This is a genomic window from Winogradskyella sp. A3E31 (genome assembly GCF_046720935.1).
In the GTDB taxonomy this organism is placed as follows: Bacteria; Bacteroidota; Bacteroidia; order Flavobacteriales; family Flavobacteriaceae; genus Winogradskyella.
On the sequence record NZ_JBHNWH010000002.1, the window covers coordinates 346,030 to 403,700 of the forward strand.

Annotated in this window: 43 protein-coding genes (2 of these 43 only partly in view); 5 read left to right on the plus strand and 38 right to left on the minus strand. The window is 36.6% G+C overall.

Features of this window, described 5'->3' with window-relative positions; genetic code table 11:
- The 3 genes from ACFEMA_RS04020 to ACFEMA_RS04030 all read right to left on the minus strand — a co-directional run.
- Positions 1–929 carry the 5' end (the start) of a histidine kinase gene (locus tag ACFEMA_RS04020; RefSeq protein WP_411766720.1) on the minus strand. Its footprint begins 1,240 nt before the window's first position, so only the first 929 of its 2,169 coding nucleotides appear in the window; the start codon lies at positions 927–929; its stop codon lies off the left edge, out of view.
- Between the two features lie 213 nt (positions 930–1,142).
- Positions 1,143–2,153 (minus strand): type IX secretion system membrane protein PorP/SprF, encoded by a 1,011-nt coding sequence (locus ACFEMA_RS04025; RefSeq protein ID WP_411766721.1) that lies wholly within the window; start codon positions 2,151–2,153, stop codon positions 1,143–1,145.
- Between the two features lie 3 nt (positions 2,154–2,156).
- On the minus strand, positions 2,157–6,725 hold the full coding sequence (locus tag ACFEMA_RS04030) for a choice-of-anchor L domain-containing protein (RefSeq protein WP_411766722.1): 4,569 nt from the start codon (positions 6,723–6,725) through the stop codon (positions 2,157–2,159).
- 140 nt (positions 6,726–6,865) lie between these two features.
- Between ACFEMA_RS04030 and ACFEMA_RS04035 the strand changes: the two genes are divergently transcribed.
- The 4 genes from ACFEMA_RS04035 (at position 6,866) to ACFEMA_RS04050 (ending at position 9,804) form a co-directional block, all read left to right on the plus strand.
- The gene (locus ACFEMA_RS04035) at positions 6,866–7,759 is read left to right on the plus strand and encodes a NifU family protein (protein ID WP_411766723.1); all 894 of its coding nucleotides are present in this window, start codon (positions 6,866–6,868) and stop codon (positions 7,757–7,759) included.
- A gap of 118 nt (positions 7,760–7,877) precedes the next feature.
- Positions 7,878–8,558 carry a hypothetical protein gene (locus ACFEMA_RS04040; RefSeq protein WP_411766725.1) on the plus strand — a complete coding sequence of 227 codons (681 nt, stop codon included), beginning with the start codon at positions 7,878–7,880 and terminating at the stop codon, positions 8,556–8,558.
- Between the two features lie 135 nt (positions 8,559–8,693).
- A complete protein-coding gene (locus ACFEMA_RS04045; protein WP_411766727.1) occupies positions 8,694–8,894 on the plus strand; it encodes a dodecin family protein in 201 nt (66 codons plus the stop codon).
- A gap of 97 nt (positions 8,895–8,991) precedes the next feature.
- The gene (locus tag ACFEMA_RS04050; RefSeq protein WP_411766728.1) at positions 8,992–9,804 is read left to right on the plus strand and encodes a mechanosensitive ion channel family protein; all 813 of its coding nucleotides are present in this window, start codon (positions 8,992–8,994) and stop codon (positions 9,802–9,804) included.
- Here the strand turns inward: ACFEMA_RS04050 and tsaB are convergent.
- The 27 genes from tsaB to ACFEMA_RS04185 all read right to left on the minus strand — a co-directional run bounded on the left by tsaB (position 9,801) and on the right by ACFEMA_RS04185 (position 45,025).
- Entirely contained in the window at positions 9,801–10,472 is a 672-nt protein-coding gene (gene tsaB / locus ACFEMA_RS04055) for a tRNA (adenosine(37)-N6)-threonylcarbamoyltransferase complex dimerization subunit type 1 TsaB (protein ID WP_411766729.1), read from the minus strand. The genes ACFEMA_RS04050 and tsaB overlap by 4 nt on opposite strands.
- Positions 10,472–11,779, minus strand: a complete 1,308-nt coding sequence (locus tag ACFEMA_RS04060; RefSeq protein ID WP_411766730.1) for an efflux RND transporter periplasmic adaptor subunit — start codon at positions 11,777–11,779, stop codon at positions 10,472–10,474. Before ACFEMA_RS04060 ends, tsaB begins: the two co-directional genes overlap by 1 nt.
- A gap of 2 nt (positions 11,780–11,781) precedes the next feature.
- Entirely contained in the window at positions 11,782–13,101 is a 1,320-nt protein-coding gene (locus tag ACFEMA_RS04065; RefSeq protein WP_411766731.1) for a TolC family protein, read from the minus strand.
- A gap of 50 nt (positions 13,102–13,151) precedes the next feature.
- On the minus strand, positions 13,152–14,315 hold the full coding sequence (locus tag ACFEMA_RS04070; RefSeq protein ID WP_411766732.1) for an efflux RND transporter periplasmic adaptor subunit: 1,164 nt from the start codon (positions 14,313–14,315) through the stop codon (positions 13,152–13,154).
- A gap of 44 nt (positions 14,316–14,359) precedes the next feature.
- Positions 14,360–15,619: an ABC transporter permease gene (locus ACFEMA_RS04075; protein ID WP_411766733.1), complete on the minus strand. Its 1,260-nt coding sequence runs from the start codon at positions 15,617–15,619 to the stop codon at positions 14,360–14,362.
- 1 nt (position 15,620) lies between these two features.
- The gene (locus ACFEMA_RS04080) at positions 15,621–16,865 is read right to left on the minus strand and encodes an ABC transporter permease (protein WP_411766734.1); all 1,245 of its coding nucleotides are present in this window, start codon (positions 16,863–16,865) and stop codon (positions 15,621–15,623) included.
- Entirely contained in the window at positions 16,858–17,559 is a 702-nt protein-coding gene (locus ACFEMA_RS04085; protein WP_411766735.1) for an ABC transporter ATP-binding protein, read from the minus strand. The genes ACFEMA_RS04080 and ACFEMA_RS04085 overlap by 8 nt, the downstream gene beginning before the upstream one ends.
- 137 nt (positions 17,560–17,696) lie before the next feature.
- The gene (locus ACFEMA_RS04090; protein ID WP_411766736.1) at positions 17,697–17,915 is read right to left on the minus strand and encodes a hypothetical protein; all 219 of its coding nucleotides are present in this window, start codon (positions 17,913–17,915) and stop codon (positions 17,697–17,699) included.
- 3 nt (positions 17,916–17,918) lie between these two features.
- Complete coding sequence (locus tag ACFEMA_RS04095; protein WP_411766737.1) at positions 17,919–18,458, minus strand: DUF420 domain-containing protein; 540 nt, start codon at positions 18,456–18,458, stop codon at positions 17,919–17,921.
- A 4-nt stretch (positions 18,459–18,462) separates the two neighbouring features.
- Positions 18,463–19,227, minus strand: a complete 765-nt coding sequence (locus ACFEMA_RS04100; protein WP_411766738.1) for an SCO family protein — start codon at positions 19,225–19,227, stop codon at positions 18,463–18,465.
- The gene (locus ACFEMA_RS04105) at positions 19,220–19,933 is read right to left on the minus strand and encodes a hypothetical protein (RefSeq protein ID WP_411766739.1); all 714 of its coding nucleotides are present in this window, start codon (positions 19,931–19,933) and stop codon (positions 19,220–19,222) included. The genes ACFEMA_RS04100 and ACFEMA_RS04105 overlap by 8 nt, the downstream gene beginning before the upstream one ends.
- Before the next feature lie 67 nt (positions 19,934–20,000).
- Positions 20,001–20,450, minus strand: coding sequence for a cytochrome C oxidase subunit IV family protein (locus ACFEMA_RS04110; protein WP_411766740.1), 450 nt, complete (start codon positions 20,448–20,450; stop codon positions 20,001–20,003).
- Between the two features lie 19 nt (positions 20,451–20,469).
- Complete coding sequence (locus tag ACFEMA_RS04115) at positions 20,470–21,471, minus strand: cytochrome c oxidase subunit 3 (RefSeq protein ID WP_411766741.1); 1,002 nt, start codon at positions 21,469–21,471, stop codon at positions 20,470–20,472.
- A 38-nt stretch (positions 21,472–21,509) separates the two neighbouring features.
- Positions 21,510–22,100 carry a heme-copper oxidase subunit III gene (locus tag ACFEMA_RS04120; protein WP_411766742.1) on the minus strand — a complete coding sequence of 197 codons (591 nt, stop codon included), beginning with the start codon at positions 22,098–22,100 and terminating at the stop codon, positions 21,510–21,512.
- Between the two features lie 3 nt (positions 22,101–22,103).
- The gene (cyoE, locus tag ACFEMA_RS04125; RefSeq protein ID WP_411766813.1) at positions 22,104–22,961 is read right to left on the minus strand and encodes a heme o synthase; all 858 of its coding nucleotides are present in this window, start codon (positions 22,959–22,961) and stop codon (positions 22,104–22,106) included.
- 126 nt (positions 22,962–23,087) lie between these two features.
- Complete coding sequence (locus ACFEMA_RS04130) at positions 23,088–25,202, minus strand: gliding motility protein RemB (RefSeq protein WP_411766743.1); 2,115 nt, start codon at positions 25,200–25,202, stop codon at positions 23,088–23,090.
- Between the two features lie 101 nt (positions 25,203–25,303).
- Positions 25,304–26,092 (minus strand): energy transducer TonB, encoded by a 789-nt coding sequence (locus tag ACFEMA_RS04135; RefSeq protein WP_411766745.1) that lies wholly within the window; start codon positions 26,090–26,092, stop codon positions 25,304–25,306.
- Between the two features lie 185 nt (positions 26,093–26,277).
- On the minus strand, positions 26,278–27,003 hold the full coding sequence (locus ACFEMA_RS04140) for an energy transducer TonB (RefSeq protein WP_411766746.1): 726 nt from the start codon (positions 27,001–27,003) through the stop codon (positions 26,278–26,280).
- A 58-nt stretch (positions 27,004–27,061) separates the two neighbouring features.
- Positions 27,062–27,439 carry a VanZ family protein gene (locus ACFEMA_RS04145; RefSeq protein ID WP_411766748.1) on the minus strand — a complete coding sequence of 126 codons (378 nt, stop codon included), beginning with the start codon at positions 27,437–27,439 and terminating at the stop codon, positions 27,062–27,064.
- Entirely contained in the window at positions 27,432–27,812 is a 381-nt protein-coding gene (gcvH, locus tag ACFEMA_RS04150; RefSeq protein WP_411766749.1) for a glycine cleavage system protein GcvH, read from the minus strand. Before gcvH ends, ACFEMA_RS04145 begins: the two co-directional genes overlap by 8 nt.
- Before the next feature lie 59 nt (positions 27,813–27,871).
- A complete protein-coding gene (gene sprA, locus ACFEMA_RS04155) occupies positions 27,872–35,140 on the minus strand; it encodes a cell surface protein SprA (protein WP_411766750.1) in 7,269 nt (2,422 codons plus the stop codon).
- A 5-nt stretch (positions 35,141–35,145) separates the two neighbouring features.
- Complete coding sequence (ruvA, locus tag ACFEMA_RS04160; protein WP_411766751.1) at positions 35,146–35,727, minus strand: Holliday junction branch migration protein RuvA; 582 nt, start codon at positions 35,725–35,727, stop codon at positions 35,146–35,148.
- A 71-nt stretch (positions 35,728–35,798) separates the two neighbouring features.
- Positions 35,799–38,090 carry an NADP-dependent malic enzyme gene (locus ACFEMA_RS04165; RefSeq protein ID WP_411766752.1) on the minus strand — a complete coding sequence of 764 codons (2,292 nt, stop codon included), beginning with the start codon at positions 38,088–38,090 and terminating at the stop codon, positions 35,799–35,801.
- 92 nt (positions 38,091–38,182) lie between these two features.
- The gene (locus ACFEMA_RS04170) at positions 38,183–39,928 is read right to left on the minus strand and encodes a glycosidase (RefSeq protein WP_411766754.1); all 1,746 of its coding nucleotides are present in this window, start codon (positions 39,926–39,928) and stop codon (positions 38,183–38,185) included.
- 21 nt (positions 39,929–39,949) lie between these two features.
- Positions 39,950–40,885 carry a carbohydrate kinase family protein gene (locus tag ACFEMA_RS04175; RefSeq protein ID WP_411766755.1) on the minus strand — a complete coding sequence of 312 codons (936 nt, stop codon included), beginning with the start codon at positions 40,883–40,885 and terminating at the stop codon, positions 39,950–39,952.
- Between the two features lie 32 nt (positions 40,886–40,917).
- Positions 40,918–42,261 (minus strand): MFS transporter, encoded by a 1,344-nt coding sequence (locus ACFEMA_RS04180; RefSeq protein WP_411766756.1) that lies wholly within the window; start codon positions 42,259–42,261, stop codon positions 40,918–40,920.
- Between the two features lie 133 nt (positions 42,262–42,394).
- On the minus strand, positions 42,395–45,025 hold the full coding sequence (locus ACFEMA_RS04185) for a TonB-dependent receptor (RefSeq protein WP_411766758.1): 2,631 nt from the start codon (positions 45,023–45,025) through the stop codon (positions 42,395–42,397).
- Positions 45,026–45,211: 186 nt separating this feature from the next.
- On the opposite strand from ACFEMA_RS04185, the gene ACFEMA_RS04190 reads away from it, so the two are divergent.
- On the plus strand, positions 45,212–46,252 hold the full coding sequence (locus ACFEMA_RS04190) for a LacI family DNA-binding transcriptional regulator (protein WP_411766759.1): 1,041 nt from the start codon (positions 45,212–45,214) through the stop codon (positions 46,250–46,252).
- Here ACFEMA_RS04190 and queG read toward each other — a convergent pair.
- From queG to ACFEMA_RS04230, 8 genes are all read right to left on the minus strand, one after another.
- Complete coding sequence (gene queG / locus ACFEMA_RS04195; RefSeq protein WP_411766760.1) at positions 46,236–47,156, minus strand: tRNA epoxyqueuosine(34) reductase QueG; 921 nt, start codon at positions 47,154–47,156, stop codon at positions 46,236–46,238. The two genes, ACFEMA_RS04190 and queG, sit on opposite strands and share 17 nt — an antisense overlap.
- 19 nt (positions 47,157–47,175) lie before the next feature.
- Entirely contained in the window at positions 47,176–48,531 is a 1,356-nt protein-coding gene (locus ACFEMA_RS04200) for an FAD-binding oxidoreductase (protein WP_411766761.1), read from the minus strand.
- A gap of 37 nt (positions 48,532–48,568) precedes the next feature.
- Positions 48,569–49,072, minus strand: coding sequence for a YybH family protein (locus ACFEMA_RS04205; RefSeq protein ID WP_411766762.1), 504 nt, complete (start codon positions 49,070–49,072; stop codon positions 48,569–48,571).
- A 171-nt stretch (positions 49,073–49,243) separates the two neighbouring features.
- Positions 49,244–50,326 (minus strand): nickel-binding protein, encoded by a 1,083-nt coding sequence (locus ACFEMA_RS04210; protein WP_411766763.1) that lies wholly within the window; start codon positions 50,324–50,326, stop codon positions 49,244–49,246.
- Positions 50,327–50,398: 72 nt separating this feature from the next.
- Entirely contained in the window at positions 50,399–51,421 is a 1,023-nt protein-coding gene (gene ruvB, locus ACFEMA_RS04215; protein ID WP_411766764.1) for a Holliday junction branch migration DNA helicase RuvB, read from the minus strand.
- Positions 51,422–51,570: 149 nt separating this feature from the next.
- Positions 51,571–53,493: an OmpA family protein gene (locus ACFEMA_RS04220; RefSeq protein ID WP_411766765.1), complete on the minus strand. Its 1,923-nt coding sequence runs from the start codon at positions 53,491–53,493 to the stop codon at positions 51,571–51,573.
- Between the two features lie 18 nt (positions 53,494–53,511).
- Positions 53,512–54,468 carry a type IX secretion system membrane protein PorP/SprF gene (locus ACFEMA_RS04225; RefSeq protein WP_411766766.1) on the minus strand — a complete coding sequence of 319 codons (957 nt, stop codon included), beginning with the start codon at positions 54,466–54,468 and terminating at the stop codon, positions 53,512–53,514.
- Positions 54,469–54,499: 31 nt separating this feature from the next.
- Positions 54,500–57,671 carry the 3' portion of a gliding motility-associated C-terminal domain-containing protein gene (locus tag ACFEMA_RS04230; RefSeq protein ID WP_411766767.1) on the minus strand. 980 nt of this gene lie beyond the right edge of the window, so the window shows 3,172 of its 4,152 coding nt (coding positions 981–4,152); the start codon falls outside the window, past its right edge — the gene reads right to left on this strand; its stop codon occupies positions 54,500–54,502.

Sequence of the window (57,671 nt, forward strand, 5' to 3'; positions counted from 1 at the left end):
ACAGCCCTTTTTTGGTTAACTTCAGATGCTAGTCTAAGTGAATTGCCATAAAAGTCCTTTGCCCGGTCCACATTCCCTGTTTCTGTGTATGTTTTTGCAATTTTAGAATTGAGGTCTGTCTCTTTCGATTTAAAATGTTGTGCTTCAGATATGGAAAGCCCTTTGTTGTATGCCGTCAATGCTTTATCATAATCTTTTGATTTTTCATAAGCATCTCCAAGACCTTCATACAATTCTACTTTTTGAAGCTCTGAAAGATTGGCTTTTTTTATTTCTAAATAGGTTTCAATGCTTTCTTGGTAGTTTTTGTTATCTGTATAGGCCTTAGCCAATTTAAGTTGTGTGGATGTCGCCTTTATATTTTGAAGGCTTATTCGGTAATTGCTAATGGCTAAGTCGTTTTGTTTCCAATGTGTATAGATATCCCCTAGAACTTCATAGGCCTCTGCACTTTGGTTTTGCGAAATACTATTGTCCAAAGCGTCAGCTATAAACTTAATACTGCGTTCAGCATCTAATTTTAAATAGGTTTGTGCGGAATCCATAAGCTGGTTAAAACTTTGTGATTTTTGTTGAAGAATCTCTTTTCTTGTTGGTTCTGGTTCTTCTGGCTCGACCTCAATGATAATGCGGTCATCATTTTTTATGGTATAATAGACCGTTTGAAAATCTTTGTGTCTTACTACTAACTCATCTCCAATCTTTACCTTAATCTTAAAATTACCATCATAACTTGTAACTGAATAATCACCGCCAGTAACTTCAATATTAACTTTGGATATTGGTTCATAAGAATACTTCTCTCGCACAGAACCTCTAACAGTAAAGAGCTTGTTCTCCTCATTATCTTGAAGACCAGCTTGCCCGTAAATTGGGCATATGACAAAAAATGCAAAAGCAAAAATTAAGTGTCTAGTACGAAATTTCAATGTGTTCAATAATTGTTTAAAACCTAAACTTACATACATTATTCGGTCAAAAAAAATCACGAAATCAAATTTACTGGTATAAAAGTTAAAAAATAGCGATGCTTATACATTACAACGTCGAACTCACGAATTGAAAGTAACAACTCACTCATTTTGATTTTTTATTAAATAAAGTACAGCACAAAAAAAGTCCCAAAACTGGGACTTAAGCTTTTAATTAATTGCAGGGCATTTACATTCGTACCGATCACGCCGACAGTTAAAGTTATAACCTAACGTAATTTGGTGGAAGCCACCAGTGTTAAAATTCACGGTATTTGCTTGATAAGAATAGGTATATGCAAATACAAATTGATTATAATCTACCCCGATGAATGGTGTAAAGTATTGTAGTTTTTGGTTTTGTACTCCTGAACCGTCGCTAAATTCTGCACCATCTAAACTACGACGATACGATAAGCCACCCCAAACAGTACCAAAATCAACTTCTCTGTAAGCCTTTGCATTAATATCAATGGTTGATTCTTCAGTTGCATCTCTATACATGTACATTATTGATGGTTCAAACGACCACTCGCTTCCAAGTCTATGAAACACATTACCAACAGAAGCTAAATAGGTTCTTAAATTATCAAAAGCAAATTCGCCATTATTAAAATTTATACCATCGTTCTTTAAAATGTTCTTCGCGGTAACATGGGCATAAAAGTCCAAGAAGTGATAAGAAAACCCTACATCGATATTAAAATTTGTTGCACTTTGCTCTATCCCTGCTATTAACTGATCAAACTCACCCGGTGCCAAAAAATCCGTTTCGTCCAATTTATACTGAATAAAACCTGCACTAAGACCAAAAGAAAGCATATTTAAATCTACCTCGTTTCGCGAAAACATGAGATGATGCGCATAAGTGATATAACCACCTGTATTGGAGTGGTAGCCATTTTTATCATTATATAAAATAGCGCCTATTGCAGATGGAGAATCCCCAATTCTACCATGAGCACTTAATGTTTGCAAGCTTGGTGCATCATCAACCCCAAACCATTGTTGTCTTGCTGTTAAACGTACTTTAGCACAATTAGCGACACCAGCCATTGAAGGATGGATGAGATAATAATTATCCGTTAAATAATCTGAATACACTGGCATACCTTCTTGAGCGAACCCAACTGAAGCTATTAAAGCAGTGAATGCTATTAAACAACTCTTGTATATTTTCATGTGTTAACGTTTCAAAGAAAAATGAGATCTAAACTCCTTCTTTTGACCAGTGGTTGGCTCTGTAAATTCTACAACAAACCAATAATCATCCGAAGGCATTTGTACGCCCCTATATGTACCATCCCAACCAGGTCCGCTTGGATCGAGTTGTTTCAGTAATTTTCCGTACCGGTCAAATATATAAATTTTTGCTGTAGGCTGTCTTTCTATTCCTACAATATTCCAGCTTTCATTATTACCATCACCATTTGGGGTGAAATATTTTTTATAATCCATAGCCAAAATCTCTGTACTAGAGATGCCACAACCATTGATGTCTCGAGCTAAAACAGTATGAATACCACCTGGCACATTATTGAATTCTGGTTCTGTTTGCCATGGGCCATAATCCAAACTGTATTCGTAAGTGCTATTCCCAGAAACCGTTACGCTTACTGTATGATTTCCAGAAAATGCTTCACTAGTCACCTCAGCTTCCATTTCTGCGATACCACTTTCTATAACCTCAGTGCTCTTAGTGGTTTGGCACATGGTGACCGTAGAGGATATAATATCCGTTACAGTGACTTGGTATGTTCCTCCTTGAGTTGGCACAATACTAGAACTCGTTTCACCTGATAAAATTGTGCCGTTTAAACTCCATTCAAAAGAATAATCTGTTTCTGAGAGCCCTGTTGTTATTGTTGGTGGGACTTCCACAACTTCAGAGCCATTGGTGTCAGCACAAAGAATGTAGAATTCATCCAGTTCAAATTCCGGGAAGCGATTCACTTTTAAAGTCACTTCTGCCACTTCAAAACAAATATCTGGAGAAAGGTTATTGGTTACCCTTACATAAATAATCTGTGGATTTGCAGGATTACCGTTGATAGAAGTGTTTTCATATAATAACGGTAATGGATTAATATTATCATTGGCATCGTCACTATTATCATGGTAGGTTATAGTATAATCTGCTGGGTCCTGACCATCTAAAACTTCATCCAAAAGTGTTGACAAATCAAACTGCCCTAAACCATCATTCTCGCCAATATTATCACAAAGCTCATAAACCAATGGTTCACCATCCGAATTGGCCTGCGCACCTTCCATGACTTCAAGGTTAAAACTCATTGAACTTACAGAACAACCCGTTATTGTATTTGTAATAGCCACATAAATGGGTTGCGGATTACTCGTATTGGTATAATCTGTATTCAATGGATTTGTTAAATTATCAACGTCTAATTGGGTTTCGTGATAAGACACAGAGAATATATTTGGGTCTTGACCATTTAAAATTTCTTCTGTTTTGGTGTTTAAGTCAAATTGATAAAAACCATCTGTCCCATTTTCACAGGCTCTATAGTCTTCAATTGTATTAGTTGCTGGCAACGGGTTTACACTAATATCAAAATCTACAATGGCATAACATCCAGAATTATCATTGGTGACTTTTACAAAAATGGTCTGTGGTGTTGAAGTATTTTGATAGGTTGTTCTGTTCGAAATTGGATTTACATTTAAATCAGCATCCTCGTAAGTAGTAAAATAGGTTGCAGACAAATCTGCTTCACCGTTAAAAATATAGACCTCGTTGACCGTAAGATCAAACGCTTCCTGTAAATCCCCTGGATTATTATCGTCGCAAAGGACCAAATTATTAGGGTCTGTATTAGGAGTTGGGTTAATTGTTGTTAAGGTAATATGCTCTCCAAATCCCAAACATGAATTATCGGCATCGCTGTCTACTCTCACTACAATGTTTTGACTAAATGCTGAATTGTTATTTCTATAATTTGAAATATCTGCAATTTCATTGACTTCAGCCAAGGCATCAACCTCTGTTTCGTAATAGGAAACCGTTACGTTTTGTCCTGCAGGATAAAGCGCCTCAATCTGGGCTGTGGCATCACTAAAATCGAATGTAGCAATACCATTGGTAATATCATCATCTACTAAACCATTATCACAGGCTTCATAGAGCAAATTAAAATTCGATGGAATTTGCGTTGTAGAAACTATTAAGCTCAATTCTGAAATACGATAACAGCCATTATTATCTTCTACCCTAACATATAAAATATCGGGATTAGAAGATGGATCTGTATTTGTATAAGCAGTAATGTTTGTTATTTCATTTACCATATTTTCAGCATCTGAAACTGACAAATAGTAGGTAAGGGTTTCATTTGATGCGTTTGACGTAATCAAGTCGTTAGCCTCTGTAAGGTTAAAATCTGAAAACCCATCCGTATCATCGTCACACTGTCTCAGTTCAACTACTGAAGTGATCACAGGCAAAGGGTTTACCTCTAAAGTAATTGTAGATGTTTCGTAACAATCGGTGTTAAAATCGTTCTCAACACGCGCATAGATTTCTTCAGTGTTGGCGTTAGTATTTGTATATAAATTAGGTAAGGCATTTGTGCCAGAGTCTGCATCAGTTGGGCTTGAATAATAGCTTACTGAAAACTGGGATGGGTCCTGAGTGCCTAACACTTGTGTGTCTATTGCAGAAAGATCAAATTCTACAAACCCATTGGTATCATCTCCATCACTATCATCGTCGCACATAGCAAATGTAACATCTTCGGCTGTAACTGTTGAAAACACATTTAACGTAAAACTTCCTGTTTCGTAACATAAACCACTGTCCGTATCTTCAATTCTAAAATGGATGACATCAGTATCTGTTCCTAAATAAGTCGTTGGATTAGCAATGGGATTAACGTCTGTATCAGCATCATTAAAAGACGTATGATAACTAATATTAAACAATGCAGCATCTTGAGTGCCTAAGATGAGATTGTCATTAAATGTTAGGTCAAATTCTGCTTGGTTTGAACCACTACATGTACTTAAATCTGATGCAGAACCATCAATGACTGGTGCAGTTCTAAACTCCACCAATATAGAGTCGCTGACTTGGCATCCCACAGCAAAAATGACATCTGCACTATAAACCCCAGCTTCAGTCACTGTTAACGTTGATCCTGTTTCTCCTGTAATTTCAACCCCATCCTTATACCAAACATGGGTTGCTCCTGGTGCATTAGTATCTAATTCTACAGAATCACCTCCGCATTCAGCAGTACCTGCGGCAATGGTAATATCTTCTCCTAATTCCCCACCGAGGTTAAAACTACCTGCCTCCAGAAAAATAGCTGAATCCCACACACCATCACCTTGATCTGCAACAACCAATTTAATCTCATAAGTGGTATTAGGTATAACATTTGCCGTAGCAGTTAAAACTTCTGTACGTCCACCAAAGTTTGTTGCACCTAAATTATAACCTTCAAAAAATTCTGGGTTTGAATTACACGCAGCTGCATTATTAATATTGGTAACACTTACAGGTGTGCCATCTGGAAGTACTGCCAAGTTGATATAATTTGTAGTACCAACTTCGCGCAGTAGAAAGGCAAAACTATCAGCAAATGCACATTCTGTTGACCCATCATATTCTTCAGATGCCATTAGGTATCTAAAGTTGATGGTATCTATTGTAGGTGTAAAATTAAATTTAATAAAGGTTGCGTTTTGTGTTCCCACAATACTCAAAGCGCTTTCTAAGTCAGTATCCCCGGGTAAACCATTATCCGTACTAATTAGCCCTTGAGGGTTGTTTCCAGCATCAGCTGCTCTACCAGAGCTTAGAATAATCCCCTCATCAAAAGGAAAATCTGTTGCTCCTCCCCTTGTAAAATAGCCATAACTCTTAGTTGATAATTGGTCTGGGTTACCAGAGGCTTGGAATGAGAAGTTTTCTACCTCAGAACACCCTCCAGTGACCAACACCTCTTCTATAAGTTCATCTGGTCTAAAAAAAGATTCAGCAAAAGCAGGGTTATTTACAGTAATCAAAGAATTACCACTAACAACTACAGTTACAGTTTCTGCTACTGAACACCCTAACGGATTGCCATCATCTACAGAAAACTCAACCTGATAGTTGCCTGGAGTTACAAACTGATGAGACACATTGGTTCCTGTTGCAGAAGACCCGTCACCAAAATCCCAAGTATATGTTGCTGTGGAACCATCTTCAGAAAAAGTGGCACTTCCATCAAAAGTCACGGTCTCACCTGGGGTAATTTGAATAACCCCAGAATTAGGTGAAGGATTTGACGTGAAATTTGGTGTAATTGTTTGGCACTGCTCAAAACATCTTATTTCCGCATCCCAACCAATTGTAGAGCCAATATTGTCTGAAGAAAAATGAACGGTTAAACAACCTGTTTGGTTTGCTGCAACTACGAGTCCAATACTAAACATCCCATCGTAAGAGCCAATTATAGGTGCAGCAACAGAATTACCATTATAAATGGTCATAACATCCTCAACAGCCTGTGTACTGAATTGAGAAAAATCTAAGCCCACTAATTCTCCTGAGTTTTGGGGGCAAAATGTTAAAGTAAAATCTTCGTTGTTTCCATAACTGCCACCTGGACCACCAGAATCATAAAAACGATCGGGGGCACACCTAACAAGATTCCCATCTTGCATAAGTACATCTTGACCACTCATTTGTATAAAAAAGAGCAAGAACAAACTTAGAGTAAATTGTATTTTTGACCTATGTGACACTACTTTAATTTTTGGATACTTTAGCCTAAAAAGGGGTTGAAAATAATAATTTTAATTCAATCTTAAGTATTAAGTATATTAACACACCATTATTAACGATTAAAACCGATATTTCATACTTTTGCAGCAAAATTAAAGCTATGGGTATAATAATAATACAAGAAACCTCTAATCCTTCGATTTTAAAATTTGAAGCAGATCGCTTTTTGACCAATCATAATAGTTATGAGTTTAACAATATAGATGATGCTAAAAATTCCCCCTTGGCTCAGCAATTGTTTTATTTACCCTTTGTAAAAAAGGTATATATCGCCTCTAATTTTGTTGCCATTGAACGGTTTAATATTGTGGAGTGGAACGACGTACAGGACGAAGTAGCAGAACAACTATCTAAATATATAGAAAGTGGAGCAACTGTTGTAACTGACGACTCCCAATCGAAAAAGGCTGTTACAGTCTATGCAGAAAGCACCCCAAACCCAGCTGTCTTAAAATTTGTATTTAATAAAGTTATAGTTCCTCAAATTTGTGAATACTCTAATATTGAGGAGGCCAAAGAATCCCCTTTGGCAACAGCTTTATTTCAATTCCCCTTTATAGATAGTGTCTTTTTAGATAAAAACTATGTGTCAATCACCAAATATGATGTTGTTGAATGGGAGGAGATAACACAGACACTGCGTGAATTTCTAAAAGATTATATCGAAAATGGTCGACCTGTACTCTCGGATATTAAGGCAAAGTCCATAAAGGAAGAAAGTCCTAAGACACAACAAAAATTTGAAGATCTAGATGATATTTCGAAACAAATAGTTACTATTCTAGAAGAGCACATAAAACCTGCTGTTGCTAGTGATGGTGGCAATATTGAATTTAAAAGTTTTAATTCTAAAACCAAGAAAGTTGATGTGTTGTTACAAGGAGCATGTAGTGGCTGCCCATCTTCAACATTTACTCTAAAAAACGGAATTGAAAATCTTTTAAAAGACATGCTCCAAGACCAAGAAATTTCAGTAAATGCCATTAACAATTAGTTAACACCTTTTTGAGATTGGTTACTTATATTTGGAAATTCTAAACATTTATATAGTATATTACTATAAACTGGTACAATTTTTGATTAAAACATAACTCACATTTAATAAACAAACTATGAAACTTTTTAACTTACTATTACTCACTGTTTTCGCTTTTGCTACAACAAATATTAATGCACAAGGCCCCACTAGCGTAGATGTTGCAACAGAAAGGCTTTACATGAGTGCAGAAGCGAGTAAAGAAAAGTCAGCACTTGGCTCACCTTACATCAACGAAAAATTTATGCCTGCAACAATTAAACGCTATAAAAACACTATGTTTTTAGCCCGCTTTAATGCTTACAATGGAGAATTACAAGTTGACCTTGGAAACGGAAAAATAATCGCATTAGATGCGAACAAAGACTATGAGCTTATGTTTAAAGCTACCAATAAAATTTATAAATCAGTCTCTTACATATCAGAGGATGGTGTTAACAAAAGAGGTTTTTTAGTTGTTCTAGAAGATCAACCTGATTTTAAGATTTACAAAAAAGAGCATATTGAATATATCGACGCGGTTCCTGCAGCCACATCATACCAAAGAGATAAGCCTGCAAAATTTGAAAGAGAAGATGATATTTATTTAATTGATTTTGAAGGTTCAATTACCTATTTACCAACAAAAAAGAAAGACTTAATCAAAAAATTTCCAAAACAAGCAAAAAAAATAAAGTCTTTTATGAAGGACAATGATTTAAATCCTAAAGAAGAGGAAGAATTAATCCAGATTGTAAATCATATTACAACACTTTAAGTTTTAAATCAAATACATAAAACTCGACTCCTACAAGAGTCGAGTTTTTTGTTCAAAAACATCTCATTAACAATTTATTAACCTAACACTGCTTTTTGTTTCTTATATTTAAGAGAACCCGAAAAAGATATAATTATGTCAGTATTAAAAGTTATAGAGGTCTTAGCCAATTCGGACAAGAGTTGGGAAGACGCAACAAGAAAAGCCGTTAAAGAAGCTTCAAAAAGTGTAAAAAATATAAAATCTGCCTATATCAATGAGCAAAGTGCCGTGGTAAAGGACGGAGGGGTGACTGAGTTTAGAGTAAATGTGAAAATTACTTTTGAGGTTAACTAAAATATATTAAAATCAACTAATCAATATTAAATCTTAATAATTCAATATCTAAATATTTGATATCGGGGTATTAAGATTTTCTTTTAATTTTAAATTTATGGACACACAAAAATGGATTGATGAAGGGTACAATCTTATAGTAGAATTTGGACCTAAGTTAATTGGCGCCATTCTCATATGGATTATCGGAAACTATGCCATAAGACTTATAAAAAAAGGAGCTCTTAAAGCTATGGTTAAAGCCAACTACGATGAAAGCTTAAAAAAGTTTTTACTCAACCTTGTCAATTGGACCTTAAAAATTGTTCTAATTATTGTTGTTCTTGGAACAGTAGGCATTCCTACAGCGTCATTTGCTGCAGTTTTAGCAGCTGCAGGTTTGGCAATAGGCTTAGCTCTACAAGGCTCCCTAGGTAATTTTGCCGGCGGTGTTCTAATTATGATTTTTAAACCTTTTAAAATAGGTGATTTCATCGAAGCACAAGGTGAGTCTGGAACGGTGAAACAAATAGAAATTTTTACTACGAAGTTGACCACCCCAGACAATAAGGAGGTTATAGTACCAAACGGAAGTCTTTCTAATGGAAATATCACCAACTATTCTACAGAAGACAAACGCCGTGTAGATATTACTTTTGGTGTTGGTTACGATTCAGACATAAGGAAAACCAAAGAAATTATCATGTCTGTTATAGATAATCACTCTTTAATACTTAAAGATCCTGCACCAGCAATAAATGTTTCTGAATTAGCAGACAGCTCCATTAATTTCTTTACAAGAGTTTGGGCAAATACACCTGATTATTGGGCTGTAAAATTTGACCTCATGGAACAAACTAAAGAAGCCTTAGATGAAGCAGGAATTGACATTCCATATCCACATCAAGTACATATAAAACAAGACGCTTAAGATTTAGGCTTTATCGCCACAAAATCTTTAAGATAATAAGGCTCAAAATAGGCGACATCTTCCATGTCGCTTTTTTTGTACTTTACATCTGAAATACCACCCATTGTTGAAGCTGAAGGTAAATGACCATCTACGAAAATGGCATTTGGATGACTAATAACTTTCTTTGCTTTTTCAACCGCGCTTCCAATAAAATATACCTTATTTGAACCCAATATTTTATCAAAGCTAGAAGCGTCAAGGATTTCAGCTTTAATATCTCTTTTTATGGTATAATTAGCATCAAAAATTGCGGTATAGGCTTCCATTCGTCTAGCATCCATCATTGGCACTATTAATCCTTTTACATCTGAAACTTGATGAGCTAAAGCTTGAAGTGTTGACACAGAAATAAGTGGCTTACCTAAAGCAAAACAAAGCCCTTTTGCGGCAGAAACTCCAATTCGAAGACCAGTATAAGACCCTGGCCCTTTACTTACAGCAATAGCATCTATTTGGGTTTTATTAAACTTAGAAGAGTCAATAACATCCTCAATAAAAACATGGAGTTTTTCTGCATGGGAATACCCCTTATTATTGTCCTCCTTTAAAACCAAAGTCTCTCCATTTTTAGATAGAGAGACTGAGCAGTTTGTAGAAGATGTTTCTATATTGAGAATTAACCCCATTATTCTGATGAAGCAGCTGCTTTAGGTGAATTCTTTGATTTTATTTCAATCTCGTCACCTGGATTTAATGTTTTAGACACAACATTATAAGGTCCTGTGATAATTTGATCGCCTTCACTTAATCCTGAAATAATTTCAATATTGGTGTCGTCTTGTATACCTGTCTTTACAACTCTAAGTTTAGCCTTACCATTATCGTTAACAAAGACACATTCAAATTTTTGTTCATCTAAGCCGCTAAAATCGGTTGAAGGTGAACCTTCCTCTTTTTGAAATGGCATTTTTGTGCTAGTGGTATCAGATTTAATGACAATAGCACTAATTGGTGCAGCTACGGCATTAGGTCTTCGGTTAGTTATAATGTCAACAGTAGCCGTCATTCCTGGTCTAAACGGAGAATATGTATCTGGCTTGCCTTCTGTCAAATCTTTATAAGAGTCTTCTATAATTCTAACTTTAACTTTAAAGTTGGTTACTTGATCTGCTGCTAAAGTACCTGCTGCAGAATTTGCAATTTCAGTCACTATACCTTTAAATTCTTTCTTTAAATACGCATCAACCTCAACAATTGTGGTATCTCCAATTTGCACCTTTACGATATCATTTTCATTAACATCAACCTCAACCTCCATGTTGTTAAGGTTTGCCACTCTTAAAATCTCAGTACCTGTCATCTGCTGTGTCCCTACCACACGCTCACCTAACTCTACACTCAATAGGGAAATAGTGCCATTCATAGGTGCATAGATTGTTGTTCTGCTCAAATTATCCCTAGCTTCGTTAACTGTTGCTGCAGCACTTTGAACCGAGTAATAAGCAGAGCTTTTAGATGCAACAGCAGTTTCGTAAGTTGCAACAGCCTGATCCCAATCTGCTTTTGATATTACACCTTTCTCAAACAGATTCTTATTTCTGTCGTAATTGGCTTTTGCTTGTCTTAAATTGGCTTCAGCTTGCTCTAAACCTGCTTTTACGTTTTGATAAGACGCCTGACTTCTATTTAAAGCGGATTGAATTAAATCTGGGTTAACCTTTACCAAAAGATCACCTTTTTTAACTTGGTCACCTTCTGCAAATGGCAACTCAATGATTTCTCCCGAGACTTCACTCGAAATCTTTACCTCAACTTCTGGTTGAATTTTTCCTGTTGCCGAAACAGTTTCAATAATCTCTTTTAACTCAACCTGTTGGGTAGTTACTTCTTTAAAGTTACCTTTTTTACCAAATAACTCCATTTTTGAAGCAATAACCAATAGCAATAGAATGGCTACAATAACTCCAATAATAATTTTAGTTTTTTTGCTCATGTTTAAAATTTTAATTCCGTGGCTGGAATACCAAAATACAATTCGAGTACTTTTAGTTTAAATATATAATCGTATTTAGCTCTGTTAGCTTCAATATTAGCATTATCATATCTCAATTTAGACTGGCTAAAGTCAAAGGCATTTGTTAATCCCACATCATAACGCTCCTTTGCATAGGCGTATGCCAATTCTTGAGATTCTAAAGCTGATAAGGCAGCTTCATAAGACTTTAAGGATCCTTTTGCGTCAACATAAGCCTGATATACTGTTGATTCTAAATCCAGTTCTGCCTGTTCTAATTGAAATTTAGTACGCTCAACATTAATTTTATTTCGTTGCACATTGGCCTTTGTAGAAAATCCATTTAAAATCGGAATATTTAAGGATAAACCATAAGCAATACCATCATTAAGATAAATCTGTTCTGAAAATTGAGTAGGATTACTATCCGTATATCTTGTGTCATAACCAAAAAAGGCAGATAACGTTGGTAGATTAGCACCTTGTGCAATTTCTAAATCTTTTTCTGCTAATTCTACATTAGCCTCAGCAATGATTACCTCACTTCGCGATTCTTTTGCTTTTTCTATAATTTCCTCAACTGGCTTTGCAGAAATACCATCATCAACAATATCATAGCCTTCATCCTCTATATCAAAATTTTCATAATCCTTAATCAGCAATAATTGTGCAAGACTAATCAAAGAAATACGGATAGAGTTTTCTGCATTAACAATAGATTGTTGCTCACTAGCGTTGGTTGCTTCAATTTCTAAAAGGTCACCTTGAGGCAAAACTCCTGCGTCAACTAATTCTTTTGTTCTTTCAATTTGCTCTTTGGTTACATTATTCTGAGATTGTAACACCTCTAAGTTCGCTTTGTTTAAAATAACCTGCAAATAACTATTAGCTACAAATAAAGAGATATCGTCTTTCATTTTATCTAAACGATATTGGCTGGCAAGTGTTGAAATTTTAGCACGTTGTACTCTTCTAAAATTTCTTAAACCGTCAAACAATGTATATCCAACATTTATATTACCACTTGCACTTAGAAAAGTTACTGTTTCTGGCTGATTTGTTGTTGGATTAAAACTTAACCCTGTGTTTTCTCTAACGCCTGCACCTGCACTAAATGATGGCAAAAAATTACCAATGGCAGTCATCTTTTCAATATCTGCCGATTCTATATCGAGCTCACTTTGCTTAATGCTGATATTATTTTCGAGGGCGTATTCTACACACTCTCTAAGTGTCCATTTTTTTTGTGCCTGTGCAAAAACTCCAAAGAGAAGTAATGCTATAATGATTGTGTTTTTCATAATTCGCTTATATGTCTATGTAAATCTTGAAGTGTTACAGAAAAATAAAATTAATTTCTTCCGGCGTATTGTGGAGGTCCTTGCAGTTGGTTCCAAACCTTTATTTTATCAGCTTCTGAAACACCGCTTTTCACTTCAACAAAAATGCCATTACTTAGCCCTAACTCAACATCTCGGCGTTCAAATTTCTGGTCACCAACCTCTACCTCTACAAATGGCTTTTTTGTTTTAGGGTCGTATTGTACTAAGGCCTCTTTGATGGCTAAAACATTTTCAACCTTAGCCAAAATAATTGAGGCATTGGCACTTAGGCCTGCTCGTATAAATGTAGAATCGACAGATTTTAGAGAGCCTTCTATTTCGAATTGGATAGCTCCGTTTTCTGCCACTCCTTTTGGAGCTATGTATTCTAGTACAGCATCAAACTTTTGGTTCTCTATAGCTCCGACTGTAATCTCTAAAGGCAAACCTTCTTTAATCTTACCAACTTCACTTTCATCCACTTTACCTTCAAAAATCATTTTTTTGATATCCGCAAGAGATGCAATGGATGTACCTTCGTTAAAATTATTAGCTTCGATAACTTGGTTTCCAGCTTTTACCGGCACATCTAGAACCATCCCCGAAACTGTAGCACGTACTTGTGTTTGTGCAATATCACCCAAACCACTTGTTGTACCGGTTTTAATAATATCGTAATTCTGTCTGCTCTGGGTGACATCAATCCTAGCTTGGTCCACACGTTGCTTCGCTGACAAATAATCATTATTAATTTGATCAAAATCATTGGCAGAAATCACACCTTTATCAAATAATGCTTTTTGACGATCGTAAATAGCCTTTTGAGTTTTAAAATTGATTTCAGCTGTTTCTAAGGCTGTATTAGAAGATGAAATATTGTTTTTTGCGCTTGTTAATGAGGATATATTTGGAATGACCCTAATTTTAGCTATAAGGTCGCCTGATTCCACATATTCACCTGCCTCAATAAAGACTTCTTCAATGACACCCGAAATGTTTGGTTTGATTAAAATCTCTTCTTCTGGCACAATACTCCCTGTTGCCACCGTATTGAGGACAATGGTCTGTGTGGTAGGTTGCTCAGTAGTATATGTTACTGGGTCTTCTTGGTTTTTTTGCCATAAATAATATAGAGCAACTGTAAAAGTTAAAACTATAAGTATTAGAATAATGATGGTTCTTGTTCTTTTCATTAGATATGCATTAAATTTTGGGTCAGTTATATAATTTTTTAATGTTATTCGATTCGAAGTGCATCTACAGGTTTCATTTTTGTTGCACTATTAGCGGGAATTAACCCTGCCAAAAGACCGGCAACGGTAAGAATTATGAGTGCCGTAAAAACAACCTGCATTCCCACACTAGGGTTTGCGAAGTTCTCTACTGGGCCATTTAAATCCAATACATAATTCATCAACCAAATGACTCCACCTGCGAATGAGATACCTACCATTCCTGAAAGGATAGTAAGGATTAAACTTTCTTGAAGAATTTGAGATTTTATAGTCCAAGGTGTAGCACCGAGTGCTCTTCTTACACCAATTTCTTTTGTGCGTTCCTTAACCACTATGAGCATAATGTTACTAATACCAATAATACCAGACATTAAGACTAAGGCACCAACAAAATAGCCCACAATCGTTAAAATATTGAAGAGACCATTTACTCTTTCAAACTGTTCTGAAATATCTCTGTGGCCAATAGCCCTATCATCAGCGGGATGTATTTTGTGCCTTGTTTTCATTACATCGAACACTTTTTCTTTAACCTCAGTAATACTGTGTCCCTCTTTAGCTGTAATAGCAAAATAGCCTACATTTTCTCCTTGATTAAAAGCTTGTCCAAATGTTGAAAACGGTATGTAAACAGTATTAGCGTCTTGTTCTGCATCTCCATTAGAACTCGGCATTTTAAAAGTCCCGACAACCTTAAAATTAACACCGTTGATTTGTATATAGGATCCCATGACTTCCTCGCCTTTATCGTACAAACCAGTGACGACATCTGGACCAATGACACAAATTTTTCGTTTTTCTTCTATGTCTGAATAGTTTAAAAATCGCCCCTCAAGGATATCCATAGGCTGCTGCTTAATGTAGGTTGGATAATCTCCATAGACTCTAAACGCTCCAACTTTAGTACCTCTTACCACATTATTAGCCCCATTATAACCACCTAAAGAATTACGTGGAGACACATAAAGTAGTTCAGGGATTTCATTTTCTAATGCTTCTACATCCTGAACTTTGTATCTAAATCGTCTCGATTTTGGCAACCCTTTATAAGGCATGGATGTTCTCTGTGCCCACATAAACATAGAGTTAGTTGCAAAATCTCCAAACTCTGCAGTTACACCTGATCTGAGTCCATTGGTCATAGCCAAGAGCAACACAAGGATTGTAATACCCCAAAATACACCAAATGCTGTAAGAAACGTTCTTACTTTATTGGCGTTTAAGGCTTCTATAATTTCTGACCAACGATCTTTATTAAACATATTACTCGTCTCTTAAAGCTATTATGGGTTTAATTTTTGCGGCTCTGTAGGCAGGAATAAACCCTGCAGCTGCACCAGCAATCACCAAAATAAAAACTGTTGTTATCGCCGTTGTAAAATCAACTTGTGGAAATTTTATAAACGGGCTGTCTATCTGCGGCCCAACTAATTCTAAAACTCCCAAGCCAGCAACGAGACCAAATAATCCAGAAAACATGGTTACGAAAATAGCTTCTTGAAGAATCATACCAACAATAGACATTGGTACCGCACCTAAAGCTTTTCGGATGCCAATTTCTTTCGTTCGTTCTTTAACAATAATGATCATAATGTTACCAACACCAACAATACCGGCAATGATGGTGCCTATACCAATAAACCAAAACACAGCTTTAATGGTGTCCACCAAAGAATAAATTTTTTGAGCTTCTTCTAACGTGTTATCAACTCTAACAGCAGCCAAATCATTAGGTGCGATAATATGTTTTTCCTTAATGTCTGCTTCAATAGATTGAGATAAGTTTTTTGACAACTCCACAGCTTCATCAAAATTCTTGGACATTTTAACTGTAAATGCCATGTCCCTTATTCTATCGCCAGCATTAAAAGACGTCTGTACAGTTGTTAAGGGGAGAAAAACGCTTCCTTCTTCACGTTCTCCACCTGGGTCGTAATACACCCCAACGACTTTAAAGTTGATGCCAAAAACTGCAATATCTTTACCAATAGGGTCTTCGTCCTTAAATAAATCTAATTTTACTTTTGGACCAATAACAGCTACTTTTTTACTTTCATTAACATCAGATTGGTTGATGTATCTTCCAGTTCCTATGTCAGAGTTTTCTATAAACTGATTATCTGGCAAAACGCCTTGTACCCTATAGTTTCCTGTCTGATTTTTATAAACCACTTGACCTCCCCAAACACTATAGCCCGCCGAACGGTACTCTAATTGGTCGTCATATTTTCCTGTGACAGAGGTAAAGTCTTCATCTTTAAGATTGATGTTCCTTCCTGGATTAAGCCCTTTATAACCTTTGGTTGTACGACGTGTACGTACATAGATTTTATTTGTAGCATCCTGTTGAAATTCTGATGTGACACCATTTTCAATCCCTGAGCTAAACCCTAATAAAATAACTAGTATAAAAATACCTGAAGCAACAGATAGTCCTGTTAAAAACGTTCTCAGTTTATTTTTACTGAGAGTCTCAAATATTTCTTGCCAACGCTCTATATTAAACATGCTGCTTGGCTCTAACTTGTTCTACAAAGCTATCATCGATAATCACCCCATCCTTTAAGTTTACAATACGCTTGGTCATGTGGGCAATATCATCTTCATGAGTTACAACCAGTATGGTTTTACCTTCATCATTAATACCTTGGATCAATTCCATAACCTCATAAGACGTAGTCGTATCCAAAGCCCCAGTTGGTTCATCAGCTAACAAAACCTTTGGCTCACTTGCCAACGCTCTAGCAATTGCCACACGTTGCTTCTGCCCCCCAGATAATTCACTTGGTAAATGGTGTGACCAAGGGCCAAGTCCAACTTTTTCAAGATAGTGTTCTGCTTTTTCTGTACGTTCTTTTCGTGGTATGCCTTTGTAGAATAAAGGTAATGCCACATTATCTACAGCAGATTTGTAATTGATAAGATTAAAGGACTGAAAAATAAATCCTAAAAATTCATTTCTGTATTTAGCAGCAACTTTTTCATTCAGATTCTTGATTGGCACATTATCCAAAGTATAACTGCCTTCATCTGCCTCGTCTAACATCCCTAAAATATTAAGTAATGTTGACTTTCCAGAACCTGATGATCCCATGATTGAGACCAATTCTCCTTCCTTAACATTAAAATTTATTCCCTTTAAAACATGTAGGGAATTGCTACCCATATGGTAGGATTTATGTAGATCTTTTATTTCAATCATAATGTAGGATGGTTAACGAGTGCAATTTTACACAAAACTTTAAGTTTATTGTGCCAATAAATTGTTAAGAAAACAAGACTTGAACTCTTCATTTAGACTGAAAATCAGAGAACTTGTTACATTAAAAGAAGAAAATATTAATTTTTGAATTTTCTATAAATGGCATAGCCAATACCTGCCACAACCAAATAAGGGATGGCCATAAGATAGACAATGCCATTATTAACACCTTCAGCAGTTGATTGCCCTTCTTCACTTTCTAAAACAGCACGGCACATAGCACATTGCGCCTCAACTTCTGAACTTATAAAAAGTAGAGCTATAAAAATTGATGCTATGACAATCTGTTTTTTCAAGCTTTATGAGTAATAAGGTGATATCATAATATACACAATCACTCCCGTAACTGCAACATAAAGCCATAACGGAAAAGTAATCTTCGCTATTTTTTTATGGCGTACAAAATCATTTGTAATTGCTCTCACATAGGTTATCAAAACAAAAGGAATGACAATAATGGACAAGAGTATGTGAGAAATTAAAATAGCGTAGTACACATATTTTAAAGGTCCTTCACCCCCATAAGTTGTAGAATCACTGGTCATATGATATGCCACATACATCACTAAGAATGATACGGATAATGCAATAGCTATTTTAATCAAACGCTCATGCAATTGCCTATTCCCTTTTTTTATAGCCCGTAATGCCATGACTAAAATAATAGCAGTTATACCATTGATAATAGCATAGATTGGTGGCAAAAATGATAACGGCTCAACTGTAATTCCGAAATCCTGAAGTTTTAATTGCGAAAGAATAGCCACAACAACTGGAATGACAATTGAAAGAATAACAATCCAGATATTGTATTTTTTAGAAGCTTGACTTGTACTCATGTGGTTATTCTTTTAATAGTTTAGCAATGTCTTCTTTTAAAATTGAAATTTCTTCAGGGATACCTTCATCATCGACTCCTTCTTCTTCAGAAACAATTCCATTGTAATAAATCAACGGACTGCCTGAAGATGTCACTCTTGAGCGTATAAACCCTTCTTTATCAATCAAAGCAAAGTTGCCAGAATGTTCAAATCCTCCTTCAACCTCTTCGTCTTTGGCTGTGTAGAGATAGAACCCTTCATTAGCCAATTTATAGATCGTTTCCCTGTCACCTGTCATTAGATGCCAATGAGGATTTGTAACCCCATAGTTCTCCGCATAGGTCTTTAAGACTTCTGGCGTGTCGGTTTCTGGGTTTATGGTAAAAGATGCTATTCCGAAATCATCTGCATCCTTAAAGTGATTTTGAATATCAATCATATTTCTATTCATCCTCGGGCAAATGGTTGGGCACGTGGTGAAAAAGAATTCCACTAAATATACCTTTCCCAAATAGTCTTCGTCAGTAACAGTATTTCCATTTTGATCTGTAAAGCTAAAGCTTGGTACTTTTTTTCGTTCACCAGCTGCATTAGTAATATAAACCAAATCCGAGTCTTTTGACGACTCCATAAACTCAGAATTTGTGGTTACGTCTTCGCTTCTGATATCCTCTCGTATAATATCCTTATTACTGATGCGGTCAATTATTTTTGGAATGAAAATAATACCAAACACCAAAATAATGAAGGCAATACCGATATAGGAATAGTTTGCTTTTTTACTCATCGTTATCTTTTAAATCTTGAGCCCGTCTCGATGTAGAATCAAAATTACCTTTGCGCTTCTGGCGGTATTCGGTAAAAAGTATCCTAACATCTTCGCTCATTTTATTTTTTATTACTGCAACCTCAATACAATCGTACGAAAATAATTGGGTCAACGGTTTGTTTGCTTCAATTTCCTTTGCTTCCCTAGCATCTAAACGACCACGCTGATATACATCCTTGTCGATGATAAACACATGGTCAGTTGACATAAAATCATCTAGAGATTCTTGAGTTTTTAAGCTTTTAAAAAGGTCTTCAATCTGGGCTTCCGTTCCATAAGCATAATGCCAAAATCTTAAATCTTCATAAGTATTTATCTCCTTTTTAAGTGCTTCTACTTGGTCTTCTGTTCCTTGTTGAACAACAGCAACAATCTGAAAGGTTTTAAAGCCTTTAAACTTATCGTAAACCAATTCCTTTAAGTTTGATGCTGCAATTGCTTTATCTAAAGGTTGACTTCCTAAAAAAGCCAAAACTGTAATGTGGTCTTTAAATTGAATTTGTTCCCCTTCAACTATAAAACCATCCATTTCCGCTACATTTTTATTAACCACATCCAATGGAATATAGTTGTGCTTCGCAGGATATAACATTAACAAAAAGGCAACCGGCAGGAAGAATAAAATACTTAAAACGACATTGCGTTTGAGGTTGCTCTTTTTCATGCTGCAAAAATAAAAAAGGCGGTTCAAAAAAACCACCTTTTACTATCATTTAACGCTAAATTGACGTTTAAAAATCTCTTTTAATTAAAGGGTCTCCCTGAAAGTAAACATCAAACACATAGCCACCTTCTTGTAATAGAATAAAAATAAGGTAGCAAATTAAGAAAACTGCCGTCCAAACCACCATGCGCCTTAAGCTCGATGTTTCATCGCGCATGTGCATAAAGTCCCATGTAATATAATAGGCCTTTACTATCGTCAATACAATGAAGATAAGGTTTAAGGACTTCATGTATATGATTGGTGATAAAAAGATGTTGGCTAAGGTTGCTATAAACCCACCTTCAAAAGGTGTCTCAATTAATGGGGTCATTAAACTAGCAGGCTTGTAGATACCCAAAACAACCTCTACAGCTGTAACTATAGATAATAAAACCAAAACACCCCAAATTTTTTGAATGTTAGATTTAAATTTTAAGCGCCCTCTAAATATTGCTAAATTATGTGCGTGTGCCATGTTCGTTTCTAAAAATATTTTAAACTAAATAGAAGAATGTAAATACAAATACCCAAACTAAATCTACGAAGTGCCAGTACAATCCTACCTTTTCAACCATTTCATAACTACCCCTTCTTTCATAAGTACCTAAAATGACATTGAAAAATATAATGATATTGATCACTACCCCAGAGAAAACGTGAAATCCGTGGAACCCTGTAATGAAAAAGAAAAAGTCTGCAAATAAGGAAGTCCCATATTCGTTCACCTGAAGATTTGCACCTTCTACTACTAATTTTCCGTTATTTTGAATCTGACTTAATGATTCTTCCCTGGTTAAAACTGTTTTTTCACCTTCTTCATTTATCAGTTGTGTTCTAACTAAAACATCTTCATTAGCAGCTAAGCCTGCATATACGTCATTAACTGTGTAAGTTGGCAAAGTGCCTTCATCCTGATACCATAACCCGTTGCTTCTTTCGTGCTGTATTCTACTACTTTCCGACGCGGTTACAAAGTCTGCTAAAGCGACGCGCTTAAACACTTGTTCACCGTCCTTTTCTACATACTCACCAAACTGTAAAATATTTCCACCTTTGGTTTGCACAGCTCCGTAATCACCTTTAATGAATGTTGCCCATTCCCATGCTTGTGAGCCAACGAAAATGGCACCACCAATAATAGTTAGGAACATATAAAGCGTTACTTTTTTCTTATTCATGTGATGCCCTGCATCTACAGCTAATACCATCGTCACGGATGACATAATCAGTATAAACGTCATAAATGCCACATAAATCATCGGTAACTCCTGACCGTGTAAAAACGGAACGTGCGTAAATACTTCGTCCGCAATTGGCCATGAATCGATAAATTTAAATCTTGAAAATCCATAGGCTGCCAAAAACCCTGAGAAGGTCAGTGCATCAGAGACAATAAAAAACCACATCATTAGTTTCCCATAACTTGCTCCTAAAGGCCTCTTTCCGCCTCCCCAAGTATTGTCTTCTGTACCAGTAGTTGCTACTGTTGTATCCATAAAAATTATTTAGAATTCTAAGATTGCCACAAAAATAATCAAATTATATATCTAAAAAAATATAAAAACAAAAAGAGATAAACCCAAAGCAGGTCTACAAAATGCCAAAAATTGGAAGCCAGTTCAAAGCCCAACATTTTTGAGGAGTTGTACTTCTGTTTAAAATGATTATAAATTACGACAATTAAACATATCAGTCCAACAACCACGTGGGCTATATGCACGGCAGCGATCAAAAACACGTAAGACATGGTAATATTACTTGTTGGTCCCGTGAAGTTATAACCATCTGCAATAATCTGATTAAAGCCTTGAAGTTGGTAAAAAATAAAAATCACACCCAACACAAACGTCACCAATAACCATGTTGTTACCTGTGACCGTTGATTATTTTTTAAGGCGCGTTTAGCCAAAATTAAAGTGATACTACTTACTATAATAATAGCAAGGCTTATAAAAAAAGCTTCAGGTAGTTGAAAATCGGTCAACCAATCTTCGCGTTTACTACTGACAATAAATGCACTTGTCCATGCAGCAAAAGACATTATTAAAGAGCCAATACCAAACCAAAGCATCATCTTTTTAGACCGTGCCTTCTTCTCTTCTGGAGTTCCTTCTGTTAAATCCATATATTATCTTATAAATTTATCTGCAACATAAATAATCTGCAACATTGTAATGTAAAACACACTCGACAACATCAACTGTTTTGCTGCTTTTGATGTTTTAAGCTGGAATAATCGTAGTGCATAATAAAGCATTACCATACCTAATAAAAAGACGAGTATTGCTCCGACAATAGACAATTTCAATTCTCCCGTAAATCCAAATACTGGAATTATGGATGCAATGACCGTCCAAACTGTGTACATTATAATTTGTACAGCAGTGCCTTTATCTCGCTTTCCTGTTGGCAACATAAAAAAGCCACCCTTTTTATAATCTTCAAACAAAAACCAGCCTATTGCCCAAAAATGTGGGAATTGCCAAAAAAACTGAATGGCAAACAAAGTGCCGGGTTCAATACCAAAATCATTACGTGCAGCAACCCAACCCAGCATAAAGGGAATTGCACCAGGAATAGCTCCCACAAAAACAGACAATGGAGTTCTTGTTTTTAAAGGCGTGTACACACTGGTGTATAGAAAAATAGAAATCGCTCCATACATGGCTGTTCTGGGGTTGATAATGTAAAGTGCAATCACCCCCAATAAGGTAAACGTTACCGCAATGGCAAATGCTGTATTTACAGACATTCTGCCTGCTGGTATCGGTCTGTTTTTAGTACGATCCATTAGAGCATCTAAATCGCGCTCAATGATCTGGTTATACGCATTTGATGCTCCAACCATAAAATAGCCACCAAAGCACAACAAGATTAAAGTTGTAAAATCAATGGTCTGTGCACCCAATAAATACCCTGCAACTGAAGAAAAAACCACACTAATGGACAATCCCATCTTTGTAATTTCCTTAAAATCCGTAGCCATATTAGCTATTGAAAATGATGACTTTGCAGTACTCAATGCTATTTGTTTTAGCGCTCGTATAAGCGAGTGCAAAGATAGTTTGAAATTTAGTTTTGACCAATGGAAATAATAACTTAATTAAATGGTCTAAAAATCGTAATACCAGTTAAACAAATCCGTACGTAAACCAATAGAAAACCACACTGTATTGCTACGCTTTGTGATATTAGTTTCAACTGTTGGGTCGAAATTACGGTAGCTGATGTTTGTAAATAACTTAAGGTTGGTTACCGGATTTAAAATATACCCTGCTTGCAATTCAGTATGAAAAACAGATGTTTTATTCCCTTGACCGATTTCTATACCTGTATCGCTTGGCCGGTTATCCTCATCACTAAATACCGTTCCTCCATAGTCAAAAGGGTTATCAGCAGAATCAAAATCAAAGCCTCTTGTTCCAAAAATAAACTTGGCATCAGCAAACCATCTTTGATAATTGTATCTGCCAATAAGTACTAATTCCCTAAAATTTGCTCCCCATAAATGTGCCATGGACTGGTTGTTATGGGCATAATTTAAAACGATGCTGTTATGAGAATATACATAAGGACGTACTTGGTTGTATTCTGCTTGGAGTAATAAACCATCAACTTTAAAAGCATTATAGTATTTAGCTCCTAACTGAAACCCAAACTTATTCTTATAACTCTTGTCTCCATCTCTAACATCGGACAAAGAGAATTCATCCAAAATAAATTGTCCGTAGAGGTTCACCTTATTATTCAATTTATACTTTGCTGAAGCCCCGAGCAAGGCATTGCCGGCATCCTGACCAGTTTCAAACTCCACCGCCCTGAAGAAAATCAATGGATTTAAATAGTTAACATCAAATCCACGGTCGTTGGCATTGTTCCAAATCACAGATTCAAACAGTCCGATATTTAAACGTTTAGACACATTAAAACTCAAATAATGGTTGGCCATATACTTGGTTAAAAACGCACCGTCTTGGACAACTTCATCGCGTACATCTTTTAACCACATCCACGTACTCGTGTATTTTACTTTCCAGAATTTAAAATTGGTTTTTAAAAAGGGATATGGACTGGTCACATCACTTTGAAATAAAGAACGATAACCATCGCCAATAAAGTTTTTACCATGCCCAAATTGCATATTTACAAAATCAGCAGGTGTGTATGATAAATAACCTTCGGCAACAGGGTAATCATAGCTGTTGGATTTAAAGCCTTTACCAATACCACGTCCAGGAATTATCGCTGGGTCTGGCCCAAACGCTTTGATGCTTTCTGCATACTCATTAAAATACTGCGCAAATCGCCCTTGACTTTCATAAATGGATGCCGAAAAACTCAAGCGTTTTCCAAGTCCTCCTTGAACAAAAATCCCTCTTGTATTATTGTATGTTGAACTAAAATCAGCTTCTGTATCTTTCCCGACTTGTAAATCAAACACAGGATCTATAGTAAACCAATAATCCTTGCCTTGTAGCTCCACTAAATGCTCGTTCCAAAGTTTACGTCCTGCCCAAGAGGACACATCCTTTGCTAAACTTTCTTTTTCAGCCTTAAAATCGTAATAATTAGCCACCTCGGAATAGATGAAAGGCTTAGCCGCAGTATGGCTGTTAGTGCCAATGACGTTCATGTTCTGGTCAAACCGCGCGTAATACGTATGGGTAAACGGGATATTAAGCTCGCTACTGTATTCCTTCTTTTCGTAAGGCACTAAAGACGCATTGATGCTGTCAATCTCATTCGATAATACAGCATTGAGATTGTCCTTAGTGACTGCTTTAGCCTCTTCTTTATCTTGAATGGTTTCACTTCCCATCACAGGAGTGACTAAAGGAATTTTTATTTGAGTGGTGTACTGCGCAAAGGTTGGCTGACCATTATATGTTGCTGGTTGAATTTTAGGTAGACTATCAAAAACACGTTGGGTTTCTGTCTTCAGTTCTTCATAAATAGCATCTGCATAAATGAGTTGAAATTGCCCCTCTTTATCAACCTCAAATAATAATTTTATTTCACCTGTATAAGATTCTTCATCAACAATATCTGGCACTTTAAAATTTTCATAAACAAAGGAATTAAAGTGAAATTGAAAGCAATTTTTAAGATTAGAAATTGGTTGTGATTGACAGTCTTCAAACACAGGAGGTTTTTCGTAAGTTATGGGAGTTTGTGCCTTCAAAGACATTGCAAAGACAACACATAACACAACTAGAAGATTCTTCATACGGATCTGAGCCTTTAAAGTGTTGAAAGATACTATTTTTTAAAACCTAAAAAAACCGTTACCAAAAGATAACGGTTTACTGATCGTTTATGATGATGACCTTAGTCTCTCACTTGAAACTTAATCGGTAAGGTATAAATCACATTTACCGGTTTAGCTTGCTGCATACCTGGTTTCATCTGAGGAATTTTATTAATTACACGTTCGGCTTCCTCTTCTAATTTAGGATGGGGTGCTCTCGTTTTAATTCCTGTAACAAATCCTTCTTTGTTTACAATAAACTGCACATCTATTTTTTGCACTCCTGTTAAGCCATACTTACTGGCAATATTAGTGTCGAATTTTCTTTGCACTATTTTGTTAATCTTTTTAGACATGCAATCTCTGCGATCTTTATTATCAGTGTACTTTTCACAGCCAGGAAAAACAGGGACATGTTGTACAAAGATGAAAGGAACGTCATCGGGAACGTTCACTTTAACTGGATCTTCGATCTTTCCAGGATCTAAGGGAGGATCAAAGTTGGGTTCTTCTGATGTGATGAGCTTTTTAAAGATTTCATCATGTTCGTTTGGAACTTCTTTGATAATATCAGTTACTTTTTGTGCCCTTTCTTTAGGTTCTTGCTTTTCTACCACTCTCTCAATTTTAAAATCATGAAAGGGAATAGTGATGTCTTCTACCTCAGCAATGTCTGTATCCATTTCTGAAATGTACTTGGTTTCAAATTGCATCTCGAATAATGCGAAAGTACCGAGCAAGCACAAAATCAATCCGACTTGAAAATAAAGCCCTGAGTTTTTTTGTAAATTTACATCGTGCTTTTGTGGTTTCTTTACTTCAGTAGCGCTCTGACCAGCGTTTCTGAAGAATTTTTTTAAATTTTTCATAATACGTTAAATTAAAATGTTAATATTATGATAAAATCACAATAAGCATACCAAAACGAAAATCCCGTCCAATTAATTTTGAACGGGATTTTTAATGTAGGTTCCGATGTCACGGGAATGAAGTCCCCTAATAAAAAAACCCTGCGACTATGCCGCAGGGTTTTCATTTATAGTTAAGACTTTTCTTAATCTTGTACTTGGAATAAAATAGGTAATGAATATGGTACAGTTACCGCTTTACCACGTTGCATACCTGGCTTCATTTTTGGCAATAAAGAAATAACACGTTTTGCCTCCCTTTCTAATCCAGGGTGTGGTGCTCTTGCCCCAACATTAACAATATTACCATTCTTATCAATTTTAAAGAATACACTGATACGTTGACGACCAGATAACCCTAAGTCACCCGCCAAATCTGTGTTAAACTTTCTGTTGACGAACTTGGCAATCTTTTCGGACATACAATCTCTACGAGCTGTATTGTTTTTTTCGTTTTCACATCCTGGAAATACAGGAACGTTTTCAATAACTGAAAATGGCACCTCAATATCTTCTTCGACTTCTTCTACTTCGATATCCTCAACCTCAACGATTTCAGTATCTTGTTCAGTTTCTGTTGATTCAATTACGGTTTCCTCAACCTCTTCCTCATCTTCTACCACTTCAATAATTTCCGGAGCTGGTGGTGGTGGCGGAGGTGGTGGCGGTGGTGTCACAATCTGTTCCGTAATCGGAATTTCTTCATCTAATTCGTCATCAAGATTTAACATCCCAATGTCAATTGCACTCTTATCGTAAGTCTTGTAATTGATCGTCAAATTTGTAACAAGTAGCATTAAAGCCAAACCAACAGCAAAATAAATTGAGCTGTTACGGCTTACATCTGACTTTGGATTCTTTTTAGGTTCCATATTATAATTCGTGTTAATGTTGCTAATTTAATTAAAAAAGGATGAAACACGCAAAGTATTAGTCCATTTTAACTTTAGATTTTAATAAATAAGTCGCAATTATCATACCAGAGACGACTCCTGCGCAATTTGCAATGAGGTCTAGCCAGTCGAATGTTCGAAAAGGGCTAATGATTTCTTGAGTGGATTCCATACAAATTCCGAAAAATAGAAGACTTATTAAAAGTGCCCGGTTATGTTTTTTAGAAAATGCTTTATGGTAACAGATTGCCCATAAAATACTCAAAACAGTATAAGCTATAAAATGAAGTACTTTATCTATAGGATAGGTCTCAGAGTCTGGCATAATGGAATCCACATTTGCCAAACTAAAATAGATTAAAACAAAAGTGTAAACAACTGATACTATCAGCCAAAACACTTTTAATTTATCCATTGATTATAGCTTCGTAATCTTCAGCAGAAAGTAAATCATCTACTTGTGAAAGGTCTGAAAGCTTTAACTTTATCATCCAACCTTCTCCGTAAGGGTCTGAGTTTACTTTTTCTGGCTCATCTTCTAAAGACTCATTGAATTCAATGATTTCACCAGATAATGGCAAGTACAAATCAGATACTGTTTTAACAGCCTCTACAGTTCCAAACACTTCTTCAGCATCTAGAGTTTCGTCAACAGTTTCAACTTCGACATAAACAATATCACCTAATTCTCCTTGGGCAAAATCAGTAATGCCAATAGTTGCAATGTCTCCTTCAATTTTAACCCATTCGTGGTCTTTGGTGTATTTTAAATCTGCTGGTACGTTCATTTGTGATGCTATAAAAATTAAAAGAACAAAAGTAAATGTTTAGTCGAGAGTTTTCAAAATTAATTCCCAAAATTATAACGTAAAGTTATCCCAGATCGCAATTGGGTTTGAGGAAATGAAGTTGAGATGGCAAAATCTGAAAACGAATAATCAAAATAGAAAATACCTGTTAGGTTTTTACTAAAGGAATAATCTGCTTGGTACTTTAAGTTCCATATCGTTTGTCCTGCAGTAATCTGGTTATTTTCTAAATCTAAGTATCTGATAATGGTTTTATTATCCCTTACCGAGATATCAGCCCTCATATTAAGATCACTTTTAATGATCTGTCTTGATCCAGCCAATTGAGAACGGATGCGTACATCTTTAATTCTATAACCTAAACCAAGCGTGTACTCATTACCTTGAATTTCGGTCACTAAATTATTATCCAAACTCAAGGATAAGGAACGGTCTTTCTTAACTTCTGCAACAACCTGAACGGAATTCTTCATCGCAAAATCTAATTTTATCAATGGCGTAAACAACTCCTCCAAAAAGATATTACTATATAACGTCGGTGCTTTAAAATCACCACCTTGATTCAATTCTGTTGGGTCATCTGGATTAAAATCTAAATTAGACCTAAAGTTGCTAATCACATAATTAGAACGATACCCATGCTGAATAGAAAAACGTTGAAAGTTATTTCTAAACCATGGAATTTTCATTAAGCCTGTGTACTTAATGGTCCAGTTAGGGATTGGAATTTCTCGTATTGGAGACAGATCAATACTTTCTGGATTTGAGCCTTGATAAGCAGATAAAAATGCGGGTATTAATACACGCTGGCTATTTTTACCAAATCCAACAGGGAATCCTTCTGCATCTCTTGCAAAGTTGTTGTCTCCATAAAACTCTTGAGCCAATCGATCTGCAATCACCAATCGGTTTTGCCTAAAATCGTTAAACGCTTCACTTTGGTTTTCATCACTACTGCTAAATGCCGTTCTGATGAGTGCCGTGGAAATATTCATGTTTCCAAAAGTGTTTGGCACTAGCGAATTATAGTCCAAAATTCCATCCCCTGTTCCCGCAGGCACTTCATTGCCATCAGCGTCTATGTAATCTTCAATCCTGAAGTTTTCCGTTAGGTTTTCAGCATAAATACGATTACCAACTATATCGATTTTTAAATCCGTTAGAGGCTCTAACGTTGCTGAATAGTCAAAGGTTTTATTGGTAACCTCAGTGTATTGCTGATTGAATTGTGGAAAGGTCGTTAACCAACCATTTCTAGCTGCTAAACTTCTTATGTCCGACTGACTACCAAACGTATACCCCAATGTTGGCTTCAATGTACCGATAAAACCTGGTGTTCTGGTGTATCCCGGTAAAAACGTACCGTTGTTTTCAGAATAATTAACCTGCACACGTTTTATCATTGTTACAAGATCAATTAAAGTGTTTCCTGCTTTTTTACCAAGACTTGTTCTGTTTGCATTTTGGTCAGCGGTTGGTTGACCTGGTTGACGCGTTCTATTGGCTCTTGGGTTTCTGTTGTTTCTATTCCGTGTGGTCTTAATCCCTAACGTTCTGTATAAAGTGTTAAAATCGAATGTGGTATTTAAGACGTGGCTATTTGAGTTTTGAATGGTGTGCCCCAAATTATAAAACTCTGAGTTTCCATTTTCATTAATGAATTCAAAATTCTCGTTTAAATCCGACCCCTTTTGCCATTGGAAAAAGGCATTATAAGAATAGGTTGGTTTTATCCAACTCAACGCGGGTATTTTATAAATTGGCAGATCATAATTGACCTGAAGACTTTGATTTTGAAGGTTAGGATCCCCAACATTAAAGAAATCATCCCAAACTCCTAATTCTGGATCTTGACGTCCGTTGATTCGGTCATCGATAAAATAGTTTCTTACAATATTAGTGTTAGAGGCATTAAAATTAACACTCAATGCATCTGTTAATTGAAAATTAATAGCGTATTGAAAATCGAATAAGTAGTTACGTCTAAATAGTTCCTCAATACCGATATTATCACCTCCCAAATCAATTTCTCTGAATTTTTGTTTGCTAAACTGTCTCGAAATATTCGTGTTAACAGAAAAATTAGTTGGTAATGGATTTAAATTAAAGTCCTTTAAAATTTTCCAATATTTACCTGTGAAAAGTGAATCATTCTTTTTAAACGGTTCTATCTTCCATGGTTCAAAGGCATGCACATAATTAACTCCTGTATTTATATTCTGAACCAATGAATTTTCAATTTCAAAATCTCGATGTTCGGTTTTATTGTATGCATAGTTGAATGTTAGGTTTTCAACATCATAAAACTTAGCTTTTTCATCACCAGTTCGCTGTTTACGAACTCCAATAAAATTAATACTCTTCCGTTTGGTATAATCTTCAGATTGTACACGTATTTCTTCACGCTCTTCCTCAGAATTTGCAGCGTCCAACCTTGAATCAAGCGTTAAGTCATTATAGAATGCATCAAATTGAGGAGTAATCAACTCTTCACTTTGCGAATAGTTAAAAGGAATTTGTACACCCCATTTTTTTGGTAATAACTGGCCTAATTGCACATTGGTGACTACATCATAAGCCTGTACATCTTCTCTACTTCTTTCATTTGGTGATTGCTCAATACCGCCAAAACCAGCAGTACTCATACGACCAGAAGCACTGACATTAGCAAAATCAGCAATATTAGAGTCCATACCCAAAACAGCGGCCCATCCTCCTTCATTATCTAAGTCTGACATTCGCAATTCGTTAAACCACACTTCACCACATGCCGGTGTTCTGTTGATGCCTGAGTTTTTAACCCCAACCATTAGCACCCTAATGTTCCCGAAGTTTGGATTTCCCTTAACGGCGACACGCTGGTTAACAATACCGCCAACTGGGAATTCTGGTGCAGCTGTTTCACTCAGTTGCCCATCAATAACATCATAATATACAGGGTCTTCATTGGTCAACGTCTGGTCAGATATACCTTGCGATTTTATACGCTGAAAAAATTCTAGAGGCACATTAATTTCATTCGCTTCAGGCCATACTCGTTCTTCAACAGGAAGTTCAGATGCTGCTAAATCCGTAGGTGTCAAAGGAATTTCGACTTGATAAAAATTATCTGTAAAGTCATTCCCCATTCTAATGAAAGCGACAAGCTCACCATCGTCTAAAGTTCTGTTTTCTTGAGCCTCAGCATGTAAAAACATCCGCATACGCTTATACTGACGCATATCCAAACTTACGTTCTTAAATACCCCTCTTGAGTCTGTGGGCTCTAATTCGCAAGCTTCGAGCACAAGCGATTGTTCGTTTTGTCTTATGACCGTGTTGTTATTATTAAGTTGCTCTCGCTGAACCCCAGGTGGAATCACATAATTGCCATCGTTCTCTTGTACACCTATAATACCAACAGCAAATTCTGTGTTTGTTCCATTATTTGATGGATTATTGTCTAAATCTAAGGTGTAGCGTCTCCAATCACTTCTTACCAAATCCAACGTTGCAAAACGTAGTATGGTATTTTGCATAAAATCGGTGAGGTATAATCTGGCAAAACGCACTGAACGGATATCACTTATGCCTCCAACCGCTCTTGTGGGTTCAGAAATTGGCAGTCTAAATTGATACCAAACCACTTCGCGAGTATCCCCATTTGGCAAAGTAACATTTCTACGCTTAATATCGTTGATGAGTGGGTTGTTAGCGTTCAATGTATTTGGTCTCACATCAACTTCATACTCAAAATAACTATCAATAGTATTCATTGTGTTATCCCGGTTGATGTCCTCAACGTCTGGCAAGGTAGATGAACCTCTGTTGGTGTCTGTGAAGACATCGAGTGTATTCCCTTCTTGACCATTATACTGTCTGTAGCGTTCAAATATATCTCCAGTTGTATTTAAAAAATAGGTATAGTTATCTTTTGATGGGTCCGGTCCGAAGTCTAAATTTTCACCTGTTTGTTGCTCCATAAAGTTGACGATGTCTTGTTCCTCAACATCATCATAACCATCAAAACCAACATCCTGATTTGTTCTTTCTTGACCTGTAGTTCCAAATGTGTAAATTAAGGATTGACTTTGCGGTACCACATAAGGCGTATCAGCCGTTACGTTTTGTAAAAAGTCAATATTACCATCTTCTGGCAAACCGTTTTCAAACTGTTTTTTTCCATCTTTTAAGACATCCTCTGAGATATTTCCGAGGTTAATCGTCAATGTTCCTCCAGGATTTGTAGGGTCATCTAAGAACGGGTCTTGCACCCAAAAATCGATATACTCTACATTGGCCTGTTCAAAATCTGTTGATGTAATTTGCCGAGTAATCCCTGCCCAACTATCTGGCGCATTTAAAGCATTTCCATTAGCAGCATCAGGGTCAAAATTATATGGGCCTCGCTCGGTTGGGTAATACGCCAAATCTAAAGTTGGAATTACAGCCGTTTGACCCTGTACTAAATCAATCTCTGGAAATATCTCATCAATAAACACACGTCTTGTGTATAAATTTGAAAGGTCATTATCTGAAATACCATCTGGTCGTTGACTTCCGTAAAAAATAGGGTCAATTGTGTACCAGTTTAAAAATGCACGGTCAAACCCGTTTTGAATCCCTGGATCGTCCTCTGGACCGAAGCTGTAGGCTCTTCCTAAGTTTCTAGGTCGACTTGAAAGCGACCAAGACAGTGGCGACAATAAATCTATAGCCCCTTGTGTCCCTTCAAAATCATCAATATAAGCTGTAGCCTCACCATTGAAGTCAGTCCCTTTTGGAGCGCCTGGTGCTAAATAAGCAAACTCACCACGTACAGAAAGATTCGATGGCACATCCGTATCTATATTTGGCAGTTTGTTGACCAATCGCGTTAAAAATGGTACTTCAGTGGCGTAATTACCATAAATACCAAAAATGGTATTATTAATTGGCTCAGAATCAAAATTAGCCTTTTGGGTAATTGGTCTTTCGTTAAGATTTAACAAGGTTCCACCTAATAGGAAGTCATCATTAAATTGATGTTCTACATTAATCCCAGTAAATCGACGTGTTTGCTGTCCAAATAGTGCATTGTTCTCAACATCCACATTAATTGGTGTATTGGATGCCTTAAGGGCAGGATCTAATATTTCAACACGTCCAGCAGCATAATTTACAGTATAATCAATCCCTTCAACCAAAAGACGTCCACCAGCAGTAACCCTTACTGACCCTTGAGTTGCCCCAAACGGTATAGGAATACCTCCGCCACTACTACTCTTATAGCGCCCTTTAATTTGGAATTTATTCTTTTCAGATTCATCTAATGCCTGAGTCTTGGTTGACTTATATAATAGATCGTACACATACTTTTCCTGGTTTGGATTGGTATATATATCCTGATCGTAATCTCCAGGGTTATTTGGATCGTCTAAAACGTTGAATAGATATTCCCCAAAAGGTTCAACCGATGTGAAAATTATTTTTCCGTTTTCTTGAATTACCGTAATTCTCGGCACAAAATCAAAGAAACCATCACCTCCCTCTTGAGGATCATTATTAAAATTCAGACGATCTAAATTAAAAAGACGTATCAAAGGGGTTTCGGTGATTTGAGTATCGTCCGCAGTTATTGTGGTATTATTATCAAAAGGAGGGAAAGTCGTTCCATCCACAGGTGTGATGTAATTTAAAGGCGAAGCCTCAGTATAAAAGATATTTAATCTAAAGTCTTCACGGTCTAATTGAAAGGCACCTGTATCATAAATGTTCTTCATCATCAAGTCCCAAATAGGTTGCTCTACTGCAGTGATAGCACTCTTCAACATTTTAGTGACCAAACTTTGATTATTTACAATTTGGTTTCCATTTGTTCCGTCAGCTACCTGAGTAGCATTTACACCATCATTAGCAAATTCACCAACTTGGTACACCTCACCTCCAATAGTGTACTGAAAGGCAACCGACAACACTTCGTCATTCAAAAGGCGTTGATTTAAAGAAATATATCCTAGCTGAGTGTTTAAAATATAATCTTGACCTTGCACGAGCTGCCTAGCAGTTTCTAACTTACCATAATCAAAACCTTCATTTACCGGTACGTTAATACCGTTTTCGACATTGGTAATGTCTCTGACCTGTTCCGTCAGTAAAGATCCTGGGCCTCCGATATTTGTTGGGTCAAAATCATTGTTGCCATTATCTGGTACACCACCAGGGTTATTTACAAATCCTGCTGGTATAGGGTTTAAACCAATATTTTCCATTTCGGATTCACCTAAGTCCTGAAATGCTACAATGTTTCTTACATTTTGAGTTTGGTTATTTCGGTTGGTTACCCAAACCTCTATCCTAGTGACCTGAACATTATTATTAATATATGGATAGGTCCTCAGTGCTGCATCATAGTTATCCCTAAAATAATGTGCTAAGAAAAAGTGTCGGTTTTCGTCGTAGTCTCTGGCGAAAAACTCAAACTCTTCAGTTGTACCTCCGCCTTGTGCAACAACAGACCTCGATTGGGATTGTTGTTCTGAGAAAACGGCAGTTACTCTGGTTTTACCAAATTGCAATTCCGTTCTCACCCCGAATAAACTTTGGGCTCCAGTAATAAGCGTACTATTTAGTGGCATACTCACATTACCCACTTCAATTTTTTGGATGATGTCGTCTTCGGTTGGAGTATATTCTAACTTCACTAAGTTCTGAAAGTCAAACGAAGCCTGTGTATCGTAATTTGCAGTCACCTGAAGGCGTGTCCCAACCGTACCCAATAAACTTAGACTGATACGCTGATCAAAGTCAAATGTAAAATTAGATCGATTACGCGGAGTAAACGCAGGGTTGTCCTGCTTGGTCCAAAGCACACCGAGATCCACTTCCACAGATCCTTGAGGAACGACCTCAATCGTATTTCCCCCAAAGATGGTTTCGAACAAACCAGAGTTAACATAGAATTCTGGCAATAGATTTTTTTGTCCTTCTTCAGAGCCCTCCTTTAAACCATCAGCGGCATCAATTTTAGCCTTGTAGTACTCCTTGAGTCTTTCTTGCATCACCAACTTCTGAAACTCAGCTGGAGTTAGGATCAAAGGGTAATTAATATTAAAAGAGCCTATTTTTTCGGTGTATATATACTTGTCCAATACAGGGTCATAAGTATATTTCGATTCTATACTCCCCGGTTTTGGTGGTTTAATTTTACCGAAAGCAAAAGTCGTTTTGGTGGAGTCTTGGTCTTGACCTGTATCTTGCGCAAAAGAAAAATCGCCAAATACTAAAAGAATAAGTAAAAGGCGCCAATTAAAAAAACGAGTAAAGATGTTAGTAGCGGTTGAATTCAATGGTCTTACAAGTTTTTAAGTGCTTCTTTGATAATAGCTTCAACAGAAGCTTCAGGCTGTTTACTTACAATTCTATCAATCACTTTTTCTGATTGTTTCTTAGTAAACCCTAAAACCTCTAAAGCAGATAACGCTTCACCTTTGTTTGTATTGTTTGATGTTAGAGAAACTTCATCTAGTCCATACACCCGTAATACCTTGTCTTTTAAATCTAAAATAACACGCTGTGCTGTTTTTGCACCGATTCCTTTTACGGATTGAATGGTTGCTACATCACCTGATGCAATAGCTTCCTTTACCTGATCTGGGTCTAAGGAAGATAACATACCTCGGGCAGTGCTAGCTCCAACACCACTGACTGATAACAGTAATTTGAAAATTTCTCGTTCAATTTTTGAAGAAAACCCATATAAATTATGGGCATCCTCTCTAACTTGAAGATATGTGTAAAGCCTTAAATGTTCTTGATCGGGAATTTGAGAGTAGGTATGTAAGGATATATGTAAAAAATAACCTACACCGTTACAATCTATAACCACATCAGTAGGATTCTTTTCAACGAGTTTACCCTCTAGGTGTGTAATCATGAATTTTCACAAGTTAATGTCCCAAATGTAATAAAATTATTTACAAAAGAAAGCCCTTAACAGACCTTACATTATTGTGCTTTCTCCATTTGACGTTTACTTTTTTCTTGGGCATCAACAACTGCGACTGCTGTCATGTTTACAATTTCATCAACACTTGCATCTAATTGTAAGATATGTACAGGTTTACGCATTCCCATCATTATTGGCCCAATAGATTCAGCACCATTTAATTCTTTTAGTAGTTTATACGTAATGTTAGCCGCATCAAGATTAGGAAAAACAAGGGTATTGACACGTCTTCCTGCTAGTCTTGAAAACGGAAATATATCTTGAAGCATTTCAGAATTTAACGCAAAATCTGTCTGTAACTCGCCGTCAACAATCATATCTGGATACTTTTTGTGCAAATAAGTTACAGCTTCACCGACCTTACGTGCACGTTCATTTTCTGAAGACCCAAAGTTAGAATAGGATATCATGGCCATAACCGGCTCCATCCCAAACATTTTTACCACACGAGATGTCATTTGTGCAATCTTAGCCAAATCCTTTGCAGTCGGGTCTATATTAATGGACGTATCACTTAAAAACATCGGGCCTCTCTGGGTCATCATGAGGTTGGTCGTTGCGACACGACTAACACCATCTGCCATCCCTATAAGTTCCAACATCGGTTTTACCACACTTGGATAACTGCGGGAATATCCTGAAATTAAAGCATCGGCATCTCCTTCATTAACCATCATAGCTGCAAAATAATTACGCTCGCGCATTATTTTCTCAGCTGAGTATAACGTTACCCCTCTTCGTTTTCTAGATTTCCAATAGACCTCAGCATATTTATTTTTACGTGAAAGCTCCTCATCGGATTTTGGATCAATGATTTCGACATCTGCTTCAAACTCTATCTCTTCCATGAGTTCAATAATGGCGTCTTTTCTTCCCAATAAAATAGGAATAGCAATACCTTCATCATGAACAATCTGGGCTGCTTTTAATACATCTAAACGATCTGCTTCAGCAAAAACTACCCGTTTAGGATTTGTTTTAGCCCTATTCAATAATAAACGAACCAATTTATTATCCGATCCTAATCGTTCTAGCAATGTGTTTTCATACCTTTCCCAATCTAAGATGGGCTCTTTTGCAACACCACTATCCATTGCTGCTTTAGCCACTGCTGGCGGCACCTTGGCAATTAATCTAGGGTCGAATGGCTTCGGAATTATATAATCTCTTCCAAACGTTAATCTGGTTTCGCCATAAGCAATATTTACTTGTTCGGGGACAGCTTCCTTAGCTAATTCTGAAAGGGCTTTTACAGCAGCCATCTTCATTTCTTCATTGATCTTTGTAGCCCGCACATCTAATGCTCCTCTGAATATAAAAGGGAATCCCAATACATTATTTACCTGATTTGGATGGTCACTACGACCAGTTGCCATAATAATATCATCGCGCGTATCTAATGCCAATTGGTAATTAATTTCTGGATCTGGGTTAGCCATCGCAAAGACAATTGGGTTGTCGGACATGCTTACTAACATCTCAGGACTCACAATATCCGCCATAGACAAACCAATAAAGACATCAGCATCTTTCATGGCTTCATCTAAGGTGTCTATTTTTCTATGTGTAGAAAATTCAGCTTTTTCGGTACTCAAATGTTCACGATCGTTACGGATGACTCCTTTACTATCGAGCATCACTATATTTTCACGTTTTGCGCCGAAAGACTGATACAGTCGTGTGCAAGAAATAGCCGCAGCACCTGCACCACTCACAACAATTTGTACGTCATCAATCTTTTTGTCAGCTAATTCTAATGCATTTAATAGGGCTGCCGCTGAAATAATAGCAGTGCCGTGCTGATCATCGTGCATTACCGGAATATCTAGTTCAGCTTTTAAGCGACGTTCTATTTCAAAAGCTTCGGGAGCTTTTATGTCTTCTAGATTAATGCCTCCAAAAGTTGGGGCTATATTTTTTACAGTAGCAATAAACTCTTCAATATCTTCAGTATCCACTTCAATATCAAAAACATCTATATCCGCAAATATCTTAAAGAGCAAGCCTTTACCTTCCATGACTGGTTTAGATGCCTCAGGACCAATGTTTCCTAAGCCTAAAACGGCCGTACCGTTAGAAATTACAGCAACTAAGTTTCCTTTAGTGGTGTACTTGTAAACATTGTCTTTGTCTTTTTCAATCTCTAAACAAGGTTCGGCAACCCCTGGAGAATATGCCAAAGATAAATCACGCTGTGAGGCATATTTTTTGGTCGGCACTACTTTGATCTTACCAGGTGTAGGTTTTGCATGGTACACTAATGCTTCTCTTCTCTTGCTCTGTTTACTCATAAAATGCGGTTAGAATGAAACGCAAAGATACTAATCCTAAGTTTTGGTAAAGAGAATTGTTTAATCGATTTAATAATGAAGGTTTAACTCCCTTAAATTATAAACTTTCTAATGCCAGACTCTATGCTTGTAATTTCAAATTTATACGACTTTAGGTTAGCCTTTAAGTTTGAAACGGATGTGCCATTAACCCAAGTAAAGTCCAAGCAATTCTGTGGCGAATCATTAATAGTCATCTCACCCAAAAAAGACTTTGAGGTGTTCCTGAATCTAATAATTTCTAATTGCCTTGTTACCACTTCTGCGTTCAATTGAGAATTAACATCGCTAGCAGTTAGATTTGTTCTATTGATTTCCTTATGTCCACCGCTGCCTCCTTTATCTGCAGCTTCATAATCATTTTTACCTGCAAAAAGATCGAGGTACCAGACTTGGGGAATACCAGGCATAAACATTTGTATGGCCCTAGCTAATAATAATTTTTGTTCACTTTCGCCTAGAGCACTGAAGTAAGTGGCATTGATTTGGTAATATGATATTTTCTCACCAGATGGGCCAAATAGGTTTTTGACACGCCCTCCTCTTTGAATGATTACATCCATGATGTCTTCGATTTCATTATCCTTCAATAAGCCAGAACGATATTCACCATTGACCTCCTTGCCTTTTAAGTCCAAAACCGGAATACCATCGTGACAACCAAGCATATTAACCGTTTTGTAATCATTTTCAAAAATTTCATTGATCCATTTTAATAACGGCTTATTATCTGCTTTCTCTAATGTATGAATCATTAAGCCCGGCAGGAAGAAGTCATAAATTTTATAGCCCTTATCAGCAACTTCTTTATGTAAGCCTAACCCATATTCTGCATGTATCTCTGGTAATAATTGTAAATTATTCAATCCAGCGATAGAGGCTATTCGGTCTAAATAATCCCAAGTTCCAGGTACATTAAAAAAATTAGACTCACCTACTTCCTTGTGTAAATAAGCAAAGGCATCAAGTCTTAATATTTCGCAACCATAATCACTTAACTTAGATAAAGTATCCTCATAAAAACGCCAAACGAGAGGTGACTTTGCATTGACATCCATTTGACCTAAATACGTACATTTTCTATCAACGATATTAAGCACCTTGGAGGTTATAGCATCCCCTTGATTAAAACCAACAGCGTCTATATCTATCCCATTTTCAACGGCCATATTGACTTTACTGACAATTGCTTCTTTTTCTGTAGGGCTGAGCTCTGAAATTTCCTTTAAATCTTCGGAGTTAATTTTGTTGTATGTTACTTTTTGGTAAAACGTATTCCAATATGGATGCTTTGAGCCATCAGGAAAAGGCACATTTAATATAGGCATACCTGATTTTCTCATAAATAGCTTATCGAGCAACTCATCTTTTGGAATTAGAACCCCCGCTTCATTCATTTCGCCATTACCTTTCCAAAAGTCGTTCCAACTGATAAAAAAATCTTTGAATTTAGACCTCTCACCATGCTTTAATAAGTCTTTAAATTGAGGAGATGCTACGGATAAATGATTGAGTACAATATCGAACTTCAAATTAATTCCTAAAGCCTTCAGATCTTCCAAATCTTTCTGTGACACCAACTCATTATTAAGATTGTAATCTATTATAGAAAAACCCCGATCAAGATCACTATTAAAAAAAGTGGGCAACACGTAGAAAAAAGAGAATACGTCTTTAAATTCAGGTTTTTGAAGCATAGCAATGGTATCGGATAGTTTTGATCCGATACTATCTGGATATGCATTAAACATTACACCAATGAGCTGGTCATCTGTACTTATATTATCTTTTAGTTTCATTTAAGCCTTAGGTATTAAAAGCTATAAAAGTTTGGATAAAATGTTGATGTTGTCTGGCAACCTTCCAACATTTTGCAATTTAAGAGCTGCTAATTGCAAGGCAATCTCCAAACACTCTTGCATTGATTTTTCCTTTATATAGGCAAATAGGAATCCCGACCAAAAAGCATCGCCTGCGCCAGTGGCATCCATCACTTTTTCAATCTGTACTGCAGGCATTTCAATTATCCCAATGTCTTTTTGAGACAATTTAACCCCATTCTTACCCAGAGTTAAACAAACCGTTTCCACGCCTTGATGATGAAAAAATTCAAAAATCTCAGAATGTGGAAGTGATTTTTCAAAAAGACGAGACATATCATCTTCACTTATTTTAATGAGAGGGTTAAATCTACAATAAGAACGAATTACCTCAATGGCCTCTTCTTTACTATGCCATAACTTTTTTGAATAGTTAAGGTCAATACTCAGCTTACAACCAAGCTTAAAAGCTTCTTCTGCTTTTTTGATTATGGTGTCACGTGCAGGTTGCCTACTCAGCGCAAAGCAGGTGGTGTGAAAAATCTTTGTTTGCGAAAGTACTTCTACTGGTATTTGACTTTCAAAAATCTTAGTATCAGCTTCTCTAAAAGCTATAAAATCTGGTGTGCCGTCTGTACGCGACACAAAAATAACACTTGTAGGTTTATTAATTTTTTGGATAAAAGTAGTGTCTACTCCTACCTCACCTAATCGTTTAAAAATGTATTCACCAAAACCATCGTGACCTACTGTGGCAACCATTTTGGATTTTAATCCAAGCCTTGCAGAGTTCATGGCAACATTAGTTGGCGATCCTCCTAAATATCTGTGATAATCTCTAGTTTCATTTATTTTCACCTCTTTCTGGTGTCCAATGAAATCGACAAGAACCTCACCTACACATAAAATATCTATATTTTTCTGACTACTTTCCAAAATTAATCTTAATGTTTCCGATTTAACATCTATTAATTACTCTCTTCATCCATTAAAAGACTATTGTTAGCAGCTTCTGGCTGTTTTAGCCTTAGTGCCAAAAGTCCTGCAATGGCAAAACATATTCCCCCAAAAATTATAGCTTTGACGGCGCTATTTCCTAGTAAGTTTTTTACGATTGGGCCAAAGGTCAATGTTTGAATACCCATTGGTATCACTATCATCATATTTAAGATACCCATATAAACTCCCCGTCTCTCTTGAGGTACAATTTTAGAAACCATAGAATATGGAATCCCCATCATTGCTGCCCATCCAATACCAAACAGAACCATTGGATACAAAACCATGGTTGGATCTTGAATATTTGGAATCAAAAGCATCGCAATGGCTGTTAAAAACAAACTGAATACATATACTTTTTTTCCACCCCATTTTAGCGCTAAAGGCACCAATGCCAATGCAAAAACAATTGTTGAAATATTATAAGTAGTATTCATTTTTGCCGCTTGGCTCAACGCTTGAGATTTATCAAAACTCAAGCTTTCTTGAAACATTGGAGAAATAAATTGCCAATAAATAAACAACGCATACCACTGAAAAAGATACACTCCAGAAAGTTTCCACATAAATTTGGGCATCTCTTTAATAGCATCTAGGATTTCAAGGAAAGGTGTTTTTATACGCTCTGAAAAAGGTAGTGCCCTATGTTTATTAATATCCTCCAACTCTTCTGTGTCTGGTGGTATTTCTGGTGTTTTTAAAACTGACCATAGTATCGTAGAAACTGAAAGAATAGCCCCAATAAAAAATGAATAGTATAGCCATTTTGGTATGGACTGAACTGATTCATCGACCACCTCCTGTCCACCAAACCAATCTTGGAAAATAAAAATAGAAGCATTAGCCAAAACGATACCGGCACCAACAAATAAGCTTTGCATCTGATATCCAAAACTCAACTGCTTGTTAGGCAATTTATCCCCAACAAATGCTCGGTATGGTTCCATTGCCATGTTGTTTCCAACATCCAATATCCATAGTAATCCAACAGCAAACCATAAGGTTGGGCTATATGGGAAAGCAAAAAGGCACAGACTACCAATAATTGCACCTATTAAGAAAAACGGCTTACGACGACCCCATCTTGGTGACCAAGTTTTATCTGAGATTGCCCCAATAATAGGTTGTACTATTAAACCCGTGACTGGTCCAGCTAGGTTAAGGAGCGGAAGATCTTCATTACTCGCTCCAAGAAAAGAAAAGATAGGGTTAACAGCTGTTTGTTGCAGACCAAAACTAAATTGGATTCCTAAAAATCCGACATTCATGTTAAAGATTTGCCAGAAACTTAAACTTGGTTTTAGCTTTCTCATACTACTATTTTTTTTGAAAACACTTTTATAATGTGCCCTTAAATTATTCTTAGAAAAAAGAGCCAACGTATAAAGTTACACATTGACTCTTTTAACAATCAATCAATCAACTCAAAATTTAATTTTCAAAAAATTAAAAGCTATAGTTAAGCCCAAGGGATATTGAACGTCCTGGGACTGGTCTTGCTCTTATATAGTTTACTTGCCCTTCGGTGATAGCTCCTTCTTCAGACTCAGTAATTCCTAGAGAATCAAAGAGGTTGTTTGCAGATAGATTTACACTTAAATCCTTAGCAATACCGAAATTGATAAAACTATTGATTATTACAAATCCTGGCATAATCAATTCATTTGAATCTTGCGCAAATGCCTCAGTTTGGCCAATAAAACTCAATCCTAAATTGTTCTGTTTCTCAGCACCAAAGGTGTAAGATGGAATTAAATTGTATATAAAATCTGGTTGTCTTCTCGGTGTATTACCATCATTATCACCAGAATCTATCTTGGCATTTGTATAAGTTACACCACCTCTAAGGTTGAAATCATTGACATTGTATGTTCCCTCTAATTCAATTCCTAACGAGCTATAATCATTTTCTATTATAGAATTGGAAGTTGCTTCAAAACCACCTTCTTCAGATGTTTTTGCATAGAAAAACGTTGCATAAACACTACCATTATCAAATCCTTGCTTATATCCAACTTCTGCTTGGTTAATAAAATCAAGAGCATTAACTCTATCTCCATCTAAGTAATCCAATCCTGAAAAAAGTATACGATCCGCCTTAGCAGCAGCACCACGGCTATATCTTGCAAAGAACGCCTGTCTATCTTGTACCTTGTAATTTAAACCTAAAGAGTAAGACACATAATCATAATCATAATCCACAGCTGTAGGGTTTGCTGTATCTACTGCAGATACGGACTGCTCTGGTGCAGAAATATTACCATCATTGTTTATGTCAAATTGTGTTTGAACGGTACCTGCAAAAGAACCATCAACTCTACCCTTATCATATCTAATACTGGCATCAATATTAATCTTGTCTGAAGCTTCAAACGAAACGTTTGCATAAGGTGCAGAAACATTATACTGAGTATCATAATTACGAGTACAGCAATTTCCCCAAAATGGCACACCATAAGCATAAAGCCCATTTGTACTAAGCGGGTTGCTCGCTGCGTCTAATACATTAATCAATCTTGCATTATCATCATCCACTTCTTGCAAATAAGAATTCCATAACCATGACATCGAAACATTTTGTAAGGACTTAAAGTAACCAACTGTTACATCAACATTATCGAATGATTTAGTCAATCTTAAATCATTCATAAAGTTATTAAAATCATTTAGTTCGGTATCGAACATGTGTATTCTTGCCACCAAGTCATTGCCATTAACAGCAGAGCCATCTGTAGCATAAACCAATGAGTCCCAACCATTATCCGTAGCAAAACCGCCACCTAAAATATTAGATGCTGTTGCAACTTCTGAAGGGAATGGCGAAACAAAACGTCCTTTATTGAAAGAGAAGCGACCATTGTTTCTAATTTTCCAACCATCAATCAACTCAAAAGAGGCATCAATACCTACAGATGTTGAAATAGGATTCATCCCATCCGCAACGTTAGAACGGCGTAATTGTCCATCTGCACCCAATCCAACATTTTGTGTAAGATAAGAGCTATGTAAAGACCCTCTTGTTGCATCAAAGTTTGGTGCGTTTTCCCAGTTTGGATCTGAATTACTTCCAGTTACCTGAATCGGCATTGGCAAATAGGCCGCTGCTCTATCGTTTAAATACTTTGCATTTAAGCGCACATATCCTTTTTCAAATTCTTTAGTAAGGTTAAATTTTATCTGACCACCATTATTTGCCGTAAAACCAGTTTCTCTAATACCTTCACCAACTCTGTAGAATCCACCAACATGAAAATATAAATCATCAGCAATTGGAGCTCCATAATCAAAATCTGTTCTAAAAGAATTATAATCTAATCCAAATGTAGTTCCTAAAGAACCTCCTTCTGTTTTTCCTGTTTTGCTAATGAAGTTAATGATAGCACCTGGGGAATTTGAAGATAAGGTTGATGCTGACCCACCTCTTACAGCTTCTATTCTTCCTACATTATTATCAAATCGTGTAAAAATATCGGCTGTAGCAAAAGACATGTCACCAAATAACAATACAGGCAAACCATCTTCCTGTAATTGCACATATTTAGAACCTCCTGAAGATACAGGTACACCTCTTACAGCTATGTTTGCGTTACCTTCACCACCTGAAGATTCTGATCGAATACCTGGTACTGTTCTAAAGATTTCTGCTGTTGTTCTTGGTGCAGATTGCTTTATGTTGTTTGGTCTCATCGTTGTGATAGACACACTAGATTCAATCTTAGATCTTGGATTGGTAACCCCAGTAACTACAATTTGATCCAAAGCTTCTGCATCTTCTGAAAGTGTAATGTTAACAGTAACATCACTACCAGCTACAGTTACTGACTGTGTGTAAGATTTAAATCCTAAATAGGAAGCTCTTAGTGTATAGGTACCATCGTCTACATTTGTAATGGCATATACCCCATCAAAATCTGAAACTGCTCCTTTTGTTGTGCCATCTAAAATAAGATTGACACCAGTTACTGGCAGTCCAGTTTCATCCACTACCTTTCCAGAAATAGTAGATTGTGCAAAAATACCTGTCACCGTAAATAAGAAGGCAAAAAGCATTAAACATGTTTGTTTAGTTGATTTCATCTTTAGTTAATTTTGATAATTCAATAAAATTTTTAGTAATTATTGAACAAATGTATAATCACAAGTGAATTAAAATAATTATTTCGCATCGAAAACGTTTTCGTTTTACCGAAAACGTTTTCGTTTTTATTATTTTAGACCTATTATTAATAGAGTGTTACCTTGAACCATATTCCTTAGATAGATATGAAACCTGTTACCTTAAAGCAAATTGCAGAGACCTTAAACATTAGTATAACTACTGTCTCAAAAGCATTGAAAGATTACCCAGATGTAAGTAAAAAGACCAAAAGATTAGTCAAGGAAACGGCTGAAATCCTTAATTATAAGCCAAATGCCTTTGCAGTAAATTTAAGAACTAAAGAATCAAAGACTATTGGGTTAATCATCCCTGAAGTGGTCCATCATTTTTTTTCGAGTGTTATTAAGGGTATTATTGCGCAAGCAGAAAAAAAAGGGTATTTGGTAATCATCCTTCAGTCCAATGAATCCTATGAGTTAGAAAAAAAACAGATTGACCTTTTATTGAGTAAACGTGTTGATGGTATTCTTATATCCTTAGCGAATGCATCAGTAAAATTTGACCATATCAATACTATACTAGAACATGAAGTGCCACTTGTTATGTTCGATAAAATAGCCAAACTAGTACAGTGCTCTAAAGTTATTATTGATGATCGAAAAGCTGGATATAAAGCCACAAAACACCTTATAGACATAGGTTGTAAAAAAATAGCTCATTTTAGAGGACCACTTTTACCACAAAATTCAATTGATCGTTTTTTAGGTTACAAAAAAGCCTTGGAAGATCATGGTATTACCTATGATCCTTCAATTGTATTTATTTGTAATGATGTTAGTTTTGAAGAGGGGCAAAATTATGCTGAGGACATAATTGCCAATCATAAAGATGTAGATGGTATTTTTATTAACACAGACTTGGTCGCAGTTGGTGCTCTTAATACCTTTAACAAAAATAACATTAAGGTTCCAGAAGACATCGCTATTGTTGGGTTCAGTAATTGGTTTATGTCATCTGTTATATCCCCATCTTTAACAACTATAAATCAGCCTGGTTATAAGATGGGTCGTAAAGCTTTTAAACTATTATTCAGTGAAATCAAAAAAAGAAAAGCGCAAGAACCTATTAACTTTAAAACCGTTGAGTTACCTACAGATTTAATTATACGGGAATCTACATCAGTAAAGGTTACTTCAAAAACCTAATATTTCTTTTTAATCCAGCAAACTTAGTCCGCTTTACAGCAGATTTTTTGAATACTTTTTTAAAAGTATCTTCAGTGATGTCTTCCCAATCCTTTTTGGTCATGGATAATAAGTCTGGATATGGGTTAAATAAAGGTTCGTTATGCGATTTTGAAAAGCGGTTCCACGGACACACGTCCTGGCAAACATCACAGCCAAACATCCAATCATCGAATTTATCTTTAAATTCTGAAGGAATATTATCTTTTAATTCAATCGTAAAGTACGAAATACACTTGCTGCCATCGACTACGTAAGGCTCTACAATAGCCTCGGTTGGGCAAGCATCGATACAGGCTGTGCAAGAACCACAGTGGTCTGTCACCGGTGTATCATAATCCAATTCTAAATCAATAATCAATTCTGCAATAAAATAGAATGAGCCGACTTTTTGAGTCAATAAATTTGAGTGCTTGCCCATCCATCCTAAACCAGATTTTGCCGCCCAAGCTTTGTCCAAAACCGGAGCAGAGTCTACAAAAGCACGACCACCAACTTCACCAATTTCTTCTTGAATAAAATGTAGCAACGCTTTGAGCTTGTCTTTTATCACAAAATGGTAATCCGTTCCGTAAGCGTATTTTGAAATCTTATAACTATTTGCTGTTTGCTCTTGGCTTGGATAGTAGTTTAATAATAAAGACACCACGCTTTTAGAGCCTTCTACCAATTTTGTTGGGTCTAAACGCTTATCGAAATGGTTTTCCATGTAATGCATTTCGCCATGCATATTCTTGTTCAACCAGGCTTCTAATCTAGGTGCTTCTTCTTCTAAAAATTCAGCTTTACTAACACCGCAAGACAAAAAACCGAGGCGTTTGGCTTCGGTTTTGATGAGTTGGGTGTAGTGCCGTTTGTTTTCCACAGCACTAAAATAAGATTAATTACGGTTTTGGCTTTATATTCTGATTAATATGAAAGAAGTTATCTGGATCGTATTTAGTTTTTACCTCTACTAATCTTTCGTAATTATTCTTATAGGCCTCTTTTATGCGTTCTTGTCCTTCGTTCATCATAAAATTTACATACGCACCACCCATAGCATGTGGTTTTAAAGCATTAAAATAATCTTTACACCATTCGGTTATCTCACTAGCTTTCTCAGGTTTAGGGTCAACTCCTACTATTACCTGTGACCAACGCGCCTCTCTATTTGCCCATGCCGTTTCAGAATTGGAAACCTCATGACAAGCACCATCTACTGGGTACAAATGTGTTGTGGTATGCATAGTTGGTATTTTAGAACCATGCTCAATATTTATTTTTATAGATTCTGGTGTCAATTCCTTAATATAATGGGCGCGCCAATACCATTGCAGCCCTGGAGGATATAAAGCGTCAAACATCGTGTTTAAAGCTGTCATCGGGATTTCACCAACAAAGTCTAAAATTGGTGGACCAAACTGACGAATAGGTGTAAAAACTTCTTCTGCATTTTCTATTGGTCCAGTATAATTCCATACCACACCACATACATTTTGATTCCACAAATGTTCTGGGAAGGGGTCAGCTGGTGGTACAATTAAAAATGCGAAAAAACCATAAAGGTCGTTTGAAGCATTCTTTGTGATGGTATCATAAAATTCCATTGCCTCCTTTGCTTGTTCTATAGGCCAAAACATTGGACCTGCATAAACATTCTTTACCTCAATTAAATTAAATTTAAATGATACTACGACACCGAAATTTCCACCGCCACCTCTTAATGCCCAAAATAAATCTGAATTTTTATACTTATTTGCTGTAACTACCTCCCCTGAAGCTAAAACGACTTCACATTCTAATAAGTTATCAATAGTCAATCCTCCTTTTCGACTCAAATAGCCTAAACCTCCACCGAGAGTGATTCCCCCTATACCTGTTGTACCGATAATACCACTTGGTAAAGCTAGACCATGCTCATGGGTAGCAGCATCAACATCTGCCAATGTATTACCAGATTGTACGATGGCTGTTTTAGAATTTGGATCGATTTCTATAGCTTTCATTTCTGATAGGTCTATTACAAGTCCATTATCAACTAAGGCCAAACCTGCACCACTATGGCCACCACTTTTTATAGATACCTCAATATGGTTATCCCTGGCATAAATAACTGCATTGACAATATCTTGGGTGTTTTTGCATTTTACAATTAATGCTGGTTTTTTGTCAATCATAGCATTATAAATAGCTCTTGCCTCGTCGTAATTGGTGTCTTTGGGGGTGATAATCTCTCCGGATAAATCTTGATAGCTCATAATTTTGTGTTTTGGTTAGCGCTTATTCTATAATAATTTATTCTGATTTTAAAGGGGAATGATGCTCATGTACAATTTTCCAATCTCCTTTTTTTGTCTTAACAAACAGTAACGATATCTGATCATTTACAACCACTATATCGTCTTCAAATTTTAAATGAAAATCCGAATGGAAAGTCACGTTTGCGACATTGCCATAATACACAGCAATCTTTAAGTCTTTAGCATCAAACTTTAGAACTTCTGTAACGTTTCCAAACACATTACGCTCATGATCTTCATTGGCTTCACCACCGACTCTTGGTTCCCCCATTTTAAATTCAGTAAATTTTGGGCCATAAGCATGGAAAGCAATTAACTTATCTATATCACCATCTTTAATACTTTGTACTATGCCATTCATGGTTTCCATAATTTCTTCTTCAGCTTTAGGGTAATTCTGATCTATGCCTCCTCCACTATTTTGAGCCATAAGGATTTGAACGTTTAAGAATAGTATAGCTAATAGCAACTTCCCTAACATTGAGTTTCTGTTTTTCATTTTTCTATGATTTATGATTTCCTCAAATTTATTGAGGATCAGAAAAAAACAGCACCTCGTTTTATTCAAAGAGTGCCTCAAATGTTTCATTAATAGACCCCTAGCCTATTATTTACAATTAAACCAACACTTTTTAAGGAAATTGTGATTTTAGAAAATCATATAAGTTAATTAAGATGCTAACATAATTTGAGAAGGAGAAACCCCAAACTTACTTTTAAAATTCTTACTAAAATATGATGGGTTTGAATACCCAAGTTCATAAGCAATTTCGGAAATTGAGAGCTTATTCTCTTTTATTAAATTCATAGCTATTTTCATTTTGATATCACGCACAAAATGTAGTGGCGACCTCCCTGTTAAAGCTATTATTTTTCGATAAACCTGTGGGCGACTTATACCCATATCCTGACTAATATTACCGATACTGAAATTTTCATTTGAAAGATTTTTCTCTGTATATTCAAAAAACCGTTCTATGAATTTTTGTTGAGTCTCGCTTACAATTTTAATATTTGCAATACTCTTTTCTCTTTTATATATGAGTAATTTCGAAAAGTCTTTAGACAATACTATTTCACCATTATTTGCTAAAAGAGCCAATTGTTTGGTGTAATCTATGGCGTCTTCGAAAAAACCATCACTATGGGTTACAGGCTGACCTTCAGTAAGTCCTATTCTAAATTCTATATCTCGGTTTTCTGACAGCAATTTTTGAATGCCTCTAGCACATTGATAAGCTACAGCTGCCTCATTAAATACAACAATTATACTATCGTCACTTATATTTTTAACTTCGGTGCCTTTATTTTTATCAACGATTTCAAACACAGCATTTCTTGCAAGTCTAGGGGTTTTAAATCGGCGCATATCACTTACATTGGCCTGGTCTGTTTTTGCCAGTATATCTACAATGAGTATAAATCTAAAACCTGTATCAATCTTTCCGTCCTTATAATAGACTATACCATGATCGACCTTGTGACCTTTACCCATAAATGCATCTACCAATCCTGCTTCAACCTCAACAATATTGCAAGCCACATCACCATGAGCTTCTTTATGAACATTTTCACAAGCTTCAGGATTAGGACCTTCAATTAAACAAAAAATAGTCCCTGCTTCTTGATTTACCCAAAACTGATGATATTTTACGCCATACTTGTCTTGCATTTGTTTATCAGCCATGTGGGCTTTTTTCACATCTTCGACTGTAACACCAGGAAAGTGATGGTAATCCATATAAATGGGCATAGCAAACTAATTTAAATAGAGTTCAGTTAAGCTATTAATTAGGAAGGGAAAGACTAAAGGTACAAAAACAAATTAAAATAAATCGCCCTGTGCTGGCCCCTTTATTTTTCCAAGGTGTTTATAGGCTTGTTCCGTAACTTCTCTACCTCGCGGGGTTCGCATAATAAAGCCTTGTTGGATTAAAAACGGCTCGTAAACTTCTTCAATGGTTTCAGAGCTTTCACTGACTGCCGTCGCTAAAGTGGTAATGCCAACAGGACCACCTTTAAACTTATCTATGATGGTAGTTAATATTTTATTGTCCATCTCATCCAAGCCATGGGCATCAACGTTCAACGCTTCTAATGCAAACTTGGCAATTTTGATATCTATAGTTCCATCACCTTTTATCTGTGCAAAATCCCGAACACGTCTTAACAATGCATTTGCTATACGTGGTGTTCCTCGGCTACGACCCGCAATTTCAACGGCAGCTTCCATTGATATTGGGACCTGTAAAATTGTAGCACTGCGCTGAACAATTGTGGTCAATAACTCTGTATTATAATATTGTAATCGGCTACTAATCCCAAATCGAGCTCGCATTGGAGCCGTCAATAACCCTGAACGGGTGGTTGCACCCACTAATGTGAAAGGGTTAAGATTGATTTGAACCGTCCTTGCGTTCGGCCCTGATTCAATCATGATATCAATCTTATAATCTTCCATAGCAGAATACAAGTATTCTTCTACAATGGGACTTAAGCGGTGAATTTCATCAATGAACAGAACATCTCTGTCTTCTAAATTAGTGAGTAATCCGGCTAAATCCCCTGGTTTATCCAATACAGGACCAGAAGTTACTTTAATACCAACATCCAATTCATTAGCAAGAATGTGAGCTAGCGTTGTTTTTCCAAGACCTGGAGGGCCATGAAAAAGGGTATGGTCTAAGGCTTCATCCCGAAGATTTGCGGCTTGAACAAAAATCAATAAATTTTCTAATACTTGATCCTGACCTGTAAAATCATCGAACGTGAGTGGTCTCAATTTCTTTTCGACATCGAGTTCTTCTGGTGTAAAGTTTTCGTTCGTTGGGTCTAGGTTTTCGTTCATAGCATTTCCTGCGTAGGCAGGAATCTTTAAAAAATCATAATTATTTAGATTCCCGTTTTCACGGGAATGACAGATAAACAAATATAAAGAAAAAGCCTTTCCAATTATAGTTAGAAAGGCTTTTCATTAAGTACTCTTGTGGTTTAGATTTATTTTAAAACCTTAAACTCACAACGTCTGTTCAGTTCGTATTCAGCTTTTGTACAAACACCTGGTTTAGTACATTCGTTTAATGGTTTTGTTTCACCAAAGCCTTCGCTTGTCAATCTTTCGCGCTCTATACCTCTGCTGACTAAATATTCTAACGTTGAAGCTGCACGTTTTTTAGAGAGTTGCAAGTTGTAATCATCCGAACCTCTAAAATCAGTATGTGCAGAAACCTCGATTTCCATAGATGGATATTTCTTCATTAAATCCACTAAGACATCCAACGTTTTAGCAGCATCTGGTCGAATTTTAGCTTTGTCAAAATCAAAATAAATTTGATCTAACTCCACCTTAACAACACCTTCTTCATCCTTCTTAACACGTTCTTCAACATCTGCAAAAGATTCCATGCTTAAATAAATATTATGACTTATTTTACCATTAGCGTCCGTTGAAAATTCAACTTCAACAGGTATGTAAGCATTTAACTCTCCCCTAACTGTATATTTTTTATTCGGTTCTAGTTTGAATAAATACTCGGCGTCACTACCCACAATACTATCTTGAAGTTTACGGTTAGAGTCATCTAACAATGTTACCAACGCACCTTCTAAAAGTTCGTTAGAGTTTTTATCCTGAACAGCTCCTTGGACTAAGTATTTCGTTAATATGTTCTCTTCTCGCACATACTTGTAAATACCGTCATAGCCTGTTCTATTAGAGGATATATAGCCTTTGTTGTTCTCTTCATCAATAACATAGGCAAAATCATCTAAGCTACTGTTTAAAGTACTTCCCAAGTTTACTGGTTTGTCAAATCTATCATTGACCCTGTTACTTCTAAACACATCCAATCCGCCAAAACCTATGTGCCCATCTGACGCAAAATATAATACGTTACGCTCACTAATATATGGGAACTGCTCTCTTTGTTTTGTGTTTACAGTATCACCTAAATTCTCTGGCTCTCCAAAAGTTCCATCTTCATTAATATCAACACGGTATAAATCAAATCCGCCATAACCTCCTGGTCTGTCACTCGAGAAATACAATCTTTTCCCATCTGGACTTAGTGCCGGATGCTCGGTACTGAATTTGTTTGAGTTGAAAGGTAATGCTTCAACATTCATCCAAACTCCATTGACTTTTTCTGCTCTGTATATTTTAATATGGGCAATTCGGTCTCCATCTGTATTTGATTTCGATGAATTGGTTCTATTAAAATACATGGTGTTTCCATCTGAAGAAAATACAGGATTACTCTCATGAGATTCCGTATTTATAAGTTCTGAAAATGGTACAATATTCTGTAATTGACCGTTAGAATCTATGTCTGCAGAATAAATGTCTAAATAAGGTAAGCCATTCCAAGCAAATGTTGGGTTACTGTTATTTCGAGTTGATGCAAAAGCCACTTTTCCCTCTCCATAAAAGGTCATCCCAAAATCACTAGTCATCGCTGCATTTTCTAGTTGTTGCAATGTGAATACATGCGGTGTGGTCTTTTCATTTTCTTCAATAAAGCTGAGTGTATTGATAGGTATATTGTAATACCTACCCAAATAATCATCTGCTTCTTTATAATTTTTTACGCTTTTAAGTGCCTGCCCGAACCTAAAATAATATTCCAAATCTAAAGAATCTGGATAGGTAACAAACAACTCTCGATACGTTTTAATCGCCTTCTGCATATTACTATTGTAGTAATAGCTATCCGCTAAATTCTGAAGAACATTTCGTGTATGTTCTTTAGATTCGTATAACTCCGCTGCTTTAACATAGGCTTTCATCTGAAAGTATTTGTCTGCGCGGTCTAATCGTTGTTCTTGTGCATTTGCAACATTAACAATACACAGTAAACAACCAAGAATATATAGTGTTGGTTTCATAATGTCTTTAATTCTATTTTCTAAATAAGCTTTCATAATGGTAGGTATATTAGTTTAGAAAAATCTTGGTGAACGATCATAACCTCCTCGTAATCCAAAGATATCAACATCAAAAAGAATAAATATCTCGTGAGAACCAGAGCTAAAGTCACTTAGGTTAGAAGTTGTATAATCATAACTGTAACCAATTCTTAAATCTGGGGTCACTCTAAAGTTTACCATTGCTGCAATAGCATCTTCTAACCTATAACTTAAGCCTGCTTCCAGTTTCTCATTAATAAGAACGTTAGCATTAAGGTCTAAAGCTATTGGTGCGCCAGAAACTCCTTTTGCCATAAAAGAAGGTTTCAGTTTTACATTTGGATTAATATCGAACACGTATCCACCTGTTAAAAAGTAATGAACAGCTTCGACGCCTGTGGATTTTACACCATTTTCAGATTCAATATGAGTGGTTGTCAGCAAGTTTGGTGCTGATAAACCGATATAATAGTTGTCCGAAAAATAGAATGCACCTACACCAACATTAGGGAAGGTTTGATTGATATTTTCGTTAAAAGCAATATCAGAATTCTGATCACCAGACTGTAAAACGAATCCACTAAAGTCAGTATTAAAAAAGGTCAACCCGGCTTTAACACCGAATGATAATTTAGACTCTAAGCCTACTGGTAATACGTAGGCAAAATCAGCATAAATATTATTTTCTTTAATCACATCACCGATATTATCATTGGTAAAGGAAATTCCTAATTCAATTTTCTCGCTTACTGGAGTATGAGCAAAGAATGTCCCCGTTTCTGGGGCGCCTTCTACTCCTACCCATTGGGATCTATACAATCCTCCGATATTAAGGATGCCTTGATCAGCAGTTGCGTATGCAGGGTTAATCACACTCATGTTGTACATGTATTGTGTGAATTGAGGGTCTTGTTGTGCTGTAGCTTGAAGCGCAAATAATAACAGTATGGCTGCAACTACACTAGTTTGATATCTATTGAAAGTTTTCATGTCTTTTAAATTTCTGTAATTAGCCAAATTATTATCTACTTAGGTATAAACGTCCTTGTCTTGCTGTATTGACACCATCATTAAAATTGAAGATGTAATAATATACGCCAACAGGTAATTCGCTGTTGCCTCCTCCTTGATTGGATGTTCCATCGAATCGAGGCGAATTGGCATCCCCTTTATAGACCATATTTCCATATCGATTATAGATTTCCATCTGAAAATTAGGATATAATACTTCAAGGTTATCCACATCGAAGGTATCATTGGTGCCATCACCGTTTGGTGAAAATCCATCCGGAATGACTAATGTTCCACAGGCAGTTAAGTCTGGTGTTACTTGAAGTCTCACACTACTTTCACATCCTGTATTAAGGTCTAGTAAAACTGCATAATAAGTATCTCCGTTTGAAAGCGTTGACCCACTTGAAATAGCATTACCTCCCGTGGAGGCGTCATACCAAATGACATCGTAATCTGGCGAGCTATTTTCAGCAATATTAGACGTTAAGTCTGCAATTGTTGGATTATCATTAATACAATAATCTGCTGTTGCATCAATTAATGTTGGTGTTGGCGCATCGTTAATCGTTACCACAACCATGACATTTTGTGAGGACTCACAACCTGATGCTGTTTGGGTAGCGTAATAGTCTTCGCCATCTATAAGCGCATCTGTAGCATTCAATAATGTACTCATTGCAGCATCGTCGTACCAAGAAATTGTCCCAGTAGCCGAAACTGTTGCATCTAAATCAGCAACTGTTGGGTTATTAACCACACAATATGATGGTGTTGCATTAACAACCGTTGGTTCTGTTGTATCATTAACTGTAATTGTCAAAACAGCACTAGCATCCGTAGTACACGGTGCAGTTGCTAAAACGGTATATGTATATGAACCACTTGTATCGACTGTTGGGTCAAAAATATTATTTCCACTTGCTAAAGCTGGTGACCATGTTCCATTAGTATCAGGGTTTCCTGCCAATAACGTCGTGAGATCAAAAGAACCATCGATAACACATACTGTTCCTGAGTTATCTCCTCCTGCATTTGCTGGTTGAGTAACAGTTACTGCGACGTCACTTGAGAATGTCCCACAAGCATTGACTAATTCATAAGTATATGTTCCTGGCGCATCGACTGTTGGATCAAAAACTCCTGTTCCGCTAACTAAAGCTGGCGACCAGGTTCCTCCTGTATCGGCACCTCCAAGTAGTGGAAATAAATCTATTGTTCCTGAATCACTACAAATATTTGTAGATGCATCCGTACCAGGGTTTAAGGCTTGTTCTACCGTAATAGTTACTGTAGTACTGGCATCCACACATGGTGCAGTTGCCGCAACAAAATAGGTAAAGTCATAAGTACCTGGCGTAATGCCATTGGCATTAAAAATATTTCCTGTCAATGCTCCTGTACTATCATCATCTTGCCAAACACCACCAGCATCTTGTGTGCCATCTAAAGCGGTATTTAAATCTACCGTACTGTCATTACAGACTATTACTGCTGGACCAGGATTTCCTGCAACTGGAGTAATAGGTATATTTACAATGACTTGAGTCCGTACTGAAGATTCACAGCCTGTTGTTGCATCGGTTTGGGTGACATAATAATCTTCACCATCTACCAAAGCCGTAGTATCCGCTAATGGTGTTCCTCCCGTTGCATCATCGTACCACTGTAGGTTTGTTCCTGTAGCAGAAAGATTAGCTACTGTTGCAGCGTCACAAAACTCTTGAGGCGTTGGTGCTGTTGCTGCAGGTGTATCATTAATAATAATGCTTACAGTAACTAATACGTCATCACAACTTCCGATAGCTGCAACATCATACGTAAACTCATAAGTTCCTGTTGTAAGTCCATCTAAGGTTACCGTGTTTCCTGAAAGTGCTCCCGAAGGCGTGTCGTCAGACCAGGTTCCTGTTTGGTCTTCACCCTCTAATAAATCATATAAATCAAAGGTTTGACCAGCAGTAATTTCAGCCACACAGAATTCCGCTGGCGCATTTGCTGTGCCAGACTCTGGAGCTTCTAAAATATTCACGATAACTGTACTGCTATTAGAACAGCCATCTGAAGATGTTATACTATAGGTAAAGTTATAGGATCCGATAGTTAAAACTGTTAAATCCACATCACTTCCTGTTAAGGCTCCTGTTGCATCATCATCAGTCCACGTGCCACCTGGGTCATTTCCTGCTAATTGCCCAAATAAATCTAAAGGCGAATTCGCCGCAACATCATTCTCGCAGAAAGTCGCTGGGGTTGGATTCCCTGTATTTGGTTGTGGAAAAACAATAATTTGAACCGTTACATCCACATCAGAACATGAACCAATCATCGGCACAGAATAGGTGTAATCATACGTACCATCTGTAAGACCAGAAATATCAATTGGATTTGTGACTGCAGTACCGGAGGTATCTGGACCTGCGTACCAAGTTCCATTAGTGTCTTGGGTCCCGTCTAAAAGGCTAAATAAATCGAATGGGGAATTATCCGCTAAATCTTCAAAGCAAAAAGAAACTGGTGCTAAAGCATTTCCAGATTCTGGTGCTGGTAAAATAGTAATGGTAATATCTTCTGAATCTTCACACGTCCCGTTTGAAAGCGTATACGTAAACTGATACGGACTTCCTGCTTCAGTGAACGTTGTAATATCAATTGGGTTTGTCACCGTGTTTCCACCGGCATCTGTCCAAGTACCACTATTGTTGTCTTGACTCCCATCTAAAGCAGTAAACAAATCGAATGGTGAATTTGCCGCTATTTCATTTTCACAAATAGTTGCATTTACCGCCGTTCCTGCATTTGGATCAGCTAAAATAATGACCTGAACCGTTGTGGATTCTTCAGGACAAGGATTAGGTAATATATTTTGAGTATAGGTATAATCATAAGTTCCAGGCATAACCCCAGTAAAGTCAATAGTTGAACCAACTACTGGATCTGTACTTGTTGTGCCTTGAGTCCACTGTCCGCCTGGATCTTCACCATCCAATAGCGTAAATAAATCGAATCCTGTCGGTAATCCTGATTCACAAAATGAAGCTGGGTTTGCAGCAGATGGTGTACCAGATGTAAAGTTATCGTAGATTGTAATCGTTACAGTTGAAGATGCTTCAGGGCAATCTCCTGCTGCTGGTACTGTATAAGTAAACGTATAAACACCAACGGCTTCTCCTGATATGTTA

Excerpts from the sequence above, each read along its gene's own strand:
- ruvB (WP_411766764.1), bottom strand. The coding sequence starts at position 51,421 with ATGAACGAAAACCTAGACCCAACGAACGAAAACTTTACACCAGAAGAA.
- ACFEMA_RS04110 (WP_411766740.1), bottom strand. The coding sequence starts at position 20,450 with ATGGCACACGCACATAATTTAGCAATATTTAGAGGGCGCTTAAAATTT.
- ACFEMA_RS04115 (WP_411766741.1), bottom strand. The coding sequence starts at position 21,471 with ATGGATACAACAGTAGCAACTACTGGTACAGAAGACAATACTTGGGGA.
- ACFEMA_RS04070 (WP_411766732.1), bottom strand. The coding sequence starts at position 14,315 with ATGAAAAGAACAAGAACCATCATTATTCTAATACTTATAGTTTTAACT.
- ACFEMA_RS04095 (WP_411766737.1), bottom strand. The coding sequence starts at position 18,458 with ATGAGTACAAGTCAAGCTTCTAAAAAATACAATATCTGGATTGTTATT.
- ACFEMA_RS04145 (WP_411766748.1), bottom strand. The coding sequence starts at position 27,439 with ATGGATAAATTAAAAGTGTTTTGGCTGATAGTATCAGTTGTTTACACT.
- ACFEMA_RS04085 (WP_411766735.1), bottom strand. The coding sequence starts at position 17,559 with ATGATTGAAATAAAAGATCTACATAAATCCTACCATATGGGTAGCAAT.
- ACFEMA_RS04210 (WP_411766763.1), bottom strand. The coding sequence starts at position 50,326 with ATGCCCATTTATATGGATTACCATCACTTTCCTGGTGTTACAGTCGAA.
- ACFEMA_RS04105 (WP_411766739.1), bottom strand. The coding sequence starts at position 19,933 with ATGAAAAAGAGCAACCTCAAACGCAATGTCGTTTTAAGTATTTTATTC.
- ACFEMA_RS04135 (WP_411766745.1), bottom strand. The coding sequence starts at position 26,092 with ATGAAAAATTTAAAAAAATTCTTCAGAAACGCTGGTCAGAGCGCTACT.
- ACFEMA_RS04045 (WP_411766727.1), top strand. The coding sequence starts at position 8,694 with ATGTCAGTATTAAAAGTTATAGAGGTCTTAGCCAATTCGGACAAGAGT.
- ACFEMA_RS04060 (WP_411766730.1), bottom strand. The coding sequence starts at position 11,779 with ATGAGCAAAAAAACTAAAATTATTATTGGAGTTATTGTAGCCATTCTA.
- ACFEMA_RS04190 (WP_411766759.1), top strand. The coding sequence starts at position 45,212 with ATGAAACCTGTTACCTTAAAGCAAATTGCAGAGACCTTAAACATTAGT.
- ACFEMA_RS04225 (WP_411766766.1), bottom strand. The coding sequence starts at position 54,468 with ATGAAAACTTTCAATAGATATCAAACTAGTGTAGTTGCAGCCATACTG.
- ACFEMA_RS04050 (WP_411766728.1), top strand. The coding sequence starts at position 8,992 with ATGGACACACAAAAATGGATTGATGAAGGGTACAATCTTATAGTAGAA.
- ACFEMA_RS04075 (WP_411766733.1), bottom strand. The coding sequence starts at position 15,619 with ATGTTTAATAAAGATCGTTGGTCAGAAATTATAGAAGCCTTAAACGCC.
- ACFEMA_RS04180 (WP_411766756.1), bottom strand. The coding sequence starts at position 42,261 with ATGAGAAAGCTAAAACCAAGTTTAAGTTTCTGGCAAATCTTTAACATG.
- tsaB (WP_411766729.1), bottom strand. The coding sequence starts at position 10,472 with ATGGGGTTAATTCTCAATATAGAAACATCTTCTACAAACTGCTCAGTC.
- ACFEMA_RS04205 (WP_411766762.1), bottom strand. The coding sequence starts at position 49,072 with ATGAAAAACAGAAACTCAATGTTAGGGAAGTTGCTATTAGCTATACTA.
- ACFEMA_RS04200 (WP_411766761.1), bottom strand. The coding sequence starts at position 48,531 with ATGAGCTATCAAGATTTATCCGGAGAGATTATCACCCCCAAAGACACC.
- ACFEMA_RS04035 (WP_411766723.1), top strand. The coding sequence starts at position 6,866 with ATGGGTATAATAATAATACAAGAAACCTCTAATCCTTCGATTTTAAAA.
- ACFEMA_RS04025 (WP_411766721.1), bottom strand. The coding sequence starts at position 2,153 with ATGAAAATATACAAGAGTTGTTTAATAGCATTCACTGCTTTAATAGCT.
- ACFEMA_RS04140 (WP_411766746.1), bottom strand. The coding sequence starts at position 27,003 with ATGGAACCTAAAAAGAATCCAAAGTCAGATGTAAGCCGTAACAGCTCA.
- ACFEMA_RS04120 (WP_411766742.1), bottom strand. The coding sequence starts at position 22,100 with ATGGATTTAACAGAAGGAACTCCAGAAGAGAAGAAGGCACGGTCTAAA.
- cyoE (WP_411766813.1), bottom strand. The coding sequence starts at position 22,961 with ATGGCTACGGATTTTAAGGAAATTACAAAGATGGGATTGTCCATTAGT.
- ACFEMA_RS04080 (WP_411766734.1), bottom strand. The coding sequence starts at position 16,865 with ATGTTTAATATAGAGCGTTGGCAAGAAATATTTGAGACTCTCAGTAAA.
- ACFEMA_RS04130 (WP_411766743.1), bottom strand. The coding sequence starts at position 25,202 with ATGAAGAATCTTCTAGTTGTGTTATGTGTTGTCTTTGCAATGTCTTTG.
- ACFEMA_RS04100 (WP_411766738.1), bottom strand. The coding sequence starts at position 19,227 with ATGAGTAAAAAAGCAAACTATTCCTATATCGGTATTGCCTTCATTATT.
- ruvA (WP_411766751.1), bottom strand. The coding sequence starts at position 35,727 with ATGATTACACACCTAGAGGGTAAACTCGTTGAAAAGAATCCTACTGAT.
- ACFEMA_RS04220 (WP_411766765.1), bottom strand. The coding sequence starts at position 53,493 with ATGAAAGCTTATTTAGAAAATAGAATTAAAGACATTATGAAACCAACA.
- ACFEMA_RS04185 (WP_411766758.1), bottom strand. The coding sequence starts at position 45,025 with ATGAAATCAACTAAACAAACATGTTTAATGCTTTTTGCCTTCTTATTT.
- ACFEMA_RS04040 (WP_411766725.1), top strand. The coding sequence starts at position 7,878 with ATGAAACTTTTTAACTTACTATTACTCACTGTTTTCGCTTTTGCTACA.
- ACFEMA_RS04165 (WP_411766752.1), bottom strand. The coding sequence starts at position 38,090 with ATGAGTAAACAGAGCAAGAGAAGAGAAGCATTAGTGTACCATGCAAAA.
- ACFEMA_RS04170 (WP_411766754.1), bottom strand. The coding sequence starts at position 39,928 with ATGAAACTAAAAGATAATATAAGTACAGATGACCAGCTCATTGGTGTA.
- ACFEMA_RS04065 (WP_411766731.1), bottom strand. The coding sequence starts at position 13,101 with ATGAAAAACACAATCATTATAGCATTACTTCTCTTTGGAGTTTTTGCA.
- gcvH (WP_411766749.1), bottom strand. The coding sequence starts at position 27,812 with ATGAACGTACCAGCAGATTTAAAATACACCAAAGACCACGAATGGGTT.